Source organism: Paenibacillus doosanensis, assembly GCF_025060755.1.
Taxonomy (GTDB): domain Bacteria; phylum Bacillota; class Bacilli; order Paenibacillales; family NBRC-103111; genus Paenibacillus_S; species Paenibacillus_S doosanensis.
Genome location: NZ_JANYUY010000022.1, coordinates 1 through 57671 on the forward strand (window position 1 = coordinate 1; position 57671 = coordinate 57671).

The window sequence follows — 57671 nt, forward strand, 5'->3', positions numbered from 1 at the left end:
GAGTCTGGGCCGTGTCTCAGTCCCAGTGTGGCCGATCACCCTCTCAGGTCGGCTACGCATCGTCGCCTTGGTAGGCCGTTACCCTACCAACTAGCTAATGCGCCGCAGGCCCATCCGTAAGCCACAGCCCTGAATAAATTCAGAACCGTGTTTCATGATCCCCTCATGCGAGAAGACCAGCTATCCGGTCTTAGCTATCGTTTCCGATAGTTATCCCGATCTTACAGGCAGGTTGCCTACGTGTTACTCACCCGTCCGCCGCTAACCGTTCCCGAAGGAACAGTCCGCTCGACTTGCATGTATTAGGCACGCCGCCAGCGTTCGTCCTGAGCCAGGATCAAACTCTCCAATAAAGTTTCCCCCAGAAAGTGAAGATAAACCTGCCGAAGCATATTCCCATTACTTTCCGTGGACCCCATGAATCAAATCACGAGGCATTATCAGAGCTTGTCTTAAGCTCAAAATTCAATGCTAGCGAGAATTTTCATTCTCTATTTAACACTCACTCGTTGTTCAGTTTTCAAAGGACAATCTTACTTACTGCTTGTACTTTTCAAATCGTTATCACTAACGACCGGAATTTCAATATACCACATTTCATTGCTGTATTGCAAGTTTTTATTTTTTCCAATCCAGGGATACTCCGCAAGACCAGATGAATGAAACCAACATGTTCAACAACAGGTACACAATATACCATGTTGCGATAAGAATTGCAACTAAAATAACAATTCTCAGTTAACTAATCTGCATTTCCATATAACGGAACTGCTAACGCTTTCCTTCCCCCTTATACAGCTTCGCTAACCCCTATCTCCTCTATTGCCCCTTCTAATGGAACAAACGTTTTCATACAGTTTTCATACAGTATGCCATAGCTTCAAGCAGCTTGCGATATTCGATTGGAATCGGAAGCAAAACGGCTTAACGTTTTTACGAACCCATCGAGCTCAAACACTGCGGCAGTTATATGTGGACTTACCCCTTCCAATCGTGTTGGCTAAAGCCTAACGATTCCCAGCGATACGCGCGTTGCGTTATGGAAAACATAATACCATTCCATCATTATGGAGGTATGCCTTATGGATTCTCATTTTGCCGTCGCCCAATTATCGCCGGAGCTTTTATCGGAAATTCAGCAGCTGGAGAATAAATTAAGGAACAGCGCCAAAGAAAATATCGTACTAATCGCTTATGCGGAGAACGGTGCTGAACAAGACAATCACTCCCCTGCTTCACCCGTATGAAAAAATGGCTTCCCGTCCATTTAGGCAGGAAGCCTAATTCTTACCATCAGGTTGCTGTTTCTGATCCGATGTTTTCTCTTCCGGCACTACCCAGTTGATCCGCTTAATTCGAGCTTCCGACTGAATGCGTTCGTTGCGGCCGGCTTGAATCACGCTTGAAGCGGCTAATGCGTTCACCCTAATCAAGCCTACGTGGATCGCGGAGTCATCGTTGTTAACCGTCATTTCAATATCCTCGTTCGCTTTTATCTCCGGAATTTCCCGCGAATATAACGGAAATTGCTCGAAATTTAATTCCGTCTCTTTGGACTCCACAAACTTCGTCTTTCCTCTCATAATGGACAGCACTTTCGCTGAAGGTTCTATCTCTTTATTATCTCCAATTTGAATAATCGAGGAACGGGAGATGCTGTTAATATTGATAAACTGAACAAGAGACCAACGAACCATAGCGTTACTTGGCGGCAGACGGACCAACGGCCTCTATGGGAGGTGTGTCCGAAATAGACGAACATACGATCTGTTCGGTATCCCCGATTAAAAATACGGAGGAAATCGAAACTTCGACGATTTTGATTTCACCGACGGTTAGCTCTTTATTATTGACTTGAAAATTCATGAACCGTTCACATCCTTCTTCGGCAATTTACTGAAATAATGATCGATGGCTTTCTTTATATCATTCTTTGTTCTAAAAAGAACAGAGTCTTTTATCGAAGACAATTGATCGGTTGTAGCCCCCGGCTCCATTTGCTGCAAATAAAAATGCATTCGCTGCTCCGTTTGTTTCCCCAAATCCTGTAAAATCATTTGACGGTGCCAGGAATCGAGTTCAAGGCCCAACTGTTTTTGCAGAACCTCTATATGATTAGGCACCTCTTCATTGAGGTAACGACCGAGTTCTTTTTGCAGGACGCTGTTAAGCTCGGATGAAGGTTTGACCGGCTCTTCCCCTTTTTGCGCCGCTGCATCGGCATCTACGGCCAGATCCTCAATCTGCTGGGGGGTAATCCCGATATTTAACGTACCGTCCAGCTTTTCGACCTTGAGCTGATCGAATTTATATTCAATCTTATCGATATGAATTTGTTTTTGATCCTTCAATGAAGCGACTTCCGCTTGAAGCGACTTCAAAGCTTTTTCAAGCTCTGCCAGTTGGAGCGACTGTTTATGAATTTGGGAGTGCAGCTGTCCGACGTATTGAGTCCATTGATACCACGTGTTCATCATCACCTTCACCACCTCCTGCAGTTAGAATATGCAGCAAGGCGTACATGGGTGTTAGCCCAGAGATAACTTAGGAGGGGCTGGGGAAAGGTACGAGCGGTGCTGCGACCTTTTCTTCCGCCTCGGATTGGGCTTCCTTGCTCGCCGACGTGTTGTAATTATTGGATAAGGGCTTGATCATGCCCGCGCTGCCTATTTGCAAAATCGAAGAGTTGGACACGCTGTCGACCCGCAGCTGATGAATGACAATATGCTGATTGACAACCAGATTCATTAAACTACCCCCTTGTTCCCCACCGTTTGCTGGCTTGCATCGGCGACGTCGTTATCACTTGTATTCGTATTGCTGATGGCATTATTCGTTACCGGAAAATCGCCGACATTAAACGATCCCGAACCGGCAAAAATTTTGGATGTGCTTTCAGGAGCCAATTGTACGGCATCTCCGATCTGAACGATGGAACCGGCACCGACGTTTGAAATTTTAATATTACCGACAATCGATGGCATAAGCGTTCTCCTTTGTTCTTCTTGCTCCATTGTATGTAGTTATTTGCCCATGGGTACTTAAATGAAAAACCATCTTCCCAAAAGTATCAACATGATCGCCGCCTACATATGATAACAAAGGCATTTCTCTCGGAGGAGGATGGACCGGTGAACCGCAAAGATAACGATAATCAAAATCGCTCCCGCTGGGAAGCGCTCGAATCGCTTCTAGGAACAAAGCTGCCTGCTCTGCCGTCCAGCGAGCATATGGATCTGTGGAAAGACACGTCCTGGGTCGGGGATTACGTTCAAAACATGCTGGAGAAGAGCATGCCCAAGAAAGGGATGATCAACGCTTTCCAGCCCCAGGAAGAAGTATTCCAAACCCATAATTACGTTATTGTCAAAACCAATATGGAAAATAACTCCAACCCGATTGTCAAAATTAGAGCGGATCAAGTGAAGATCGACGGCCTGCGTAACAATAAATCGCAAATTATCCGGCTTCCCTGCCATGTGATCCCGCATCTTAGCAGAGCTTCCTACAAGGACGGCATTCTCCAAATCAAGATGCGCAAGAAAAAAATCAGCACGGCCTACCACGAAGTATCCGTCAGATATTTGTAGAACCGCTCCGGCAAGCCGATCATTCAAGGGGGCCATGCAAATGTACCAAATCATCATTGATTTATCCGACCGCAAGCTTTACCTACTGCAAGACAGCACCGTCGTGCGGGAATTCCCGATAGGGATCGGCAAGGAGCTCACCCAAACGCCGGAAGGAACGTATTCGATCGTCAATAAGGCGCCAAATCCCGGCGGCCCGTTCGGCGTATTCTGGATGGGTCTCTCCCGCCCCCATTACGGCATTCACGGAACGAACGATCCGTCGTCGATAGGAAAGCAGTCTTCCCACGGCTGCATCCGCATGTACAACGAGGATGTGCTGGCCTTGGCCGCTCTCGTTCCTATCGGCACCCGTGTCACCATTCGCCAATAGCGGCGTGTTTACCTAGAACAAATCCCCCAAAAGTGACGTGATGCTCTGAAGCTTATTCCGTCCGCATCCAGCCTAAGCTGGATCGGCGTCTAACCCTTCCTCTGGGATCGTTCTATGGGTAGACATTCCTTTCGGGGGAGCCCACGGATTTCCACAGGAAATTGCTACGCATCATTTCCTAAACAATAAAAAAACCACCCTGCTTGCGAACAAGCAAAGTGGTTCATGTCTGCCATGGTTTAGTTTTCTGTTTCCACCGTAATTTTCTCGGAAACCGTATCGCGGATCACCGTCATAATCAGCTGCAGCAAATAGTTAATGTCTTCTTGTGACTGGCGAAATTCGTTGACGATCGGAATATTATCGAGTTGATCCTGCAGCTCATCGATTTCCTTCTCAATTTTTTCTACCATCTTTTTGTTTTCAAACGATTCGAACGCGACGATTTCTTTTTGCTTCTTTTTAATCGCGCTGATAAGCACTTGAATTTGATCATTGGAAGCAATTTGCTTCTCCGCTTGTTGAAAAAACTGCACTTCGTTGGAAGTAGAGATCAATTCGGCAAGCTCCTTGGCTTTCTCTAAAATATCCTCCCGAACGATCATTTCGGTATTCGTGTAACATTCCATCTGACTGCACGGCGAATTCCCGTGGTGATGGTCATGATCGTGGTTATGATGTTGTCCCGACATGGTCGGTCACGCCCCTCAACATATAAAATTATTGTGCAACAGCTGCCGGCACCCATTCTCCTTTAATATACCAGGTTTGGGCGTCCGTAATTTTCACCGGCACAATCTTTCCGATCAAATCCTTAGGACCGGACAGATGAACGAGCTTGTTCGTGCGGGTACGGCCTGCCAGCACTTCCGCATTGTTCTTGCTCTCGCCTTCGACCAGCACGTCAAGCACTTGGCCCTTCATGCTCTCGTTGCTTTCCCTGCTGAATTCGGCAAGCACTTCGTTAAGCCGGTACAGCCGCTCTTTCTTCACCTGCATCGGCACATCGTCAGCCATACCCGCGGCAGGCGTTCCTTCGCGAGGCGAATAAATGAACGTATAGGCGCTATCGTATTTGACCGTTTTGACCAAAGAGAGCGTCTCCTCGAACTGTTCGTCCGTCTCTCCCGGGAAGCCGACGATAATATCCGTAGTTAAGCCGACTTCCGGAATAGCCTTTTTAATTTTGGCCACCAAGTCCAAATAATGCTCGCGGGTATACTTGCGGCTCATCCGCTTCAATATTTCGTTGCTGCCCGATTGAACGGGAAGATGGATTTGCTCCACAAGATTCCCTTTCTTCGCCAGCACCTCGATCAGATGATCGTCAAAATCACGCGGATGCGACGTCGTGAACCGTACGCGCGGAATGTCGATCTTGGAAATATCGTTCATCAAGTCTCCGAAGCGGTATTCGATATCATCGAAGTCTTTGCCGTAAGCATTGACGTTTTGTCCGAGCAGCATAATTTCTTGAAAACCTTGCCGCGCCAGGTCGCGAACCTCGGCCAGCACATCCTCCGGACGGCGGCTCCGTTCTTTTCCGCGGGTATAAGGGACGATGCAGTACGTACAGAACTTGTCGCAGCCGTACATAATATTCACCCACGCTTTAATGCCTTCGCGTTTTTTGGGCAAGTTCTCGACGATATCGCCTTCCTTGGACCATACTTCGATGACCATTTCTTTGCCGAAGAAAGCTTCCTTGAGCAAAAATGGCAGGCGATGAATATTATGCGTTCCGAAGATCAGATCGACGAACCCATGCTTTTGCAAAATCCGGTTTACGACCGCTTCTTCCTGCGACATACAGCCGCATACCCCCAGCACCAACGACGGCTTCTCCGCCTTCAAATGCTTGAGATGCCCCAGCTCCCCGAACACCTTGTCCTCGGCGTTCTCGCGGATCGCACAGGTATTAAGCAGAATGACGTCCGCTTGCTTGCGGTCATCCGTCGCCTTGTAACCCATTTGCTCCAGCAAGCCCATGATCGTCTCGGTGTCGTGCTCGTTCATTTGACAGCCATACGTTTGAATCAAATAATATTTGTCTTTCCCGAACGACTGCATATCCTCCGGAATTTCAAAGTTATAATGAACTTTGATATCTTCTTTCCCTCTTTTTTTCGCATCTGTAAGAGAAGGAGGTTGAAAATATATAGAAAAATCTTTTTCAGATTTATTCTTTGTTGTCATTAAGCGTTCCTCCTGAAATATACTGCAAATATCATACCTTTTATTATACCATTATCGCAGTATGAATTTCAAAGAAATTCGCTTGATTCTAAGATAATATAACCGCTACGTCTCCGGTCTTGACCCCGGCCGCGTTCGCTTCATCCGTATCGATGTGCATATCGAGCGCAAATTGGTCGGATACACGGGCCAGCACCTTCTCGAAAATCAACGCGCGTTCTCCCTCCACCTTAACCGTCAGCAGCTGCTTGTCGGCAATGCCCCAACGGGCTGCGTCATCCGTATGGAAGTGAATATGGCGCGCGGCTACGATTACTCCCTCTTCGATGTCTACTTGCCCTGCAGGGCCGATAACGGTAATTCCGGGAGTTCCTTCCGTATGTCCGGATTCACGCACCGGAGGATTCATACCGAGCGCAAAGGCGTCGGAACGGGACACTTCCAATTGCGTCTTGCCTCTGGCCGGACCGAGAATTCTTACTTTATCGAAACGCCCCTTAGGCCCTACCACGGCGACCGTTTCTGCAGCCGCATACTGCCCGGGCTGGGACAAATCTTTAAGCACATTCAACTGATAACCTTCCCCGAACAAGCGTTCGATATGTTCTAGCGATAGATGGATATGTCTTGCCGATACTCCGATAGGCACTTGTTTCATACGTATTACCCCCTGCGGTTATTAGTCTTATGCACCATTTTCCAGTATTTGCAGACTCCTCTTGATTATAACGTAAGCAAATAAAAAAAGCATACGGCGGAGCCGCATGCTTTTGCAAGTTTCATAAAATTATTTAAATTCCGCCATCAATTTCTCAAATTCTTCTTTGGTAATCTTGATGTTTTGTTTAGCCAACGCTTCTTCCTTGAAGCCTGCAACATGGCTCTCGTAGTTCGTTTTGCTATTATTTTGATAGATCAGGCCGGTCAGCAAACCGTTCGTTTCCATGATTTTGGTCATAGCCATAACGCGGTTGCTTGGATCGTAATCCGGAGTATCCTCCAGATCGACGATGTTTTCTTTAAACCAGTCGTATGTGTTCACTTTATTAAAAGTTACGCAAGGGCTGAATACGTTGATGAAGGAGAAGCCTTTGTGCTTCATACCCGCTTCGATCAAGGCGGTCAGCTGTTTCAGGTTGCTGGAGAACGATTGCGCAACGAACGTAGCGCCTGCGGCAATAGCTACTTCCAGAGGAGACAGTGCCGTCTCGATAGAGCCGGACGGCGTACTTTTCGTTTTGAAGCCTTCCGCACTGCGCGGCGACGTTTGACCTTTCGTCAACCCGTAGATTTGGTTATCCATAACGATGTACGTAATGTCGATGTTACGGCGAATCGCATGAACCGTATGACCCATACCGATAGCGAAGCCGTCGCCGTCGCCGCCAGCCGCGATAACGGTCAGCTCGCGGTTAGCCATTTTCAGGCCTTGCGCGATCGGCAGGGAACGGCCGTGAACGCCATGGAAGCCGTATGCATTAATATAACCGGAAATACGCCCGGAACAGCCGATACCGGAAACCACGCCCAATTGCTCCGGCTCCAAACCTACATTAGCAGCGGCTCTTTGAATAGCAGCCTGGATGGAGAAGTCTCCACACCCCGGACACCAGTTAGGTTTAATATTGTTGCGAAAATCTTTTAACGTTGCCATACTGGACTCAACTCCTGACAAAATGTAGTGATTTCTGCCGGCAAGAACGGATTACCGTTATATTTCAGCAAGTTTTTGATTTTATCTGCATAACCAACGTTCAATTTGATCAAGGATGCCAATTGAGCCGTTGCGTTGTTTTCGATGACAACTACCGTTTTTGCTTTTTCCAGATACGGCTGCAATTCTTCAACCGGGAACGGATTCAGCAAACGCACGGTAATATGGTTTGTTTTGATGCCTTGTTTGTCCAGACGGCTTCTCGCTTCGTCGATCGTACCGCCTGTCGAGCCCATGCCGATAATCAGCAGGTCCGGTTCAGCATGAGGAGCGTCGACCAGAATCGGGTTCGTCACTTTCACATTCTTCAATTTGCCGAGACGTTTATCCATCATTTGCTTACGGTTAATCGCGCTTTCCGACGGACGGCCTTCTTGATCGTGCTCTACGCCGGTAACATGGTGAATACCATATTTTTGACCCGGAACCGAGCGCGGGGATACTCCGTCTTCCGACAATTCATAACGTTTGAACATTTTATTGGCTTCCAGTTCAGGCAAGTCGCCTTGCACCAAACGCCCGCGGTCGATCACGATTTTGTTGTAATCGAGCAATTCGCTGGATTGTTTACCGAGAGAAAGCTGCAAGTCGGTCAGCAAAATGACAGGAACCTGGTATTTCTCCGCCAGGTTGAACGCTTCGACCGTATCATAGAAGCACTCTTCAATCGTGGACGGGGACAATACGATTTTCGGAATCTCGCCGTGCGTTCCGTAAATCATCGCGAGCACGTCGGATTGTTCTTGCTTCGTCGGAAGACCCGTACTTGGACCGCCGCGCTGCGTATCGACGATAACGACAGGCGTTTCCGTCATGCCGGCAAGGCCGATAGCTTCCATCATCAGGGAAAGACCAGGACCTGCGGATGCCGTCATCGTGCGCACGCCGCCGTAGTTGCCGCCGATCGCCATCGTTACCGCAGCAATCTCGTCTTCGGTTTGGATAACGGTACCGCCGAATTTAGGCAGCGCTTTGGTCAAGTATTCCATGATCTCGGAAGCAGGCGTAATCGGATATGCAGGCATGAAACGACAGCCCGCTGCAACGGCGCCCAACCCGATAGCATCGTTACCGATGATAAACAGCTTTTGCTTACCGTCTGCCGGCTCAAGCTGGAATTCAGGCAATGGACCGCCGTTCATTTCCAAAATAAACTCGGCCGCTTTGCGAACCGCTTCGATATTTTTTTCTACGACAGCCGGACCTTTGCGTCCGAACTCTTCTTCAACCGCTTTATTAAATACTTCCAAAGGCAAACCGAGCAAAGCCCAAGACGCGCCGGAAGCAGCCATGTTCTTAAATAGGGAAGTTCCCAACTCTTCAGCGATTGCTGTAATAGGCACAGGGAACAAACGAGCTTTAATGCCTTCAGGTACAACAGGATTAAATTTGGCGTCTGCTACAACTACGCCGTTCTCACGAAGCTCGTGCGCGTTCAAATCGATTGTTTCTTGGTCAAATGCAACAAGGATATCCAAGTCATCGGAAATCGCACGAATCGGTTTCGTACTGATTCTGATCTTGTTGTTGGTGTGTCCCCCCTTAATACGAGAGGAGAAATGACGGTATCCGTACAAATAATATCCAAGACGATTCAATGCCGTCGAGAAGATTTTGTCGGTACTCTCAACACCTTCCCCTTGTTGTCCTCCGATCTTCCAAGATAATTGGCTAATCACCGTTGTCCACTCCTTTTATTTGTCACTGACACTGCAATAGATCAACTTGATGCTTAAAAGAAATTTCACAAATGGATAAAAAATTTCTTTCAGTTGTCAACCAAATTTTATGACTTTGCATGCTAAAAAGCAAGTAGTTTCATCCAAAACGAAAGATAGTATTTTTAGATGATATCCATATCGTAAATAGATCAATCTTATCGGCATATATCTCCATTGAAGATGTAAAATTCACCCATGCGGAAGATTGACATGCAAAAAATCGTACCAGTTTCGAAAAAAGAACCCTTCGATCCATTCATCCTTGTAATATTTACTAAGATGCTGCGCCAAATGAGCGAATTCGCCTGTGTTCTCAAGCCCCGGAATCCATTGGCTGATGCCGTCAAAATCGGACCCGAGCACCAGTTGTTGTTCCCCTCCCAAGGCGCAAATATGCTCGATATGGCGGACCAAATCATCGATGGCGGCGCCCTTTTCCCTGACAAACCAAGGCACGAACGTGATTCCGATCACTCCCTTTTGCCGGAGCAGCGTCCGGATCTGATCGTCATCCAGATTGCGCGAGTGGGGACAAACCGCCTTGGCGTTGGAATGCGTGGCTACAAAAGGTTTTTGCGACAGGTCGGCCATATCCCAGAACGATTTCACCGACAGATGGGATACATCTAGTATTATACCCAAATCGTTGCATTCTTTAATAAACCGTTTGCCCTCCCGCGTAAAGCCTCCTTGGCGCGGCTCCAGAACGCCGTCTGCAGCCCAGTTGGCGTAATTCCAAGTAACCCCAATCAAGCGCACTCCGAGATGAAACAAGATTTGCGTGTACAAGGAATGGTTCCGAATCGCATCCGCTCCTTCCAAGGTAAGAATAGCGCCACAAGCGCTTCCATTCATTACGTTGTTAAGGTCGGTTCGGTTTCGGATCAGGGCGATTCTACCGTTTGCAATAATTTTCTGATAAAAAATATTTATATACTCCAAATAATGGTCAAAATTTGGTTGTTTCATACTCTCAGCCAAATAAATCGCGAAAAACTGGATCTTCACTCCCGATCGTTTCATTTTGGCAAAGCTTACATCCAGTTCTGCGTTCAGCGGATCATAGAAATCGATGCTTGAATTTTCAAACATTTTTAGCAGCACATCGCAATGACCGTCGATTATTTTCATTCGGACAACCCTCCCGGAATAGAAAAAACCTCTACCCGCGGCCCGTTAAAGGATCAAGATCGCGTTTAGAGGTTGATGGTATGGTGGATGGAACTTTCATGCGGCGAGCCGATCTCCGAAAAAAAAGAGTCTGCTCGCTTGCTGCTTTCATTCCTTTGTGGTAAAAAAACCTGTCTACAAAGTAAACAGGCGTTAAGGCTGCATAATCAAATAAAAGTTTCAGCAATTTATCTCGGTTCTACGATAAGCTTGATGGCCGTCCGGTCTTCCCCGTCTATAACAATATCGGTGAATGCTGGTACGCAAATCAAATCAACCCCGCTGGGAGCCACAAATCCTCGTGCAATCGCTACAGCCTTAATCGCTTGGTTGAGAGCCCCAGCCCCGATTGCCTGCAGCTCAGCTGCACCGCGTTCACGCAATACTCCTGCTAACGCGCCGGCTACGGAGTTAGGATTGGACTTTGCTGAAACTTTTAATACTTCCATGAAAAGTACCTCCTCGGGAATGATGGATTGCTTCCAGTACTAATCATATTCTAGGAAATTGCCGTTAATTCCTTCTTCCCGAAGATAGTAAATACTAAAAATTGCGAATTGCGCGTCAATTTATGCGCGACTGCCTATTTTTATTCGAATATGAATTGATCTTCGTCCATTCGGATCAGCCGGATTTTCGTACCGAGCCCCGTCGCCGGGTCCAAATCGATACAAACGGCATGAAAATGCCATTTGCCCTCATCTACGACGAATCTTACGGGCAGCTGGGTTTTAAATTTTTGCAGAACGGCCTGCCGGTCCATCCCCAAAATTCCGTCGCGCGGGCCGACCATCCCGACATCGGTTACATAGGCCGTTCCTGACGGCAAAATTCGCTCGTCATGGGTTTGAACATGCGTATGCGTACCGACTACTGCCGACACCCTTCCGTCCAAATGCCAACCCATTGCGAGCTTCTCAGAGGTAGCCTCCGCATGGAAGTCGACCAGTATATATTTATGCTTCTTTTTGAGCGATTCCAGGATGGCGTCCGCTTTCTCGAACGGGCAATCCAGCGGCGGCAAAAAAGTGCGCCCCTGAAGATTGACGATCACGAGCTCCTGGTCTTTAACTTTGATCGTCGTATGTCCGCGGCCGGGAGTTCCTTTGGGGAAGTTGGCCGGTCTCACGATCCGTTCCTCATCATCTATAAAATCAAAAATATCTTTCTGATCCCATGTATGGTTGCCCATCGTAATCCCGTGCACGCCAAGCTCGAAAAATTCCTTCGCAATTGCGGAAGTGATTCCTCTCCCTCCGGCCGCGTTTTCGCCGTTGGCGATAACCACCGTCGGATTATACTTGGCTTTGAGGCCCGGCAAACAGGCTTTGACGGCTTTGCGTCCGACCGAGCCTACGATATCGCCGATAAATAAAATTCTCATGGTACGACTCCCTTCGCTGTTGGAACATCCCTTTTGAGGGAAAAGAAAAGTGGCTTATTCAGCCACTTTTCATCTTAGTGTATGCAGTTGCTTATTTTGCATATTCGACCGCGCGGGTCTCGCGAATCACAGTGACTTTGATGTGACCCGGATAATCGAGCTCGCTCTCGATTTTCTTGGTAATGTCGCGAGCGAGACGGAACGCTTCCGTATCGTCGACTTTCTCCGGCTGCACCATCACGCGTACTTCGCGGCCTGCTTGGATCGCGTACGACTTCTCGACGCCTTCGAAGGACTCGGAAATTTCTTCCAGTTTCTCCAGGCGCTTGATGTAAGTCTCCAGCGTTTCGCGCCGCGCTCCCGGACGGGCCGCGGACAGCGCATCCGCTGCGCCTACCAGCATAGCGATGACCGATGTGGCTTCGCAGTCGCCGTGGTGGGATGCAATACTGTTAATGACAACCGGATGCTCTTTGTATTTCTTGGCAATTTCAACACCGATTTCAACGTGTGAACCCTCGACTTCGTGGTCCAAAGCTTTACCGATGTCATGCAGGAGACCGGCACGTTTCGCCAATGTCACGTCTTCCCCGAGCTCTCCAGCCATTAATCCGGTTAAATAGGCCACTTCCATCGAATGCTTCAATACGTTTTGTCCATAACTGGTTCTGAACTTCAAGCGGCCTAAAATTTTGATCAAATCCGGATGCAATCCGTGAACGCCGGTTTCGAATGTAGCTTGTTCCCCGTATTCACGAATCCGCTCATCCACTTCCTTGCGCGACTTCTCGACCATTTCCTCTATGCGGGCAGGGTGTATACGTCCGTCGGCAACCAATTTTTCAAGCGAAGTGCGGGCAATCTCCCTGCGAATAGGATCAAACCCGGAAAGAATTACCGCTTCAGGCGTATCGTCGATGATCAGATCGATGCCCGTCAGCGTTTCCAATGCACGGATGTTTCTTCCTTCGCGGCCGATAATGCGGCCTTTCATTTCTTCGTTAGGCAGCGATACGACAGAAACCGTCGTTTCCGCAACGTGATCGGCGGCGCAACGCTGGATCGCCAGCGTAATAATCTCGCGCGCCTTCTTGTCGCCCTCTTCTTTGGCCTGTTGTTCGATTTCCTTGATGAGCTGAGCCGTTTCATGGCGAACTTCCTGCTCTACGTTCGTGAGGATAATTTGCTTCGCGTCCTCCATCGTAAGGGCGGAAATCCGTTCGAGCTCGGCAACTTGATTTTTGTAAATCTCGTCGATTTGCGCTTGCGTTTCTTCGATTCTTTTCTCTTTGTTGGCGACCTGCTCTTCTTTTTTCTCTAGGGCTTCTAATTTTTTATCCAGCGATTCCTCTTTTTGCAACAATCGTCTCTCTTGTCGTTGTGTTTCATTTCGACGATCACGAATGTCTTTTTCAGCTTCGGTTCTGAGCTTGTGAATTTCATCCTTGGCTTCCAGAACCGTTTCTTTCTTCAATGCCTCCGCTTCTTTCTTAGCATTTTCTTTAATCTGCTCAGCGGCTTGCTCGGCACTCGAAATTTTCGCTTCTGCAAGGGACTTGCGGATAAAATAACCAATCCAAAAGCATAGCGCACCAACAACGAGAATGAGTAAGATCCAGATGGCCGGATGCATGATCCAGTTCACCTCCTCGTTGTTTCTCCAAGGGGTAAGCTTGGGACAGTATGGTTTTTAATCCGCATAACAAGCTTAAGATAAAGTAAAAATTGGCGATTTTACTTTGTGAATTTCCCGCTCAAGCATTGCAGGAAGATTCTGTGTATAAAAATATACATGATTATTTTATCTTTTGTCGAAGAAGCTTGTCAAGGTGTCCCCCGCAGAAATGATTGCTCCGGAACACGCCGAATCCCGGCAAGCCGCCGTGCGGCGCAGGTTTGACGGAATCGCATTTCCATTGTTTTATTCAAATTCATAGTCGGCTTCCTCCAGATCAAGCTCTCCGTAAGCTTGACCCAGCTCTCTTATGACGCGAGTGGCAATCCTCGATGAATATCCCCGGCGCATGAGGAAGCCGGCGGCCTTCCTTCTGCCCTTCAAAGGGTCCTCTGCGAAGTCCGAACGGTATTTTTTGAACGCCAGCTCGAAAGCGTACCGGTATTCCGTCTCCTCGTCTACTTGCTCCAGCGCCTGGGCGATATGCTCGGGTTGAAGCCCCTTATGCTGAAGTTCCTGCCTAACCCAGTTGCGGCCTTTTTTCTGCGAGCGAATGCGCTGCATGGCCAGCTGCTCGGCAAACTGACTGTCATCGACATACTGTTCCCGCCTTAGCCTCTCCAGCGTCTCGGCAGCCACCTGCGGATCGTATCCCTTTTCTTTGAGCCGCGCCTTCAGCTCGTATTCGGAGCGCAGACGGAAGGAGAGGAGCCGGATGGCGTCCACATAAGCCTGCTGCCGCTCCTGGGCCTGCGCAATCGCTCTGAAATGCTCTACGCCGATCTCCGCACCTTTGACCAGCCTGTGCTTGATCAGCACATCCTCGTGCACGGAGAAAGCGTATTGATCATCGATATACAGGTTATAGCGGTCTTTGACCCGCTTCTGTCGCTCGATCTTCGTTATCGTGCCGCATTGAACTGCGTCCTGCTGTTCGGTTTCCTTATCGTTATCCGTTTCCAATAGTCTCAAACACCTCAAATTGAAAGAAAAGGCACCTTATACCAAAGTACAGGCGCCTTCTGTTCCTATATTATTCAAATGTTATTCAAACGCTAGCAAATCCGCTTCTTCTTCCTCATCCTTCTCGGCGAGATCGGAGCCGTTAGCGACGATCAAGTTGCTGTTATCGCGGATTTTCTTTTCGATCACATCGGCGATATGAGGATTTTCCTTCAAAAATTGCTTCGCATTTTCGCGCCCTTGACCCAAACGGTCGTTGTTGTACGAATACCAGGCTCCGCTCTTCTGGACAATGTCCATCTCGGTGCCGATATCGATGATGCTTCCTTCACGGGAAATGCCTTCGCCGTACATCAGATCGATGTCGGCCTGCTTGAACGGAGGCGCCATCTTGTTCTTAACGACCTTCACCCGCGTGCGGTTACCTACCATGTCGTTACCTTGCTTGATCGTTTCCACACGGCGTACGTCCAAACGGACGGATGAATAAAATTTCAAAGCGCGGCCGCCCGGCGTTGTCTCCGGGTTACCAAACATGACGCCGACTTTCTCGCGAAGCTGGTTGATGAAGATCGCGATCGTCTTGGATTTGTTGATAGCGCCGGAAAGCTTGCGCAGCGCCTGCGACATCAGACGAGCCTGCAAACCGACATGGGAATCGCCCATCTCGCCCTCGATCTCGGCCTTAGGCACCAGAGCCGCTACGGAGTCGATGACGACGATATCAACGGCGCCGCTGCGCACCAATGCTTCGGCAATCTCAAGCGCCTGCTCCCCGGTGTCCGGCTGGGACAGCAGCAGCTCGTCGATATTGACGCCCAGCTTGCTGGCGTACGATGGATCGAGCGCATGCTCCGCATCGATGAAAGCGGCTTGTCCGCCCGCTTTTTGCACTTCTGCGATAGCATGCAGGGCAACCGTCGTTTTACCGGAAGATTCCGGACCGTATACTTCTATAATTCTACCGCGAGGGAAACCGCCGATGCCCAGCGCAATATCAAGAGCGAGGGAACCGCTCGGAATCGTTTCAACCTGCATGTGGGTGGATTCACCCAGTTTCATAATAGAGCCTTTGCCAAATTGCTTCTCAATTTGACGAAGGGCATTTTCCAGTGCTGCGCGCCGATCTGTCAAAACGGTCACTTCCTTTTCTCGTATTGGATACTTCTATGATAACTTGTTTTGTCTCTATTGCCAAGCATTTTTTACGAACATACATTCGATTGTCAGTCAAAATAAAAACCGCAACAAGTTGCCATTGTCACGGTTCTTCCGTAAAACTATTATATTACAATGCCGGGGCACTAATCAAGCGCTAATTTGATAGAAGCTTCCAGAGCCGGTACAGGGCGCTTCGCGCCGCCCGCAGCTTAATGATGTCGCGGGTGCCGGAGAGCGCCAGCTGCGCAACTTCGGTTGCGCAGCCCTTGCGGGCGATGCCGACGTACACGAGTCCGACGGGTTTGCCCTCCGATGTTCCCGGGCCCGCTACGCCCGTGATGGAGACGGCAAAGTCGCTGTCCGAACGCTGCAGCAGCCCCTCGGCAAGCAGGCGCGCGGCCTTCTCGCTGACGGCTCCCGGAGCGTCCGTCCCTTCGAGCACGTCCATAGGAACGCCCAGCAGCCGGTGCTTCCACTCGTTCGTATAGCAGACGATGCCTCCCTGATAGACGGCAGAGCTTCCGGGCACGGCGGTGATCATGTCGCTGAGCAAGCCTCCGGTGCAGCTCTCGGCCGCCGACAGCTTCAGCCCTTTCTCCTGCATGATCCGAACGATCGCCTGCTCCAGACTGATGTCCTCGGATGCATAAATGTAGGCCCCCAGCCTGCTGCGGATTTCCGCTTCCAGCGGGTCCAGCTTGGCGTCCGCCTGCTCTTTGGAGGCCGCGCGGGTGGTGATGCGGACCGCAACCTCCCCTTCCTTAGCATAAGGAGCGATAGTCGGGTCCGACTGCTCCTTGATCAGATCAAGCAGCTCGTGTTCAAGCGACGATTCCCCGATTCCGGCGAACTTCAGCATGCGGGAGTGCAGCGGGTGCACGCCGTCCAGCTTGGTCGAAATCCAGGCGGCCGCATAGCGCTCGAACATCGGCTTCATTTCCTTCGGCGGACCGGGCAGCAGCACATAGTGGGTCCCGTCCTGAGTCAGCGCCGTGCCGACGGCCATCCCCGCGTCATTCGGCAAAGGATCGCTGCCTTCCGGCATCAGCGCCTGCCTCCGGTTGCTTTCGACCATATGAATGCCGCGATCGCGGAAAAAAGTCTCTATTTTGTCCATCGACGGCTGATGCAAAATCAGCTGGCGGTTCAAATAAGCGGACAGCGCGTCCTTGGTCAGGTCGTCCTGGGTCGGCCCCAGCCCTCCGGTGCATATAACCAGATCGGCCCGTCCGGAAGCCAGTCCGAGCGCTTCAATCAAGCGCGCCTCATTGTCTCCCACCACCGTCTGAAAGTGAACGGTAACCCCCAGATCGGCGCAGCCTTGCGCCAAAAACTGCGCGTTCGTATTCACGATCTGGCCGAGCAGCAGCTCCGTTCCTACGGCGATAATCTCTGCCTTCATCTTCGACATCTCCTTCTCAAAGTCCGGGTTTTAGCGGGCAACAAAAAAACAATAGGATAAACCTACTGTTTTTCAATCGCTGAAATTCAGGACATGCTTATTTTTTACGAAATAATCGAAACCGGAATAGACCGTGATGATTGCCGCGATCCAGCTGGCGAACATATCGAAGCGGAAATTGATGAAGGCAAACGGAAAATTATTGATCAGCAAAGCGATAATCGCCGTAATCTGCGTCGCCGTCTTCCATTTCCCCCATTTGCTCGCCGCGATGACATGGCCTTCCACGAGCGCGATTTGGCGCAAGCCGGTTACCGCGAATTCGCGGCTGATGATGACGATCGCAATCCAGGCGCCCAGCTTGCCCATTTCCACCAGAGAAATGAGCACGGCGGACACAAGCAGCTTATCCGCGAGCGGGTCCAGCAGCTTCCCAAGATTGGTGACCAGCTTGCGCTTGCGCGCAATGTAGCCGTCCAGACTGTCCGTGCTGGCGGCTACGATAAAGATCAATGCGGCAATGATCTGGTTGTAGGTAATAACGAATTGCTCGATTCGGATATGAGGAAACTTCACGTTCACCAGCAGAAAAAACATGATGATGGGAACTAAAAAGATCCTTGCCAAAGTGATCCGATTGGCCAGGTTCATGCCACAACCTCCCCGGATAAATCAAACTCGAACGAATGGGTAATACGAACCTTGGCTAATTCACCGATTTGGAGCTGAGCGCCTTTTACGAACACCTCTCCGTCGATTTCCGGAGCGTCGTATTGCGTCCGGCCGACATATACGTCGCTTCTGCCGTCATACTTCTCGATCAGCACGTCGACGACTTGACCGATCCGGCTGCCGTTGCGCAGATTCGAAATTTCGCGCTGAATTTCCATCAGCGTGTTGGCGCGGTACTCCTTGACTTCATCAGGCACCTGGTCAGGCAAGCGGGACGCCGGCGTATCTTCCTCCTTGGAATAAGAGAACACGCCCAGACGGTCGAATTCCACCTCGCGGATAAACTGCTTCAAATTCTCGAAATCCTGCTCCGTCTCTCCCGGGAAACCGACGATCAGCGAAGTTCGCAAGGATACGTTCGGGATTCTGGCGCGAATCTTGTTAATAAGCTCCCGCGAATCCCGCTGTCTGCCCGGTCTTCTCATCCGTTTCAGAATGCTGTCTTCGCTATGCTGCAAAGGCATGTCGACATACTTGCACACTTTCGGGTTGTTCGCGATCGTATCGATCAGCTCATCGGTGAAAAATCCGGGATAAGCGTAATGCAAGCGCACCCAGTCGATGCCCGGCACTTCGCTGACCCGGTTCAACAGCGCGGGCAGCATGAAGCCGTCGTACAAGTCCGTGCCGTAGTTGGTCGAATCTTGTGCGATCAGACTGATTTCTTTGACGCCCTGCGCGGCAAGCTGCTCTACCTCTGCAATAACGGACTCGATACTCCGGCTGCGGAATTTGCCCCGCATGATCGGAATACTGCAGAAGGTACAGGCATTATCGCAGCCCTCGGCGATTTTGACGTAAGCGGTGTAGCGGGGAGTCGCTACGCGTCTGGGCAGCGAAGCCTCGTAATTAAAGATAGGATTGCCGACGTGGATCGGCTTTTTGCCGGCCAGCGCTTCATCGACGATCTCGTTGATTTTATAAAAATCACCCGTACCGACGATCCCGTCAATCTCGGGCATCTCCTTCATCAGCTCTTCCTTGTACCGCTGCGTAAGGCATCCGGATACGATCAATGCCTTCAAATTCGCCGTCTGCTTCAGATCGGCCATATCGAGAATGGTATTTACCGATTCCTCTTTGGCGGCGTCGATAAATCCGCATGTATTGACAATGATAACGGTGGCCTCTTCTTTATCGTCGACCAATTCATAGCCGCGCCCGTGAACCAAACCTGACATAATCTCCGAATCGACCAGGTTTTTCTCGCAACCAAGCGTAACTACCTTCACTTTCTCTGTCATGTAAAATCCTCCAATGTTCAAGCCCTACTATTTTGTCTCAAGTATAATACATGGGTATAAAGAGTGTCAAAAAAGGGCCCTCGCAGCCGCATAAAGCTAGGAGCAAGGGCAAACGCTCCCGAAAAAGCTTACCTGAAGTTCAGAAACTGCAGTTCCAAAGGCAAGTCCGCCTTGCGGAGAAGCTGGATAATTTGCTGCAAATCATCCTTGTTTTTACCGGTTACGCGGATTTGTTCTCCTTGAATCTGACTCTTCACCTTCAGCTTAGAGTCGCGGATAAGGATGTTGATCTTCTTGGCATTGTCTTGATCGATGCCTTGCTTCAGCTTGATCCGCTGGCGAACCGTTCCTGAAGAGGCTCCCTCTACCTTGCCGTACTCCAGATTTTTCAAGGCGATGCCTCTCTTGGCCATCTTGGAGTGAAGTATATCGAGCACGTTCTGCAGCTTGAATTCATCGTCGGAGACAATGACCAGCTCCTCCTTCTCCAGAGCGATGCTGCTCTTGCTGTTCTTAAAATCAAAGCGGGTCGAAATCTCTTTCTCCGCCTGGTTAATCGCATTGTTCAATTCCTGCATATCCATTTTGGAGACAATATCAAACGAACTTTCGGAACTCATTCTTCACTCATCCTTTATCCTGATTTTTCCTCTACCCAGAGAATAACACAAAAAGACACCTTAGCCAACGCTTTCGGGTGCCTTTCCTTGCTTGCATCAACTTTCGGGCTGCGCGCTTCCTCATCAGACTGCCCGAAAAGCGCAGCCCATAAACCTTATGCTTTGGCCAAATCGATCTGAATCCGCTTCGCGTTCGGCGTATCGCCGACCGTAATCGACGTGCCGTTCACCGTAAGCTCGACCGCGTTGGATCGTCCGAAGATCATAAACGCCGAATTGTCGAGTTCCCAATTAGGAGCCTCACCGCTCGTGTAAGTTCCTTGTTCGAGAGTCTTCCGCGTTTCTCCCAGCGAATCGATCTGTACCCAGCAGGCGTCGCCGGTAACCTTCATTTCGATTTTCAGCTTGTCGGTATTGCTGACCGAATAGAAGTCGGTTCCGTTCTGGCTTTTCACGAGCTTAACATCGACCTGCGGCGCCGGTGGCGGGGTCGGTGTAGGAGTAGGCGTCGGCGTCGATGCATTCAGCGAAATTCCGTATGTATCGCCTGTCACCGAAGCGGGCTCCCCCTTATCCGTCACCCGGTTAGGCTCGTTCGAAGCGCCCGCTTCCTGCTGCTTGCCGTTATAATTCGCATTGATATAGTAATAGATGATCCCCAGAATGAGAATTACAAAGGAAACCATCATGATCGTCGAAGCGTATTTCCCGATCTTTTCCGTGTTTCGCCCCGTTCTTTTGGCCCGGATCGGCTCGATATGCTCAGGCTCGGGAGTCGGAATCACGTTTTGATACATACGAAGCACTTCGTTCGGGTCCATTCCCACCGCTTCCGCGTAGCTCTTGATAAAAGCCCGCACATAGAAATTGCCCGGCAAGACCTTATAGTCCCCGTCCTCGATCGCTTCCAGATAACGTTTGCGAATCTTCGTCGTTTCTTCCAATTGTTCCAGCGATATTTTTTTATCCAACCTTGCCTTTCGCAGCAGTTGGCCAAGATCCGTCATGTTGTCACCCTCTTTCCGTTGCGGCTGATATGTTCGTATTAATATTCATCGAACCCGCTGATAAAGCTTTCGTACGAAATTTCTTCATCCGGGTTGTTGCGCAGCTCCACGATATAGTTAAAATCATCGTAGGTGTACTGGGATTCGCGGATAAAAATATCCGGATGCTCGATGACCTTAGTGGAAGGCATGCTCATAATTTCCTGCAGAAGCACATGATGCTTCTCATTCGAGCGAATCGTCGAAACGATCCCGTCGATAATAAATACGTTATTCGCATTCATCTCATCTTCCGACAGCTGACTGCGCACGGTTTGTCTAAGCAGCGTCGACGAAACGAACGTCCAGCGTTTATTGGAACATACGCTGCCTGCGATGATCGACTCGGTCTTGCCTACGCGGGGCATTCCTCTTAGTCCGACAACCTGATTGCCTTCCTGCTTGAAAATTTCCCCCAGAAAGTCGACCAACAAGCCAAGCTCATCGCGGGTAAAGCGGAAGGTTTTACGGTCATCCGAGTCCCGTTCGATATAGCGTCCGTGGCGGACGGCCAAAATATCTACCAATTTGGGTTCCCTAAGGGCCGTTATAGTTATATTATCCACTTTTTTCAACATTTTACCCATTAATTCGATTTTTTCATTATCATTGGTTTGCAGCAGCATGCCGCGAGTGCGGTCCTCTACCCCGTTAATCGTCACGATGTTTATATCGAGCATCCCCATCAAGGAAGCGACATCTCCCAACAGACCGGGACGGTTTTTATGAATTCGGTATTCCATGTACCATTGCTTCGTTTCCATTATTTACACCTCGTCGTTGATGTTCAGTGCGCATCTTTTCATATTTTGTAACATCTTACGAAAATATTCTACAAAATTCGCTAAATTCCTTCTCGTTTTCAGAAAAAGTTTACTGCGGCTTGTTAATCGTAATTTCTTGATCCGTATAGTTTTGAATTCCCGGCGTCCACCGTTTATTTTTCATCTGGTCCAAAATACCGTTAAGCACGGTATCCCATTTCAGCGCGACCGAGGTCGCGGCCATATTCATCACGGGTACCTGCAAATTTTTCATCCGCTGCAGCACGTTCGCCTCCAGCGGCGAGTATACCGCTATCCAGTCAGGAGCATGCTGCTTCACCTGATTTTGAAATTGCGGGTACCATCCCTCAGCATCGGAGAGCGAAATATATTCCGCTTCCTCCGAAGGAGCCCATTCGGATGGGATCGGATTGGCCGATGCGGTAACCCATTCAATCGCTTTGCCCATAGCCTGCTGCTGTTTGACCCATTCGCCCCATTGGGAACGCATGAACTCCGCGCCGCTTCTCTTCCATTCCAGATTGGTAGCCGATACCGGCGTTTCAGTACGATCGATCGCGTTATCCAGCAAAATCCACTTTTTGTCCGGAGTCGTTCCGATATAAGGCAAAACCTGCTGATTGAGGCCATTGCCCGCTACGATGATGTAATCATAAGCTACGGAATGAATTTTATTAACCTGCTCTTCGGACAAGGACGTGACATCCGGGAGCCATTCATTCGCAATAAACTCTTTGTCCTTCCAAGACGACAACGTTTTGGAAATCAACGACTTGGTCGTATCCGGCAAATTCGGCTCCGTAATGAGAAGCACGGATTGTTTGTTTTGCAAAAGCGCCGGGTCGATTGCGGGTATATTTTTACCGCAGCCGCTAACAATGAATAGTACGCACATTATGATTGCTGAACATCTTGCCCATCTCCATGTACTCAAACTTCTTCTTGCCGCCTTTCTTTGGAACATTTCCTTTAAGTATACCATGATTGGCATGGAAAAGCCTCCTTGGCAGGAGGCTCGTAACATCGCTTATTTATTTACAAGTTTCACCATCAGGCGAGCCATCGTTTTGCGTTCCGACTCGTCGGCGACATCCCACAGATCTTTCAAAATACGTTCTTCATTGTTCTCCGGATCGACCTTGTCAGACAGAAATTCGCCGATTTGGAATGCAAGCTTGCTGATCGTATCTTCGCTCATTCCCGACTTCTGAGCTTGTTCTACCCGATCGCCCAAAAATTCTTTCCAACGATCGAACACCTTCAATGCTGTTGCCATTGTTGTCAGCCTCCCTTTAGATGAAGTATCACTACGAATACTAATGTTCGCAAAAAGGAGGCGAAATATGCAGTTCGCTAAGTCAGCCAGCCGCCGTTGGGACTTATGATTTGCCCGGTAATATAGCCGGATTCTGGCAGCGCCAAGAAATAGACCAGCGAAGCGATCTCATCCGGCTGGGCGAATCGTCCTGCGGGAATTTCGTTTTCCAGCGCGGCTTTCTCTTCGGAATCAAATCCGGCCATCATCATCGTGTCCACCGCTCCCGGAGCGACGGCATTGACGGTAACGCCCGATGGCGCCAGTTCTTTGGCCAACGCTTTGGTGAATGCGTTCATACCGCCTTTGGCCGTAGAGTATACGACTTCGCAGGAAGCGCCGGATATGCCCCAGATCGAGGAGACGTTGATAATTCGGCCGTATTTGCGGTTGATCATCGGCTGCATAAACTGCTGCGTAGTCAAAAAAGTGCCCTTTAAATTGACGCCCATCACATCGTCCCACATTTCTTCGGTCACATCGGACAATAGCCCGTAATGGGAGATACCGGCGTTGTTGACCAAAATATCCGGTATCATATTGTGATGATCCAGCTTTTCGTACAATCTTGCAATTTGTTCTCTGCTGCGCAAATCGGCTGCAGCCGTCAGCACCTTGGCGCCGTGCTTCATACAGCTGCGTGCCGTTTCGTTAGCCCCCTCGTGGGATTGCAAATAATGAATGATCACATTCATTCCCACCGTGGAGAACCGCTGCGCAATCGCCGCGCCGATGCCTCTGCTTGCCCCGGTGATCAGCACCGTCTGCTCGGTAAACGGCTTATGGCTCACGCCTGGATTCAAACCTTCTCGCTTCTTACGATGGAAGCCGCCAACTGATTCCAATCAAAATGCTGACGAAGCCGTTCATTCACGTCTTCTATAGTCATCTGCTCATACACCGGCAAAATATCGAACAGCTCGATTCCTTTAAAGCGGTACTTCGTAAATTCATTGGCAATCGCTTCAGGCGAGTTGAGCTGTCTCATAAAGCCGCCGATTTTCTTTTTGCGGCTTCTCTCGAAGTCCGCGGCTTGCACACCGTCCCGCTTCACTTGATCGATCTCTTCTTTAATGCGCGCGATCAGCTTCTCGGGGTCTTTCGTATCGCCGCCGATGACGGAGAAAGCATAGTTTTCGGCGATGTTATATTCGCTTCCGAAATTGTCCGAAATCAATTGTTCGTCATACAGCTTCTGATATATGCTCGAGCTGGGGCTAAGCAATATATCGAGCAGCACCTTCATCGAAAGCTCCCGCTTGAGCAGCTCCTTGCCCGCCGCTTTCTGTTCCGGCTCCTTGCAGCCGAACAAGCATTTGGGAAGCGATACCGGCAGGATCGTAACCTTCTCCTTCTGCTTGACGCCGGTAGGCTCCTGGTCGAAATAACGGGCGATTTTACCCTGCGGCTCATAAGCTTTGCCTGCCTGGTTTTCTCTCACCAGCTCGATAATTTCCTCCGGCTTCACTCCACCGACGACGAAGAGGCTCATATTGCTCGGATGGTAAAACGTATGGTAGCAGTCGTACAGGAGCTCCTTCGTGATGTGAGAGATCGATTCGACCGTTCCCGCTATATCGATATGCACGGGATGCGTATGGTACATCGTTTCAATCAGACCGAAGTAGGACCGCCAGTCCGCGTTATCCTGGTACATTTTGATTTCCTGCCCGATTATTCCTTTTTCCTTCTCCACATTTTCATCCGTGAAATAAGGATTTTGCACGAAATTGAGCAGCGTCTTCAAATTATCGTGAATATGCTCGGTCGCCGAGAATAAATAGGTTGTGCGGTCAAAGCTGGTGAAGGCGTTGGCCGAGGCGCCTTGCGAAGCGAATACGGCGAAGATGTCGCCCGTAGGCTCCTCGAACATTTTATGCTCCAGGAAATGAGCGATGCCGTCGGGAACCCGCTTCTCTTCCCCGCCCTCCACTTGAAAATGATTGTCGATGGAACCGTACTTGGTGGAGAAGGTCGCATACGTTTTCTGGAAGCCTTCTTTCGGCAAAATAAAAACGGACAGACCGTTCGGCAGCTGCTCGACATATAAGGTTTCTTTTACATGAGGATACGGAATAGCCTTCATCTGCTCATTCTCCTCCCTTCCGGTCGCGTAAGAAGTAGATCGTGTCGAGCTTCACCTGATTGGCGACTTCTTGAATGCGCGCTTTATCGACGGCAAGCACATCATCGATTAACGACGGCACGGTGCGCTCCACTCCGGACAAAATATTGTTGAAATCGAAGGCGATCAGCTCAAAGGCGGAATCCTGCAGCTCGCGCAAATGTCCGGTGATCATCGCTTTCGTTTGCTGCAGCTCGACATCGCTGATGTCGCCGTTATTCATCGCCTCCAGCTGCTTTTTAATAATGGCGACGGCTTTCTCGTAATTGTCCAGCTCGATGCCCGATTGGATCGTCAATATTCCCTTATGCCCGTCGAGACGCGACGATGCGTAATAAGCCAAGCTCGCTTTTTCCCGCACGTTGGTAAACAGCTTCGAATGCGGGTAACCTCCCAGAATGCCGTTATACATCAGGACGGTCGGATATGTAGAATCCGCATAAGTCGTATAGACGCGCAGCCCCATATTCAGCTTGCCTTGATTGACATCCAGGCGCTCGATGACTTCGCGGACCTCGGAGACGCTGCGATGCTCCGGTTTTTTGGCGTAGCTGCCGGCATCCGCTCTGCTCACGTCGAAGCTGCGTTCGACTATCGGCATCACTTCCGCCAGCGAAGTTTGGCCGACGACATAAATATCGATGACGGCCGATTGCAGCCATTCCTGATAACGCGAATATAAAAACTCGGGAGTAATCTCCTGCAGCCGATCGATTTTGCCGAGCGGATGAAGCCGGTACGGCTCATCGCTGCACATTTCTTCAATGCATCGCTCAGCCGCGTATCGGATTTTATCGTTAATGATGGATTCAATTCGTTTTTGCAGGGTAATCTTCTCGGAATCCACATACTTGCTCACAAATTTGCCGTTATCGAGCGCAGGCTTCGTGATAGCCTCTCCGACGAACTCGATCCCCTTCTGCAGCAAAGACTCGGTGCTGTTAACGAACTGATCGTGAATAAGATCCATACGGAACTGGACCATTTGGTAGTCGCCCCGCTTGTAAATATCGAATCCGAAGCCGGCCCCGTACAAATCATCTAGACGCTCGCGGAACTGCTTGGTCTCCGGATATTTCTGCGTACCGCGGCGAAGCACGAAAGGGGTAAAAGCCGTCGGCGTTACCTTCTCCTCCTCCAAGGGGGTACCAATGTACACCGATACGGCATACGTCTTAAACTGCTGCGTGGGCAGCACATGCACACGAATATTACGGATCGTGCCACGCTCAAATTGAATGTTTTTCAACGGGACATAACTCCTTTCGTCGTGTTTATTCCATTATATTCCTTCAGAAACAGAAGAAGCAACCGCTAAGGGTCACTTCTCGTCTTTCTCACTTGCAAAAAATATGTTTGCCAATTTGCTTCACCTGCGGGCGGGTCCAAATCCATTTGGACGTAGCCGTCTCCGGGTTAAAATAGTACAAGCAGCCCCCGGTAGGATCGGTCCCGTTTAAAGCGTCCTGAACGGCCCGTTTGGCCGTATCGTTCGGCGTCAGCCAAATTTGCCCGTCCGCCACCGCGGTAAATGCGCCCGGTTGGAAAATGACCCCCGATACGGTATTCGGAAAGCTCGGGGAATGCACGCGGTTTAAAATAACCGCCGCTACCGCCACTTGACCGATGTAAGGCTCCCCGCGGGATTCTCCGTAAACGGCGTTGGCCATCATGTCCAAATCCTGCTGCGACAATCCGAGGTGGTTCGACGAAGTCATATTTGCCGGCGGACTGCCTGCTTGTTCTCCTCCACCCGTTTGCCCCGCTCCCGCGTTTCCTGTGGTCGGCGGCAGCTCGTTGGCCGCAGGCTTATAATCCTTGGTCGCCTCCCACAGCTTCAGCTTGGTCTTGGAGCCGGCGATCCCGTCTACATTCAAGCCGAATTCGGATTGAAACCATTTCAAGGAACGCAGGGTATTATAACCGAAATCTCCGTCGACGCTCCCGTAATAAAAGCCAAGGTATTTCAATCTCCCCTGGAGCTCATAGACATCTTTGCCCGCTGCGCCGTAGGCGATATCATTCTTGCTGAACGTTTGCTGGGCATCGAACCGGTGCTTAACCTGATAGCCGGCAAACAAGACAAAAACCAAACAGAATGTAATGACAATCAGACGTTTATTCATGTAGTTGTACTCACCTTTCCCACATTCATATTGGCAACCTTTTTAAGGTTATTATGAGAAAGGAAGTAAGCTTCTATTCAGACAAAACAGGAAAGTACTGGAGAGCCGTATGGGGAGAAGCCGCGAATTTGGATAGAAAGAAGTCCTAAGGAACAAATCCCCCAAAAGCCATCCATGCCGCCGACGCGGCACCACAGACAATGGAAATGGGGTACCAAGAGTAATTTCCAGGGTAGTGACGTGATGCTCTGAAGCTTATTCCGTCCGCATCCAGCTTCAGCTGGATCGGCGTCTAACCATTCCTCTGGGATCGTTCTATGGGTAGACTTTCCTTTCGGGGGAGAACCCGGATATCCATAGGATATTGCTGCGCATCATTTCCTAAACAATAATAAAGCACGCCGATTCATCCGATCGGCATGCTTTGTTATACCTAGCCGCATTACGAAGACATTCGGCCTTGATACTGCTCCAGCGACACGAGCACTTCGCGCGGCTTGCTTCCCTCGTAAGGCCCTACGATGCCCTTGGCTTCCATCGAATCGATAAGACGCGCGGCTCTCGTATAGCCTACGCGCATGCGGCGCTGAAGCAGAGACACCGATGCCTGCTTCGCCTCGAGAATAATTTGTACCGCCTGATCGTACAATTCGTCCTCAACCTGCTCCGGAGCATCGCTCTGCTCCTCGATCTGCGGAACCATATCCTCGACATAGTTGGCCTGCCCCTGCGTTCTGACGAAGTTAACGACCGCCTCGACTTCGCTGTCGGACAGGAAAGCTCCCTGAACGCGAACCGGCTTCGATGCGCCCATCGGCAAGTACAGCATATCGCCGCGGCCAAGCAGCTTCTCCGCGCCGACCATATCGAGAATGGTCCGCGAATCGACTTGCGAAGATACGCCGAAAGCGATACGCGAAGGAATGTTCGCCTTGATGACGCCGGTAATGACGTCGACCGAAGGTCTTTGCGTAGCGATGATCAAGTGGATTCCGGCAGCCCGCGCCATCTGCGCCAGACGGCAAATCGCGTCCTCGACGTCGCCTGCGGCCACCATCATCAAGTCGGCGAGCTCGTCCACGATGACGACGATATACGGCAGCGGAGCCCCCGATTGCGTCTCCAGCAGCATCGTATTGTAGCCTTCCATGTTACGCGTCCCGCTCTTCGAGAACAGCTCGTAACGCTTCTCCATCTCGACGACGACTTTCTTCAGAGCCAACGACGCGCGGCGCGGATCGGTGACGACCGGGGCCAGCAAATGCGGGATGCCGTTATATACGTTAAGCTCGACCATCTTCGGGTCGATCATCAGAAATTTTACTTCATCCGGCTTCGCCTTATACAGAATGCTCGTAATAATGCCGTTGATACACACGGATTTACCGGAACCGGTCGCACCTGCGACCAGCATATGCGGCATCCGGGCCAAATTGCCGACGATAGGCTGGCCGGATATATCGCGGCCCAATGTGATCGACAGCTTGGAGCTGGCTTCCTGAAACGCGCCGCTCTCCATGACCTCGCGCATCGTTACGATCGATACCTCGGTGTTCGGAACCTCGATCCCGATTGCAGATTTACCCGGAATCGGCGCTTCCATACGAATATCCTTCGCGGCAAGCGCCAACGCGATATCGTCGGTCAAGCTGACGATCCGGCTGACCTTCACGCCGACGTCCGGCTGAATTTCGTAACGTGTGACCGACGGGCCGCGGACAACCTCAAGCACTTTGGCTCGCACCCCGAAGCTTTCGAGCGTAGCCTCCAATTTACGCGCCACCGCCTTGTAATCGAGCGTTTCTCCTCCTTTGCCTACGTTTGGCTTCGCCAGCAGCTGGAAGGAAGGCAGCTCGTAAGGAGCAGCCAGCGGCTTGTTGTTAATGTCGAAATCCTCGGGCGCCCCGCCTTCACCTTCTTGCTCTTTGCCGGTTTGGGCTTGCGCTTGAGCCGCCGAAGCGGGAGCAGAAACCGCTTGAGGCTTGTGGGCAGGCTGGACGGTTTCCTGCTGCACATGCTCTTGGAAATCGCGGATCACCGGAATGAGCGGCTCCTGATCCTGATCGTACGGCGCTTCGTCCTCGTCCCATTCGGCTACGGCCTTGCCTGCCGTCGCGGGACCGGCCGGGAAAGCATCGTCCCCGCCGCCGTCTGCTTCCTTCTCATCCGTCCCCTGCTGCTTGGGCTGGATCAAATCCATAAACAACGAACGTTTCTTGCCGGCCTTCTTGCCTTTACGCTCCGGCTTTAAGGTTTCTTCGTCGAACTCGTTATCGTCCGGCACAAAAGGAATAACCACGGCTTTCTTCTTCGCCGGAACGGCCGCTGCCTTCCGTTTGCGTTCCGCCAGCTTCCGCTTGATGTACTGGCCAAGCAGCGTATCGGCAAATTTGTGGCCGCCCTTGATCTTCAGCAGCAAATCGCCGATCGATATCCGCGTAACGAGCAGTATCCCTATCATAAACATCGTATATTGAATCAGCTTCGCTCCCAGATTGGCGAACAGAAAGAATAAGATGCTGTAGAGCGACGCGCCGATCATTCCGCCGCCGGCTTCGACCTCTAGCACCACTCGGCCTTTGTCCGACGCTTGCAGCCCGTCCATCATGCTTTTCCATGTTTGCGACCATATCATCCCTGCAGTAAACTTGCCGTTCGGATACAGCTTGTCGAACAGCGAGATATGGTTCATCAGGATCAGAGCCAATAAAATCAGCAGCACTCCCGATTTGCGTGTCGTCCGCCACACAGGCCATTCTCTTTTGACCATAACATACAATCCTATGTAGATGAAAACAAGCGGTATCGTAAAATCCATCGACCCGATGGTAAACCGGAACAAATACATGAAGGCTCGCGCTACAGGCCCTTCTAGCGATAGCGCAATGATGGACAGCGTCAAGATGACGATGCCGTACAATTCATATTTCAAGTTCGTTTTAATGGCCTTGCTTTTCTTTTTTGGCCTCGCCAACGCGGCTCACCTCCAAGTACAGATTATACCATACTTTGGATGGAAGCTTAACTGCTTGGCAAAAATCAGACCAGAGAACTAAATGGTCGGATGAAATTCGATAATTCGACCCGGTGCATACTCCGGATGCATGTAATCCTGAGGATTGCAGCTAATAATCCGGACGATTGCGGCCTGATTCGCATTCATCGGCTGCACCTGCATCGTAATCCCGTTCATGACAATCTCCATATGGTTGGCTTCCAGCTTGTCGATTCCTTCCATGACGACATCGAGCGGCATAACGGTGTAATGGATCATTGAACCATCCCTCCGGCTTGCGAGTGGCGTCTGTCTTCAATTCTCCGGTTCAATTCGCCGATGGCGTCGCCCAAGCCGCCTATTTGATTGATTAGGCCGTATTTCACGGCATCGGCCCCAATAACCGTCGTCCCGATATCGCGCGTCAGCTCTCCCGTCTTGAACATCAATTCCTTCAGCTTTTCTTCGGTGACCCTGGAGTGTCCCGTAATAAAGCGAATGACCCGCTCCTGCATTTTATCCAAATATTCGAACGTTTGCGGTACTCCAATAACCAGTCCGTTCAATCGGATCGGATGAATGGTCATCGTCGCCGTCTCGGCAATAATCGAGTAATTGGCGGATACGGCGATCGGTACGCCGATGGAGTGGCCTCCCCCGAGCACAAGCGTTACCGTCGGTTTCGATAAAGTCGCGATCATCTCGGCAATGGCCAGCCCCGCTTCGACATCGCCTCCGACCGTGTTGAGGATGATAAGGACGCCTTCGATTTTCGAATTTTGTTCGGCTGCGACCAGCTGAGGAATCAAATGTTCGTATTTGGTCGTTTTATTTTGCGGCGGCAGCACCAAATGCCCTTCCACCTGTCCGATAATCGTCATGCAGAAAATATTCGATTCGTTCGTCGGGGTCGCTGTCTGCCCTAACTGCTGAATCGCGTCGACGGTCGGATTCTTTCTGGATTCGTCTGTCATAGGCTGTGCCGGCGGTTGCGGCTGAGTCTCTTGCTGCTTCGAATTGGTCATAAAGGAAGTCCCCCTAACTATCGTTTCATCATCCCCCATAGTATGGATTGGCTGTGCGAAAATATGCAGCGTCCGTTCGTGCCGCTATGCCAGGTAGAAACGTTTGGCGGAAAAAGAAAAAGATCGCCCGAGGGACAAGTCCCCGTTCGATCTTCGGTTGGATTAAGCAAACACCTATATGGATAAAAGGTCACAAGCTGCTGACTGGTGGTTTTGGATCAAACTTCCATAATGATTGGAAGGATCATAGGTCTTCTTCTGGTTTGTTCATATAAAAATCGTCCTAGTGCATCTTTTACATGGGTTTTCAACGATGCCCATTCGTTCACATTTTCGTTCATCAAACGATTCAGTGTGCTTGTTACGATCCGGTTTGCTTCATCCAGCAAGCCTTCCGATTCTCTAACGTATACGAAACCTCTGGATATAATATCAGGCCCGGATAATATAGCACCGTCTTGTTTGCTTAGCGTAACGACAACGACCAGGATGCCGTCCTGTGAAAGAAGCTTACGGTCGCGAAGCACGATATTGCCAACGTCGCCCACTCCCAGACCGTCGATCAGAATGTTGCCGGAAGGAACTTTCGACCCTTTGCGGGCAACTCCGTCCTGAACTTCCACCGTTTCGCCGTTGTCCACGATGAAGATATCTTCCTTCGGAATACCTACGGATTCCGCCAACAACCCGTGCTGACGCAGCATCCGGTATTCGCCGTGAATCGGAATGAAATATTTCGGCTTCATGATGTTAAGCATCAGCTTCAGCTCTTCCTGACTGCCGTGCCCGGATACGTGAACTCCCGTAACGGAACCAGGACCGTAAATAACGTGAGCGCCGATGCGCATCAATTCATCTACGGTTCTTCCCACGTAGCGCTCATTGCCCGGAATTGGAGTCGCCGCGATGATCACGGTATCCCCAGGCAAAATATCCACCTTGCGATGGGTCGATCTGGCCATCCGCGTAAGAGCCGACATCGGCTCTCCTTGGCTTCCCGTCGACAAAATGGCTACACGGTCCGCCGCCAGCTTGTTCACTTCCTCCGGCTCGATCAGCATTCCGTCAGGAATATGCAAATAGCCCAATTCACTGGCAATCCCTACGACGTTGACCATACTGCGTCCGATCACCGTCAGCTTTCTCCGGGTAGCTACGCAAGCGTCCACAACCTGTTGAATCCGATGAATGTTCGAAGCGAATGTAGCGATGATAACCCGCTGCTTCGCCCTGCGGAATACTTCCTCGATTTGAATGCCGACGCTTTTCTCCGAACCGGTATAACCCGGACGCTCGGCATTCGTGCTATCGGATAAAAGAGCCAACACTCCTTTTCTGCCGATAGCGGCCATACTATGCAGATCGGCATACTGTCCGTTTACAGGGGTCTGGTCGAACTTGAAGTCCCCCGTATGCACGACATTGCCTTCCGGAGTTTCTACGCAAACGCCTACAGAATCCGGAATACTATGATTCGTTTTAAAGAATGTCGCCGTCAAGGCACCCAGCTTAAGCTCGCTTTCGGAATTGATGAGAATCCGCTTCGTTTCACCGAGCAAATTCGCTTCTTTCAGCTTCGTTTCGATCAATCCCAAAGTCAGCTTGGTACCGTATACAGGAACATTCAAATGCTTGAGCACATAAGGCAATCCGCCGATGTGATCCTCATGTCCGTGCGTAATGATAATTCCTCTGACTTTATCCCGGTTCTCGGACAAATAAGTGATATCCGGGATTACGATGTCGATACCCAGCATGTCCTCTTCAGGGAACTTCAAACCGCAATCGATGACAACGATATCATTGGCATACTGCACCACATACATGTTTTTCCCGATTTCGCCCACGCCGCCCAGAGCGATAATCGAAAGCTTATCTATATTTTTCTTAGACAAAGCAATACCTCCTAATTTATATTGACGACGAATTTTCATAAGAACTCAAACCAAACCAAAACCGCACCAGTCACTTGCCACCATTATACATGAAGAAAAACCGCAATTTCAAGCTGCCCTTTTTACGAGCTATTGTTTCCTAAAAAAAGAAAACCGATGCTAAAAAACGCACCGATTTTCTAAGACACCTCATTCAAACAACGAAGTAATGAATCGTCCTTCTTCTTCGGTTACATTTATTAACGGTAAACGAACTCCCCCCACTTCGACTCCCCTGCCGTTCAAAGCGAATTTGACCGGTGCCGGGTTCGGCACGCGATGCGGGCATTCGAACAAGCCTTTAAATATGGGATGAAGTTTGGCATGGATTTGCGTCGCTTCGCGAACGTTTCCCTGCAAATAACAGTTTATCATATTCTTCATATCTTTTCCAATCACATGACTCGCTACGCTAATAACCCCATGCGCGCCGACGGATAACGCAGGCAGCGTCATGTTATCCTCCCCGCTGTACACAAGGAATCCGGGAGCTGCGTCTCTGACGACCCGGGTCAATTGATCGAGATCGGCGCAATCTTTGGTAGCCGCGATATTAGGAATCTGCGATAAACGGATCGTCGTATCGGCATTCAGATTGACGCCGGTGCGCCCGGGCACGTTATACAAAATGCACGGAATGTTGACCGCTTCGGCGATCGCTTTGTAATGCTGATACATTCCCTCCTGGGAAGGGCGATTATAGTAAGGGACCACCAGGAGCAGGGCATCGACGCCCAGCTTCTCGGCTTCCCGTGATAAATGAATGGAATGCGCGGTATCATTGCTGCCAGTACCTGCGATGATTTTGCAGCGGCCGCCTGCATGCTTGACTGCAAATTTGAACAGCTCCAGCTTCTCCTCCTCGGTAAGCGTCGGCGATTCTCCGGTTGTCCCGCAAACGACCAAACTGTCGCTAGCCTGCTCCTCAATCAAATAATCGATCAGTTTGGCAGTTTGATCCCAATCAATTTGCAAATTGGCATCAAAAGGCGTCACCATTGCAGTAATGAGTCTTCCGAAATCCACGACTAAATTCCTCCCACGTTTTCTGTTATCGATGCAGCTCGAATTTTTTGTGCAGCGCGCGGACCGCATGAGCCATATCGGCTCCTTGGACAAGGACCCAGATGGTCGCGTTGGAGTCCGCGGACTGCAGTATGCTTATATCTTCTTCCGTCAACGCTTCGACAATTTGCGCCATAATGCCCGGAACGCCGTTCATGCCGCCCCCGATGATGGACACCTTGGCGCAATTGGAAGTATGCTGCGGTTTATATCCCAATTCCGTCAATATGCGGACGGCCCTCTCCGCTTCATGGTCGAACACGGTGTAAACCACGCCCGACGGATTCACGTTGATAAAATCCACGCTGATATGGTGGACGGCCATCGCTTTAAATACGCTCAGCTGCAGGTCGTAAACGCCTTCACCTGCCGCTACCTGGATTTGCGTGATGTTCGCAAAGTTGGCGATTCCTGTAACAAAACGGTCCTGAACCGCGTCTTTCTTTTGTACGATCGCATCCGAGTGAGTCACCAGAGTGCCCGGATCTTTACTGAAGGTGGAGCGGACCCGGATCGGGATATTGGCGTGCATCGCCACCTCCACCGCACGGGGGTGAATCACCTTGGCTCCGTGATGAGCCATATTGCATATTTCCGAATAGGAGACGACAGGCAGCCGTCTCGCATCCTCGACGATCCGCGGATCGGCCGTTAAAATGCCCTCGACATCGGTAAAAATGTCGACGATTTCCGCTTTCAGCGCGGCTCCCAGAGCCGTAGCCGTCGTATCGCTGCCGCCGCGGCCAAGCGTAGTAAAATCATGCTGCTTCGTTTGGCCCTGGAAACCGGCGACGATAACGACCTGATCGCGTTTCAGAAGCTCCAAAATGCGCTGAGGCTGTATGGAAACGATTTGCGCGTTGCCGAAATCGTCGTTCGTCGTAATCCCCGCCTGAGCCCCTGTCAAAGCCGTAGCCGGGATTCCGCCGGCATGCAGCAGACTGCATAAAGTGGCGGCCGAAATCAGCTCGCCGCAGCACAGCAGCATGTCTCTTTCTCTTGCCGGCAATCGATTGCCGTTTTGGCTTATGAAATCCAATAACGTATCCGTTGCGTAGGGCTCGCCTTTTCTTCCCATAGCCGATACGACGATAACGAGTTTGTAGTCTTGTGCCAATGCATCCTGAATGTGTTCGACGACGAGTGCTCTAGCTTCGACGCTGGAAAGGGACGTGCCTCCGAATTTCTGAACCAGAATGTTCATGAGGTCCCTCCTGTCAATGTCGGAAGACAAGCTTTGCTTCGCGGGTCGCCCGGACCCGGTTATCGAAGAAGCCGCTTCGTAAGCATCCTTATATGCAGAACAACAGCTAGGCCTCCTTGCGGAAGCCTGCAATGTACAATTATTGCTCGATAGCGATATATTCCGCGATTTGCACCGCATTCCAGGCTGCGCCCTTCAGCAGATTGTCGGATACGATCCACAGGTTTAGCGCGCGGGGATTGCTCAAATCGCGGCGAATGCGGCCGACGAATGTTTCGAGTTTACCCGCTGCGTCCGTTGCAAGCGGATATTGCTGCTCCGACGGATTATCCTGCAAAACGATACCAGGCGCGTCCGCAAGCAGCCGCTTCACTTCTTCCACGTCAAAATCCTGATTCAACTCGACATAGACCGACTCGGAATGACCGTATACGACCGGAATGCGCACGCAAGTTGCGGTCACTTCCAGCGATTCGTCTCCCAGAATCTTTTTCGTCTCGTTAATCATTTTCATCTCTTCGTAGGTAAAGCCGTTATCCGTAAATTTATCGATTTGCGGAATGGCGTTAAAAGCGATCTGATGCTTCACGGGCAAAGCTCCGACCGGCAAAATTTGCGGTTCTGCCGGACGGCCCCCCAGCACTTCCTTCGATTGGCGCAGCATTTCATCAATCGCACGTGCTCCGGCGCCGGATACCGCCTGATAGGTGGAGACGATGATACGGGAAATGCCGTAACGGTCATACAGCGGCTTCAAGGCGGCAACCATCTGGATCGTCGAGCAGTTCGGATTGGCGATAACGCCTTTATGTTCGTTGATTTTGTCGATGTTCACTTCCGGCACGACAAGCGGAGTTTCCGGGTCCATCCGGAAGGCGCTGGTATTATCGATACACACGGCGCCATGCTCCACGGCATGGGGAATCAGCTCCGCGCTTACGCTGCCGCCTGCGCTGAACAAAGCGATATCGATACCTTTGAAGCTATCGGGAGCGGCTTCTTCAACGGTAATGTCGCGACTTTTGAACTTAATCTTCGTTCCTGCGGAACGCGCGGACGATAACAGCTTCAACTCTTGAATAGGGAAATTACGTTCATCCAGCAAGCGTATAATTTGCTCTCCTACTGCACCTGTTGCGCCTACTACTGCAATGTTGAATAATTTCTGATTCGACATCTTGATTGTCTCTCCCTAAACAAAATCATTATTAGTAATTGAATCGTTCGATCACCATCGGCTGAAGCTGCTTGCCCTCAAGTGCGGCTTCGCACGTTTCCATAATAAGATCCATACGCGCAACGAGAGAATTCGGCTTGGCCGCAGGCGCATCTTGCCCGAACGGAACAAAGTAAATGTTTTTGGTAATCAACAATTTGCCGATATTCATTGCATTCAGTCCAAGACCGTCATTCGTAGATATGGCCAATACCAACGGCTTCTGATTTCTCATTTGCGCCTTGGCCGCCATCAAGACCGGGCTTTCAGTCATGGCGTTAGCAAGCTTGCTCGTCGTATTCCCCGTACAAGGAGCGATGACAAGCACATCCAGCAGCTTGGAAGGTCCAAGCGGCTCCGCATCTACAATGGAAGCAATGATATCGTTCCCGGTAATCTCCTTCAACTGCTGCTGCCAATTTTCGGATGTACCGAAACGGGTATCCGTTGTAAGTATCGTATACGAAACAATCGGAACCACACGGGCTCCGGCGTCGACAAACCGCTGAATCTGCGGCATAACCTCAGCAAAAGTGCAATGGGATCCCGTAAGCGCAAAACCTACCGTCGTTCCTTGCCAATTCATTCCTTATTCCTCCTCTGTCCTGCATCCTCAAGGATAATGCGGCTCAGGGTGTCGGCAATGATGCGACCGGCTGTTTTCGGCGCAACAATTCCAGGGAGTCCCGGCGCGAGCAAAGCCTTGATCCCCCGCTTCTCGGCGAAACGGAAATCCGTCCCTCCCGGCTTCGAGGCCAAGTCGATGATCACTGCGCGATGTGGAATATTGGCAATAATCTGTGCTGTGACTATCATAGACGGAATTGTGTTAAAAAGCAAGTCAATATTCGCCACCTGAGCATACAAATCCTGCGTGTAAAAAGGGGTGAAGCCCATTTCCCAAGCTCTTGCATAGTACTCCGGCTTGTTGACGCCTACCTTGACTTTAGCGCCCAGGCCTTGCAGCGTTCTGGCCACGGTAATCCCCGTTCGGCCGAAGCCCAGCACCATGCTGGTTGAGCCGTGAATCGTAAAATCGGTATTTTGAATAGCCATCATAATGGCGCCCTCAGCAGTCGGTATCGAGTTGTAAATCGCCACATCGTCCCGGTCAAGCAATTCCACCAGCCGAATCGAATACTGGGAGCACAGTTTGCGCAAGTAAGCTTTAGCCATACCTGTGAATACCTGGGCATGCTTGGGAAGCGCCTTGATGTGTTCTTCCGTCAAGCGCAGCTCGGATGTGGAAAAAATACTTTCCACAATCCCGTGATCGTCTGTACCAACAACAGGCAAAATGATTGCATCCAACGCCTCAAGGGCTTCGGGGGTCAGTCCGGCTTTGCTGATGCCGCTGAATTGATTTTGCAAATTATCGAATCCGATCAAAGTAATCGAAGCATCCAGCTCGGAGCATTTATGAATAACTTCAAGCTGGCGAGCATCGCCACCGATGATAGCCACTTGAATTCCTGTAAGCATTCATTCTCACCTCTTTCTTTCTGTCGCTTTCGATAACTCATCTTATGCGGCCGCCTAAAAATGGGTTACAGCTCTCTCTTACGTTCCGGCCAGAACCTCATCCAACGGAACAAATCCCCCCAAAGTGACGTGATGCTCTGAAGCTTATTCCGTCCGCATCCAGCCTAAGCTGGATCGGCGTCTAACCATTCCTCTGGTATCGTTCTATGGGTAGACTTTACTTTCGGGAGAGCACCCGGATTTCCACAGGGCATTGCTGCGCATCATTTCCTAAACAATAAAAAAGCACCTTCCCGATAAAACAGGAAGATGCTTTGAAGCACGGTGATTGATGGACGGCCTGCTGTCGGCAAGGTTTCCACCCACTGCGGTCTTATTTCGTGCCGGTATGTCCGAAGCCGCCTGCTCCGCGCTCGGTATCCGATAATTCATCCACTTCCGTAAGCTCTACGGCAGGCACGATTTGGAACACCATTTGCGCGATTCGTTCGTTTCTCCGAATGACGAAAGGCTCTTGGCCGTGGTTAATGAGCAGAACCTTTACTTCGCCGCGGTAATCCGCATCGATCGTTCCCGGAGAATTCAGCGAAGTAATGCCGTGCTTCAGCGCAAGTCCGCTGCGGGGGCGGATTTGGGCCTCAAGCTCCGCAGGCATCGCCAGCGAAAAGCCGGTCGGAATCAGCGCGCGTTCTCCCGGATTCAAGGTGGCGGGCTCCTCTACCGCCGCATACAGGTCAAAGCCGCTTGCCATCTGAGACATTTTTTGCGGGAGCTGAATATCTTCGTTGCCGGGCAATCGTTTGATTTGTACGTTAAACAAGCTGATCCCTCCTGAAGCCGTCGATCACGTCGTCCTTTTGACCGACCATCGCCAGAGCGAACGGTACGGACATCATCTCGCGGGCGAGCCCTTGAATATCGCTAAGCTCCACTTGCTCGATTCGCTCGATAATCTCGTCCATGCTGTAATGTTTGCCGAGCATCAACTCGTTTTTTCCGAGCCGGTTCATGCGGCTGCTGGTGCTTTCCAGACTCAGGATCAGGCTGCCCTTCATTTGCTCTTTGCCTTTTTTCAGCTCGGCGGCCGTCAGCCCTTTGTCCTTGATTTCGCTCAGCAGCTCCATCGTCACCTTCAGCACGTCGGCCGTTTGCTTCGGAGCCGTCCCGGTGTATACCGTAAACATTCCGCTGTCCTGATACGATGTATGATAAGAATAGACGGAATAGGCCATGCCGCGCTTTTCCCTGATTTCCTGGAACAGCCGGGAGCTCATTCCGCCGCCGATCGCATTGTTCAGCAGAACCATGGCATACAAACGGTCGTCGTTCGCAGATAATCCGGGAAGCGATAAACAGATATGGTTTTGTTCCGACTTTTTGGAATGATATTTCAGATCGGAAGAGAATCCCGGAGCTTCTACGATTTGCTCCGCGCCGGTATTTTTAAATTCGCCGAAATGCTTTTCGATCAGCGTCATCAAGCTGTCATCCACGTTGCCGGCGATCGCAATGACGGTACGGTCGATTGAATATTGCTCCTTCATATACTCGCGCAGCGTATTCGAGTCCATAGCCGTCAAATTTTGTTCCGTTCCGATAATCGTATAGCCTAGCGGATGGTCGCTGAACGTCGCCTTCGCTATCAGATCATGGACCATATCGTCCGGCGTATCCTCATACATGGAGATTTCTTCGAAAATGACGTTTTTTTCCTTTTCCAGCTCGGAAGGGTCGAACGAAGAACGGAAAAACATATCGGCCAGAACTTCCACCGCTATGGGCAAATGCTCGTCAAGCACTTTGGCGTAATAGCAGGTGTATTCCTTCGATGTAAACGCATTGACGTTGCCGCCGATGCCGTCGAAAATTTCAGCGATATCTTTAGCCGAATATTTATCGGTTCCCTTGAACAGCATGTGCTCGATAAAATGGGAGATCCCGTTATTATGCAAATGTTCGTTGCGGGAACCGGTTTTAACCCAGATCCCGAAGGATACGGAGCGGCACGTAGGAATCGGTTCTACGATAACCCGCAAGCCATTGTTTAACACGTATTTATTCAATGAATGGAGCCTCCTCGGAAAATCTCGGTATGTACCTCTATGATATTACCATTATTGCTGGGTAGACTCAACTTCGGGAACCCGCTTCGGAGAAATAAGCTCGCTCACCGTCCCCAAATGAAGCCCCTTGCTTTTGATAACCTGTATCATTTGCTGCAGCGCTCGGCTGGAGGATGAGGTCGGATGCATTAAGATCAGCGAGCCCGGCTCGACTCTCGAAGAGATTTTGCGGACGATCGTTTGCGGGTCCGGCCGCTGCCAATCTACGGTATCCAATGTCCATAATATGGTTTTCAGCTTCAGTTCATGCGCGATCTGCACGGTCTGTTGATCAAAGTCGCCGGACGGCGGAGCGAACAGCGTGTTCTGAACCCCCAGCTCCTTCTCCAGCAGCTGCTGAGTCTTTGTAATTTCAGCCGTTGCCTGCGACCGCGAAAGCTCGCTCATATTTTTATGCGAATACGCGTGGTTGGACAGCTCATGGCCTTTGTCTTTAATTTTTTTCGCTTCGGCAATATTGTTTTTCAGCCAAGTCCCGTCAAAAAAAAAGGTGGCGCGGACCTTCTCCTTGGCGAGCACGTCCAGCATGCTATCCAAATATTCGTTCCCCCAAGCGACGTTAATCATTAACGAAACCATCGGCTTGTTCGGATTGCCCTTATAAATCGGCTGCGCTCCGAGCTGATCCAAGCCGATGGCGGGCGGCACTTCTTTCATCACAATTCTCGGCTTCTCCATATCGGGAAGCTGCTCGGACAAGGCAAGCGATTGCTCGACATCAACCTCCAGCCCGTTATAGCCCGGGATCGCTTTCCATACCCTATCCACCTGGGCATTGATGGGAGGGATTCTTCGCTTCTCCGCTTCCAGGGCAATCGCTTGCCTAAGCCTGTCTCTCCGGTCCTCAGTAAGCCGCTTCATTCCGTCCAGCACCGCCGAAGCCGACAGCTCCAAACCGCTTAATCCCGGCGCCGCGGCCTGATCGCCCCGATGCTTCGCATATTGAACGAACGTCTGCACACTATCCGATAGCTCTACCCCTATGAATACCGACGCAAAAAGACCGGACAACACTAACACCTGAACACGTCTCATTGGCCTGCTCCTGTCGTTAGATCGTTTGTCCCATTTCTATGCGGATCGGGACGACTTTATGACAGGCTCCTTTCTTCCCGGCAAACAAGCCTGCGAAGGTGGAGGCACGATTTGGAACCTTTTTTGGACAAAACAAAAAGAGACAGACGACTCTGGCTCTTATCGTTAATGCTATATGGGGTTAAAGCGGGTGTTACGATTGCGCAGACACTTGAGCTGCTAGCACCGCTTTGCGCGACAGGTTCACGCGGCCCTGCTGATCGATCTCGGTCACCTTTACCGTAATGGTATCGCCGACGGCTACTACGTCTTCCGTCTTGGCAACCCGTTCGGTGGATAGCTGCGAAATATGCACCAAGCCCTCTTTGCCCGGCAAAATTTCCACGAATGCGCCGAATTTCTCGACCCGCTTCACCGTACCGAGGTACGTCTCGCCTACGACGACTTCCTTGACGATGCCTTCGATAATTTGACGCGCTTTATCGTTCATCTGCTCGTTCGACGATGCGATAAATACGCGGCCGTCCTGCTCGATGTCGATTTTCACGCCGGTTTCCTCGATGATTTTATTGATGATTTTCCCGCCGGCGCCGATAACGTCACGAATTTTATCCGGATTGATCTGCATCGTGAGAATTTTCGGAGCGTAAGGCGACAATGTCGGTTTCGGCTGCTGAATGCGCTCCAGCATTTTGCCTAAGATGTGCATGCGGCCTTTTTTAGCTTGCTCCAACGCTTGCGTAAGAATCGCGCGGTCGATGCCGTCGATCTTGATATCCATTTGCAGAGCGGTTACGCCTGCGGCTGTGCCGGCCACCTTGAAGTCCATATCGCCAAGATGATCTTCCATGCCTTGAATATCGGTCAAGATGGAGAAATGCTCGCCGTCTTTGATGAGGCCCATAGCTACGCCCGCAACCGGCGCTTTGATCGGCACCCCGGCGTCCATCATGGCAAGCGTGCTTGCGCAAATGCTCGCCTGCGAAGTGGAACCGTTCGATTCGAGCACCTCGGATACAAGGCGGATCGTATAAGGGAAATCCGATTCTGCCGGGATAACCGGCTCCAGCGCTCTTTCGCCCAATGCGCCGTGACCGATTTCGCGGCGGCCCGGAGGACGAAGCGGTCTTGCTTCCCCTACGCTGAACGGAGGGAAGTTGTAATGATGCATAAACCGTTTGGTTTCTTCCAGATCAAGTCCGTCGAGAATCTGTACGTCGCCCAGCGCGCCCAGCGTGCACACGCTCAGCGCCTGCGTTTGTCCGCGTGTGAATAAGCCGGAACCGTGAGTTCTCGGAAGCAGGTTGATGTCGCATTCGATCGGACGGATTTCATCCAGCGCTCTGCCGTCCGGTCTCACCTTGTCATGAGTAATCAGGCGGCGGACTTCTTCCTTGACGATATCATAAAGCGTCTCTTTTACGTCGGACAGCTTCTCGGGAGTCTCTGCGTATTGCGCTTCGAAGTGTTCTACCGTCTCCGCGTTGACCGCATCGATAGCGTCCTGACGGGCGTGCTTCTCGGCGATTTTCACCGCTTCGACGAGGCGTTCCTGCGCGAAGGCGCGAACTTCCTTGCTCACTTCCGCATCCACGCTATGTAATTTGACTTCCATCTTCGGCTTACCGGCTTCTTGAACCAGCTGCTCTTGAGCGGCGACGATTTTGCGGATTTCGTCATGTCCGAACATGATCGCTTCCAGCATGACTTCTTCCGGCACCTCGTCGGCGCCCGCTTCAACCATCATGATCGCGTCCTTCGTACCTGCGACGACAAGATGAATATCGCTCTTGTCCGCTTGCTCCAACGTCGGGTTGATCACGAATTGCCCGTCGACGCGGCCGACAATAACGCCGCCGATAGGACCGTTAAACGGAACGTCGGAGATGCTCAGCGCCGCCGAAACCCCGATCATCGCGGTAATTTCAGGAGAGCATTCCTGATCGACGCTCATGACGATGGCGACAACCTGCACATCATTGCGGAACCCTTCCGGAAATAGCGGACGGATCGGACGGTCGGTCAAGCGGCTGGCCAAAATCGCCTTTTCGCTCGGACGTCCTTCCCGTTTAATAAATCCGCCGGGAATTTTCCCTACGGAATACAACCGTTCTTCATAGTTGACGGTTAGCGGGAAGAAATCCAGATCCTTAGGTTCAGCAGAAGCCGTTACTGTACAAAGCACAACCGTATCTCCGTAACGTGCGGTTACGGCCGCGTTTGCTTGCTTGGCAAGACGTCCGGTTTCCAGAGTGAACGGACGTCCGCCCAAATCCAACTGTACTCTTTTTTCCATAAAATCCTCCTAAGAGTTTTCGTAAGAAAACTTCACGATGCATGAATTGAACTACTATCACTTCTGCATACTGCCTAGTATTTCCTTCTTTTTCGAAATAAATCTCTGCAAATTGTGCGAAACATACGAAAAAGCAACCGCGCGGCCTGTTGTCCGGGCCCAAACCGGACCCAAACAGCAGACAACGATGGTTGCTCCTTGAAGACATTCCTATTATCGACGAAGACCAAGCTTCTCGATCAAGGCGCTGTAGCGTTTAACGTCTTTGTTTTTCAAATAAGTTAACAGCTTACGGCGTTGACCTACCATTTTCAAAAGACCGCGACGAGAATGATGATCCTTCTTGTGCGTCTTCAAATGGCTAGTCAGGTTCAAGATGTTTTCAGTAAGAATCGCGATTTGCACTTCAGGAGATCCTGTATCGGACTCATGAGTTTTGTGCGTTTGGATCAATTCCTGCTTACGCTCTTGTGTCAATGCCATTGTTCATTCACCTCCATAGTTGTATATCCCCGTTGGCCCAGAGAACGTCGGAGTCATCGAATCTCCATGCCAAGGTTCCTCGCCGATTCTTTCAATCGACAACGAATATCAGTATAGCACATAAGTAGGTTAAAAGTAAAATAGAGTTTGCTAATTATTTTCCAATGCCGTTAAAATCGATTTCGCCCGATCGGCATCGCGACGAATTTGAGCGATCAGCTCGTCCACTGCGCTGAATTTCCGTTCAGGCCGGAGAAACGCAATGAATTCGACCGAAATCGCGCTTCCGTATATCGTACGTGAAAAATCGAACAAATGCGCTTCAAGCGTAGGGCGTTCCAAGTCGGCGACAAACGTCGGCTTCTTGCCGACATTCATTACCGCATTGAACTTCTCCCCGTCGATCGTCACCTGAACCGCATACACGCCCAAAGCGGGAATGACGAACGATTCCGCCAAATTGATATTCGCCGTCGGAAAACCGATCGTACGGCCGCGGCCGTCTCCGTTCACAACGGTTCCTTCGACAGTGTAACGACGTCCGAGCAGCGCATTCGCTTCCTCTATCTCGCCTTTTTGCAGATGCTCCCGCACCAGCGTGCTGCTCACTTTGACTCCTCCTTGCTGGTAAGGCCGGACAACCTCCACCGCAAACCTGCCCTGCGCAAGCTCGCACAGCGTATCCGGCGTACCCGCCCCGCGGTAGCCGAAGTTGAAATCAAAACCGACGATCACGGTATTGACTTTCATGGGAATGAGCACATTTTCAACAAACTGCTCCGGAGTCAGCTGCATAAAATCCGGGTTGAACGAGACCAGATACATCGTATCGACGCCCATCCGCTCGAGCATCCGCCGCTTTTGATCCACGGGCGTCAACAGCTGCGTATATTTTTGCTGCCCGAGCACTTCCTTCGGATGGGGATGGAAGGTCATAATCGCCGCCGGAGTGCGCAGATGCTTCGCCGTAGTCAGCGCGCGCTTGATGACTTCCTGGTGCCCGAGGTGAAGGCCGTCAAATTCGCCGATAGCCATCACCTGCGGCTCCGTTACCGTATGGCTGTCAGTTTCCGTTATCGGATATGTCAACTTTATCGATTGCATGAAACATCATCACCTACATTCTTTCCAGACGAAGCTTACTCAAGAGAACACTTTGACCGGTTGAAGCTCCTGCTTATCGCCGTCCCATTCGAATATGCCGATAAACCGGGCATCCGGGCCGTAAGCCGCATACATGCGATCTTGGGCTTCGGTCATAAACGTTAGCTTCGCCGGGTCCAAGGTCAGCTTTTGTCCGAGCAGCGCCTTGCGAGTCTGACTTTCATTCAAATGTACGGAAGGCATATGAGCCAACGCTTTGTCGGCAGGGATCAGCTTGCTTGCCAAAGTTCCCTGACGGTGCAAAAGCTCCACTTGTTCCAGCGTAAGGCACTCTTCGGGCCCGATGCTTCCGGTCGACGTGCGCACGAGCTTCGACATGACCGCCGGATAACCCAGCGTTTTGCCGATATCGACGCACAGCGTACGGATATAGGTGCCCTTGGAGCACTTGACGCGGAAGCTGATTTCGGGATGTTCCAGCTCAAGATTCATCTGCAGTATACGAATATCGTAAATCGTCACTTTGCGAGACTTGCGTTCTACTTCCACGCCCTGCCGCGCCAATTCATAGAGCCGCCTGCCGTCCACCTTAACGGCGGAATACATCGGCGGAACTTGATCGATGGTACCGACGAACGATTGTATCGCCTCCAGCACCTGCGGCTCCGTGAGCGATACGTGCTCAGTCCGTTCGACCACTTGGCCTCCGGCATCCTCGGTATCCGTCGCCAAGCCGATGGTCAGCGTGGCTTCGTATTCTTTGGGCAGCTCCTGAATGTATTCCACAAGCCGGGTAGCCCGTCCGATGCATAAGGGGAGCACTCCCGTTACCTGCGGGTCCAGCGTACCGGTATGGCCGATCCGCTTAATCTTCAAAATCCGCCTGGCTTTGGCTACTACATCGTGGGATGTAAAGCCTTCAGGCTTCCATATAGGCAAGATGCCTTCCAACGCGTCCGTCATGCCAATGCCAAACCTACTTCCTTCACGACTCGTTCTATTGCTTCCTCCAGCGTGCCCTCGACCGCGCAGCCTGCCGCACGGACATGGCCCCCGCCGCCAAACGCTTTGGCCACCCGGGCTACATCCACTTTGCCTGCGGAACGCAAGCTGACTTTGACGATACCGCCCTCGCGCTGCTTGAACAGGATGCCGACTTCAACGCCCTCCACGTTGCGAGGGTAGTTGACCAAACCGTCCAAATCCTCGTTAGCGGCGCCGCTTGCGGCCAGATCGTCCGGAGTAACCGCTAGCCAGGCCACCTGGTTTTGATGCGCAAACGACAACGTAGCGAGACTCGTTTTGATCAGCGAAATTTGCGGATAGGATAGCTTCTCCAGCAGCTCCTCCGCAAGCTCATGTCCCTTGACGCCGCATTGCAGCATTTGGGCGGCAATCTGCATCACCTTCGGAGTCGTGTTCGCATAACGGAACCCTCCCGTATCGGTCAACAGCCCCGAATAGATGCAAACGTTGAGCTCATGCGCAAGCGGAATTTGCATTTGAACGCATAGATCATACAGCACTTCAACGGTAGCCGCCGCATCTGCCGCAACGACATTGCAGCTTCCGAACCGGTCGTTCGTCGCATGATGATCGATGTTCAGCAACCGCGCGTCATCGGCGAACAAGGCCTTAACCGCGCCGACTCTTGAGAAATCCGCGCAATCTACGCTAATGACGGAAGCGAACGAACGCGTCAGCTTCTTCGCATCCGCTTCATAATGAATAACCTCGTGCCGTCCTGCTCCCATATAGACGAACTTGGGCGGAATCCGGTTTTCATTGATTAAGGTAAACCGCTTGCCGAGTGCCGTCAGCATCCAGGCCATAGCATATGTAGACCCGGCGGCGTCCCCATCCGGTTGAATATGGGACACCACCAGAAAATCGTCACCGCCTTGTATAAAGGCCGCCGCGGCTTGCAAATCGGCCGCATAAGAATCGGTATGCCGGAACTGCATCATGACTGCGCATTCTCCGCATTGATCTGGCCGAGCAGCTTCTCGATATGGCTTCCGTAGTCGATCGACGCGTCGAATTTGAAGATCAAATCCGGAATTTTGCGCAGACGGATTCGTTTGCCGAGTTCCGAGCGGATAAATCCGCTGCCGCGGCCCAGCGCCTTCAGCGTTTCTTCCTTTTGTTCATCCGTGCCGAGCACGCTTAAAAATATTTTGGCTTGGGACAAATCATTCGTTACGTCGACTCCGGTAACCGTGATGAACCCGATTCTCGGGTCCTTCAGCTCGGATTGAATGATTTGGCTCAATTCCTTTTTAATTTGTTCTCCGACTCTTCCTACGCGAATACGCGCCATTCAGATCACCTCTCTACCGTCTCCATCACGAAGGCTTCAATGATATCTCCTTCTTTAATATCGTTGAATTTGTCCAGAGATATACCGCACTCGTACCCTTGGGACACTTCCTTGGCATCGTCCTTGAACCGTTTCAAGGAATCGATATTGCCTTCAAAGACAACGATACCGTTGCGGATCAGGCGCATTTGCGCATTGCGGGCGATTTTGCCGGATGTCACCATGCAGCCTGCGATAACCCCGATTTTGGAAACTTTGAACGTGTTGCGCACTTCCGCTTGGCCGATCACGCTTTCCTTGTAGATCGGATCGAGCATTCCCTTCATCGCTTGTTCGATTTCTTCGATGACTTTGTAAATAATGCTGTGCAGACGAATATCGACTTTTTCCTGATCGGCCGTGTTTTTGGCTTGCGGCTCCGGACGGACGTTGAAGCCGATCACGATAGCATTGGATGCCGAGGCCAAAATAACGTCGGATTCGGTAATCGCGCCTACGCCGTTATGCAAAATCTTGACGCGAACGCCTTCGATATCGATTTTCTCCAGCGAGCCGCGCAGCGCCTCGACAGAGCCTTGAACGTCCCCTTTGATGATCACGTTCAAATCTTTGATTTCGCCGTCCTTGATATGTTTGTACAAATCGTCCAAGGTGACGCGAACGTTCGCTCCCATCTCCGATTCTCTTTGCGTGACCGCGCGTTTTTCGGCGATGGTGCGCGCCTTGCGCTCGTCTTCGAAGCAAATGAACGGATCGCCCGCCAGCGGAACTTCCGTCAGACCGGTAATTTCGACCGGCGTCGACGGCCCCGCTTCTTTCAGTTTCTTGCCGCGGTCGTTGACCATGGCGCGCACGCGGCCGAAGCATACGCCGGCGACGAAGCTGTCTCCGACCTTCAATGTACCGTGTTGAATCAGGACGCGGGCAACCGGACCTTTCCCTTTGTCCAGCTCGGCCTCGATAACCGTACCTCTGGCGCGCTTGTTAGGGTTCGCTTTGAGCTCCTGCACTTCGGCTACGAGCAAAATCATATCGAGCAGATTTTCCAGACCGATCCGCTGTTTCGCGGAAATGTTGCAGAAAATCGTATCGCCGCCCCATTCTTCCGGCACCAGCTCGTATTCGGTGAGCTCCTGCTTGATCTTGTCCGGGTTCGCTTCCGGTTTATCGACTTTGTTCACGGCTACGATGATCGGCACTTTAGCCGCTTTAGCGTGATTGATCGCTTCGACCGTCTGAGGCATGACGCCGTCGTCAGCCGCTACGACAATGATCGTAATATCCGTTACTTGAGCGCCGCGGGCACGCATCGATGTGAACGCTTCGTGGCCCGGCGTATCGAGGAACGTGATTTTTTTGTTATGAATTTCCACTTGATAAGCGCCGATATGCTGGGTAATTCCACCCGCTTCGCCTTCGGTTACGCTCGTTTTACGGATGGCATCGAGAAGCGTCGTTTTCCCGTGGTCAACGTGACCCATAATGGTAACGACCGGAGGACGTTCCAGCAAGTCCGCTTCGTCGTCCTTCTCTTCGAACTGCTCGAATTTGTCTTCCTCTACAGGAATCTTCAGCTCGACTTCAACCTTATAATCGCTTGCCAGCAATTGGATCGCATCCAAATCAAGCTCCTGATTGATGGTCGCCATGACGCCGAGGAACAACAGCTTCTTGATCACTTCGGAAGCGTCCTTGTGCAGCGCTTTGGCCAGCTCGCCGACCGTCATCGTGCCGCGGACAATAATTTTCTTAGGCGTATTGTCGATTTTTTCCTTCTTGACCGGCTCCGGTTGATATCGGCCTCTTTGGTTTCTGTTATTGCCGCGGTTGTTTTGAGGACCTCTGGACGTGCTGACCTTGTTGTCGTCAAACCGCTTTTGGTTCGGCTTCGTTTTTTTCGTAGTCTTGCCTTTGCTGCCCGATGCATCGTCTTGATCGATGTCTGTGGAAGCATTCGGTCTGGCCGGACTTACCCCGATCGAACGGTTGAACGAATTCGAGCCTTGCCCCGCTCCGCGCTGCTCGAACGGTTTACGTTGATCGAATCCGCCTTGACCTCCGCGGTTTTGTCCGCCCTGCGAGCCGCGGTTGTTATTGCCGCTGCCGCTTGGCGCACTTCCGCCGCCGCGATTGCCCTGCTGTCCGTAGCCGCTGCCTTGACGATTTTGCCCGCCTTGGCCTTGTCCTTGACCTTGACCTTGGCCGCGGTTTTGATTGTAGCCTCCACCTTGCTGGCCGCCGCCTTGACCGCGGTTTTGATTGTAACCGCCTTGTTGGCCGCCGCGATTTTGGCCTCCCTGCGAGCCGCGGTTATTGTTGCCGCCTTGCTGGGACCCTTGGCCTTGCGGTCTGCGATCTCCATGCTGGCCGCGGTTGTTATTGCCGCTGCCTTGTCCTTGTCCTTGACCGCTGCGGTCGTTGCCGGAGCGCTGGCCTTGTTGGCCGCCGCCATTATTCCTTGGCTGCGATCCCGCTTGCCCTTGCGGCGCGTCGGATCTCGCCTGCTGACCTTGAGGCGCTCCTTGCGAATCCTTCGTCGCTGTGCTCGTACTTGTGCTGATGGAAGCACTTCCTGCTTCGCTTCCGGTTCTTTTGGCTGCTGCGTTCGCTTTAACGTCTTTAAAAAATTTTTCCACACTCTCCACTGTATCGTTCTCCATTACGCTCATATGATTGTTAACCGGGATACCTAGTCTTTTCAATATGGTGATGATTTCCTTGCTGCTCATATTTAAAGACTTGGCGTATTCGTACACTCTAAGTTTATCCTTATTGTTGTCTTGTTTACTCAATACTGTCCACCTCCGTACGATTTTCCAGACTCTTCTTCAGCATCTTCGCAAATCCCGCATCGGCTATCGCTAGAACTACGCGCGTTTCTTTCCCGATACTTGCGCCCAACTGCTCACGGCTGCCGTACTGTTGTAGGGGAACCCTATAAGTTATACATTTGTCATTGACTTTTTTATGGGTGTTAGGAGAAGCGTCTTCGGCAACAATGACAAGCTTCGCTTCGCCCTTGCGTACGGAATCGATCACCGCTTCCTCCCCGGAGATGATCTTGCCCGCTCTCATCGCCAAACCCAAGTTGTTAAAAAATTTGTGATTCATCATCCACCGCCGCTTCCTTGCCGGCAATAAATTCATCTTCCACTTTGATGAAATCCTGCTCCAAAGCATCGTAAATCTCAGGACTGACCGCCTGCTTTAAAGCGCGATCCAAAGCTCTGCTTTTTTTCGCCAGCTTAAAGCACGACAGCTTTCCGCACAGATAAGCACCGCGTCCCGCTTTTTTGCCTGTCAAGTCGATGATGATGTCGTCACTTGGCGTCTTCACCACGCGGATCAGCTCTTTTTTGGGCATCATTTCCTGGCATGCGACACATTTGCGAAGAGGGATTTTTCTTTGCTTCATCCTGTTCTCACCTTCTACCTGTCCGGCTGCGCTCCCTTAATCGATGCTGACCGAATCCTGGTGCATTTCTTCGGTAAACGTTTTGGGACGGCCGTATTCTTGCTCTGCCTGCGTCTCGCTCTTGATGTCGATCTTCCATCCCGTCAGCTTGGCGGCCAAACGGGCGTTCTGGCCTTTGATGCCGATCGCCAGCGACAATTGGTAATCGGGCACAATAACCCGCGCCATCTTCTCGCTCTCGAACACGTTAACCTCCAGCACCTTGGACGGGCTAAGCGCATTGGCCACATATTCCTCCACATTTTCGACCCAGCGGACGATATCGATTTTCTCGCCCTTCAGCTCGTTAACGATCGTCTGTACCCGCATGCCCTTGGGACCGACACAGGAACCGACCGGATCGACCTCGGGATTGCGCGAATACACGGCGATTTTGGAACGGAAGCCGGCTTCGCGGGCGACGGAACGAATCTCGACGACGCCGTCGAAAATTTCCGGCACTTCCAGTTCAAACAGACGCTTCAGCAGCCCCGGATGAGTCCGCGAAAGAATGATCTGTGGTCCTTTGGTCGTGTTCTCGACCTTCGTAATATAAGCTTTGACCCGGTCGCTCTGCTTGAATTTATCGGTCGGCATCAGCTCAGTCAGCGGCAGGGCCGCCTCGATTTTGCCCAAATCGATATAAATGTTGCGCAAATCCTGACGCTGCACGATGCCGGTGACGATGTCTTCTTCCTTATCTACGAAGGCGTTGTAGATCAGACCCCGTTCCGCTTCGCGGATGCGCTGGGTAACGACCTGCTTCGCCGTCTGAGCGGCGATGCGTCCGAAATCGCGGGGAGTTACCTCGATCTCCACGATATCGTTCAATTGGTAGTTTTGGTTCATCTCCCGAGCCGCGTATAAGGATATTTCGAGCCGCGGGTCAAGCACTTCCTCAACGACCGTTTTGCGGGCATACACTTTAATCAATCCGGTATGGCGGTTAATGTCGACACGAACGTTTTGCGCCGTGTTAAAATTACGTTTGTAGCTGGAAATCAAAGCCGCCTCGATAGCGTCGATCAGCACTTCTTTGGCAATTCCTTTTTCTCTTTCAATTTCCGACAATGCTTCAATAAAATCCGTGTTCATTTGAACGGGGCTCCCCCTCTCATAAAATCGACCGCAACTTAAAAAATAATCGCCAATCTGGCACTTGCCACTTTGTTAAAAGGTATCGAATGCTTTTTTTTCCCGATCTCCACTTCTACGGTTTGCTCGTCAAACGACAGCAAAGTGCCTTCGAATTCCTTCAATCCGTCGACCGGCTCGTAAGTAGTGACAAACACGTGCTGACCTACGGCTTTATAATAATCCTGCACTTTTTTCAAGGGGCGTTCCGCTCCGGGGGAGGAAACCTCCAGGAAATAGGCGGTAGGAATCGGATCCTTTTCGTCCAGCTTCTCGCTTAAAAATTCGCTAATGCGGCCGCAATCGTCGATATCGATGCCGCCTTCTTTGTCGACGTAAACACGCAAAAACCAGTTGCTGCCTTCTTTCACATATTCCACATCTACCAGTTCAAAGTGATTTTCGTCCAAAAAAGGCTGAAGAAGTGATTCAACTACGGGTTTAATTTGCGAAATCAACCTGCAACCTCCTATCGTCAAATGGAAAGCCGTATGCTTTCATACCTGTAACAAAATGTAAAGAGTGGGTTTCCCCACTCTCTAAGATCGGAACTTATAAACGTTTGTTACCAAAGAAGATTATACCATAAGCCTTATAGGTATGCAATATGATGAGTGCTCGCTTCATTGAGAAAACCACTATACCTTCTCAGCTCCGTCTTAAGACGGGTTCCGTTAGAACAGCGATAACTGGTTGGACTCCGGCAATCCCCGGAAGCATCCCATCGAGCCTAGCAGTTCTACGATCGTTTTGGAAGCTTTGCTGCGAGTTTGGAAGTCTTCTATTGAAAGGAACGGACCGTCGTCCTTCGCCGCAGCGATGTTTTTGGCCGCATTCTCCCCGATGCCGGCGATCGCCGAGAACGGAGGAATAAGTGAATCCCCGTCAATCAAAAACTTCGTCGCATCCGATTTGTACAGATCGATGCCTTTAAACGAGAAGCCGCGGGCGGTCATCTCCAGCGCCATCTCAAGAATCGAAATCATAGCCTTCTCCTTAGGCAAAGCCTGGAAGCCCTTCTCTTCGATCTCAATCAATCTGCGCAGGATGGCGTCATAGCCTTGACAGAGCATGTCGAGCTCGAAGTCCTCGGCACGAACCGTAAAGTACGTCGCATAATAAGCGATCGGATGATACAGCTTGAAGTAGGCCGTACGCACCGCGGAAATAACGTAAGCGGCGGCATGCGCCTTAGGAAACATGTACTCGATGCGTTCGCAGGATTCGATGTACCATGCCGGCACCTTATGCTTCTTCATATCTTCCTTCCACTCAGGAGTGAGGCCCTTCCCTTTACGCACGCTCTCCGTAATTTTGAAAGCAAGTCCGGCGTCCATGCCGGCTTTATAGATCAAATAGAGCATAATCTCGTCCCGGCAGCCGATAACGGTTTTGATCGTGCAGGTGCCCTTCTTGATCAATTCCTGCGCATTGCCGAGCCAAACGCCCGTTCCGTGGGACAGACCGGAAATTTGCAGCAAGTCGGCAAAGGACGACGGCTGCGTCTCCTCCAGCATCTGGCGGACGAATTTCGTCCCCATCTCCGGCACGCCGTAGGTGGCTACGGGCGTGCGGATTTGCTCCGGCGTTACGCCCAGCGATTTGGTCGAGTTGAACATGCTCATGACCTTCGGATCGTTCATTGGGATCGTCGTCGGATCGACGCCGGTCAAATCCTGCAGCATCCGCATCATCGTCGGGTCATCGTGTCCGAGAATATCGAGCTTAAGCAGGTTCGCGTCGAAGGCATGGTAATCGAAATGCGTCGTCTGCCATTCAGCGCTCGTATCGTCAGCCGGAAACTGCACCGGCGTAATGTCGTTCACATCGATATAGTCCGGCACGACGACAATACCGCCGGGATGCTGTCCCGTGCTCCGCTTGACGCCCGTACATCCGGCCGCTAGCCGGTTGATCTCGGCTCCGCGCCATTTCTTCCCCTGATCTTCTTCATATTTCTTCACGTAGCCGAACGCCGTCTTCTCGGCAATCGTACCGATCGTACCGGCACGGAACACATTTTTCGGTCCGAACAGCACCTTCGTATAGTTATGAGCGACCGGCTGGTATTCGCCCGAGAAGTTCAAGTCGATATCGGGAACCTTGTCCCCCTTGAAGCCTAGGAACGTTTCAAACGGAATATCCTGTCCGTCGCCCTTCATCTTGACATTGCAATTCGGGCAATCTTTGTCCGGCAGATCGAAGCCGCTCGGAATGCTGCCGTCCAAAATCCACTCGCTATGGTTGCATTGATAACAAACATAATGCGGAGGAAGCGGATTGACCTCGGATATGCCGAGGAACGTCGCCACGATGGACGAGCCTACGGAACCCCGCGAGCCTACCAGGTAACCGTCCTCATTCGACTTTTTAACCAGCCGTTCCGAGATCAAATAGTTCGCCGAGAAGCCGTATTTGATGATCGGTATCAGTTCCTTTTCCAGACGGGCGGTAACCACCTCCGGAATCGGATCGCCGTAAATCCGCTTGGCCGTCTCATAGCATTTGGTTCTGATCTCTTCGTCGGCGCCGTCAATAATCGGCGTAAACAACTTGTCCGGGAACAGCTCCAGCGATTCGAACTGATCGGCCAGCTCGTTCGTATTTTTGACGACCACGTCGTAAGCCGTCTCTTCGCCAAGATATTGAAACTCGGCCAGCATCTCCTTCGTCGTACGGAAATGGACGTCCGGTTTGCGAATATCTTTCAGCGGGCTAAAGCCCGTAATCCCATTGATCGTAATGTCGCGGCAAATTTTGTCGCGTGGATGCAAGTAATGCACGTTGCCGGTTGCGATGACCGGTTTCCCCAGCTTCCGCCCGATGGCGATGATTCTCCGGTTCGCATCCTCAAGCTGTTCCTTGCTGCCGACCAGCCCTTTCTCGACCAGATGCATATTGACCGTCGTAGGCTGAATCTCCAGCACATCGTAAAATTCGGCTACCTGTTCCGCTTCTTCGACGGACTTGTTCAGAACCGTCTCGTAGAACTCCCCTTTTTCGCAACCGGACGCTATAATCAGCCCTTCCCTCATCTTGCTGAGCAAGCTTTTCGGAATGCAGGCCACGCGATGATAATATTCCGTATGCGATAAGGAGACGAGCGTATACAAATTTTTCTTGCCGACCATATCCTTGGCGTAAATGCAGCAGTGAAACGGCCTTGTATTTTTCAAATCTTTGCCTACGTTATCGTTCAGCCGTTCCAAATCGGTGATGCCTCGTTCCGCCGCTTCCTTAATCAGATGGAATAAAATATGTCCCAGCGCAATCGAGTCGTCGATCGCCCTATGGTGATTTTCCAGACCGACTTTAAACTTGTCGGCGAGCGTGTTCAGACGGTGATTTTTCATCGACGGGAACAAGAGACGAGCGAGCTCCAAAGTATCCAGCGACGCGTTCGGCACTACGGGAAGACCCAGCTTCTTGCAGTTCGCCTGAATAAAGCCCATATCGAACCGGGCGTTATGCGCGACAAGCACGCTGTCTCCGACAAATTCGATAAATTTGGGAAGCATCTCTTCCAGCTCTGGAGCATCCTGCACCATATCGTCCGTAATGTTCGTCAGCTGCTGAATATTGTACGGAATCTTCTCATGCGGATTGACGAACGTCGCGAATCGGTCGATTTCCTTGCCTTCCTTCATCTTCACGCCGGCGATTTCGATGATCTTGTTGTTGACGATCGACAAACCGGTCGTCTCGATGTCGAAAATTACGTATTCGCCTTCGCTCAATTCCATCGGCTTCGGGTTAACGACCACCGGTACGCCGTCGTCGACGACGTTCGCTTCCAAACCGTAAATCATCTTAATGCCGTTCTTTTTGGCTGCCTTGTAGGCTTCAGGGTAGCATTGAACCCCGCTGTGGTCGGTGACGGCAATCGCTTTATGTCCCCATTTCGCCGCCATTTTGACATATTGATCGATCGGAGTAATTCCGTCCATCGCGCTCATCGTCGTGTGCAGATGGAATTCCACCCGCTTCTCGGCGGCGTCGTCCTTCCGATCCGGCGGAGCCATCACTTCGTTCACGTCGTTAGGGATCAGAACGAGCTCAGGCACTTGCATGAACCGGTCGTATTCCACCTTGCCGCGCACCTTGACCCAGGTGCCGTTTTGCATCAGGCTGAATATTTTGACGTCTTCCTTCGTCTTGGCAAAAGCTTTGCACATCATCGAATCGGTAAAATCGGTTATATTAAACGTGAACAGAGTGCTGCCGTTTCTCAGTTCTTTGGATTCCAATCCAAATACGGCGCCCTGCAGCGTAACTTTCTTCTCCTCGTCCTGCACCATTTGAATTGGTGTCGGAGCATCCTTGATCTCATAGCCGATCATCAGCTTGAGCTCCGCATCCGGAAGAGCTTCCGCTTCCTGCTCCGCTTCGATCGAAGTCATAATCTCCTGAGTAACGAATTTCCCTTCTTCTTCGATCTTTCTGGCGAATTTCTCGAACTCTGCTTCGCGGTGCTCGTCCATAGCGTAACGAACCTGAAACTCCACTCCGAAAAAATCGTTAAAATACGTATGAATCCATTGGCCGATGTTTTTCTTCTTAGCCAGTTCCAAACCGATCGTATCCAACAAAATCAAAGTCAACTGCTGGCCCTGCACATCGATCTTGGCCTTGCTCATCCAACCGTTGACCGAGGTCGCTTCCCGCTGCACCCATTCGATGAACATGCCCCAATACTCTTTGGCCACCGCTTCGGGCAATACGTCCGCCGTATACCGCAGCATAAACTTCGTTGCCGCAATGTGGGCGAATTTATCCCGAATCATTTTGCAAAACGTGCGGTAAATATCATGCGGGACGATGCTGCTTTTTACTATGTAAAAAGTCCACTCCCTATTGGTTCGGGTTGTTTCTACTCTATCGATATAACCGTCCTGAAAAAAAGAGTTCACCACATCGGCAGGCACGTGCGCCTGCTGCATCAGCATCTCGAAACGTTCTCTTTTCACTGCCGTACTGCTCATGTATGCCCTCCCCCATAAAACATAGAAAGGGCAAAAAGGAGATGTTGCTTTCCGATTTGCCCTTGTAGACTTGCCTTCAATTAGTAAGCTCTGCCGAACACAACGGTATGCTTCGCAGCTTCTCCGCAAGCGAGACAAGTCGATTTATGCTCGCTTGGTTCGAACGGAATGTTGCGGCTCGTCGCCCCTGTCTCTTCCTTAACCTGAGCTTCGCAAGCATCGGAGCCGCACCATCCGGCTAACGCGAAGCCGCGCTTCTGCTCAAGGAATGTTTTGAATTCATCCAAGCTGTCTACCGACGTGAAATTCTCATCGCGGAACTGCTTAGCTCTATCATACATTTGTTGATGAATTTCCGCCAGCATATTTTGAATTTCTTCGACAAAATTCTCCTGCTTGACGATACGCTTCTCACCGGAAATACGCGAAACGAGGACGACTTGTCCGTTCTCCATATCCCGAGGCCCCAATTCCACG

The 57671-nt window shown here is 51.1% G+C and carries 56 protein-coding genes and 1 rRNA gene (1 of these 57 running past the window's edge); 3 read left to right on the top strand and 54 right to left on the bottom strand.

Annotation, left to right across the window (positions count from 1 at the left end; genetic code table 11):
- Nucleotides 1–353: ribosomal RNA gene (locus tag N0M98_RS16725) — 16S ribosomal RNA — on the bottom strand; the annotation flags it as partial.
- A 729-nt stretch (nucleotides 354–1082) separates the two neighbouring features.
- On the opposite strand from N0M98_RS16725, the gene N0M98_RS16730 reads away from it, so the two are divergent.
- Nucleotides 1083–1247, top strand: a complete 165-nt coding sequence (locus N0M98_RS16730) for a hypothetical protein (RefSeq protein ID WP_249862891.1) — start codon at nucleotides 1083–1085, stop codon at nucleotides 1245–1247.
- Nucleotides 1248–1280: 33 nt separating this feature from the next.
- Here N0M98_RS16730 and N0M98_RS16735 read toward each other — a convergent pair whose 3' ends face one another.
- The 5 genes from N0M98_RS16735 to N0M98_RS16755 all read right to left on the bottom strand — a co-directional run bounded on the left by N0M98_RS16735 (nucleotide 1281) and on the right by N0M98_RS16755 (nucleotide 2984).
- Nucleotides 1281–1697: a spore germination protein GerPE gene (locus tag N0M98_RS16735; RefSeq protein WP_249862890.1), complete on the bottom strand. Its 417-nt coding sequence runs from the start codon at nucleotides 1695–1697 to the stop codon at nucleotides 1281–1283.
- Nucleotides 1698–1701: 4 nt separating this feature from the next.
- Entirely contained in the window at nucleotides 1702–1866 is a 165-nt protein-coding gene (locus N0M98_RS16740; RefSeq protein ID WP_249862889.1) for a spore germination protein GerPD, read from the bottom strand.
- Nucleotides 1863–2477: a spore germination protein GerPC gene (gerPC, locus tag N0M98_RS16745; RefSeq protein ID WP_259618596.1), complete on the bottom strand. Its 615-nt coding sequence runs from the start codon at nucleotides 2475–2477 to the stop codon at nucleotides 1863–1865. The genes N0M98_RS16740 and gerPC overlap by 4 nt, the downstream gene beginning before the upstream one ends.
- 67 nt (nucleotides 2478–2544) lie before the next feature.
- The gene (locus N0M98_RS16750) at nucleotides 2545–2748 is read right to left on the bottom strand and encodes a spore germination protein GerPB (protein ID WP_259618597.1); all 204 of its coding nucleotides are present in this window, start codon (nucleotides 2746–2748) and stop codon (nucleotides 2545–2547) included.
- Nucleotides 2748–2984: a spore germination protein gene (locus tag N0M98_RS16755; protein WP_249862887.1), complete on the bottom strand. Its 237-nt coding sequence runs from the start codon at nucleotides 2982–2984 to the stop codon at nucleotides 2748–2750. The genes N0M98_RS16750 and N0M98_RS16755 overlap by 1 nt, the downstream gene beginning before the upstream one ends.
- Before the next feature lie 147 nt (nucleotides 2985–3131).
- Here N0M98_RS16755 and N0M98_RS16760 point away from each other — a divergent pair, with 147 nt between their 5' ends.
- Complete coding sequence (locus N0M98_RS16760) at nucleotides 3132–3590, top strand: Hsp20/alpha crystallin family protein (protein WP_259618598.1); 459 nt, start codon at nucleotides 3132–3134, stop codon at nucleotides 3588–3590.
- A 34-nt stretch (nucleotides 3591–3624) separates the two neighbouring features.
- Nucleotides 3625–3963, top strand: coding sequence for a L,D-transpeptidase (locus N0M98_RS16765; RefSeq protein WP_259618599.1), 339 nt, complete (start codon nucleotides 3625–3627; stop codon nucleotides 3961–3963).
- Between the two features lie 239 nt (nucleotides 3964–4202).
- Here N0M98_RS16765 and N0M98_RS16770 read toward each other — a convergent pair whose 3' ends face one another.
- From N0M98_RS16770 to proS, 48 genes are all read right to left on the bottom strand, one after another.
- Nucleotides 4203–4592 carry a YlbF/YmcA family competence regulator gene (locus tag N0M98_RS16770; RefSeq protein ID WP_249866521.1) on the bottom strand — a complete coding sequence of 130 codons (390 nt, stop codon included), beginning with the start codon at nucleotides 4590–4592 and terminating at the stop codon, nucleotides 4203–4205.
- A 91-nt stretch (nucleotides 4593–4683) separates the two neighbouring features.
- A complete protein-coding gene (miaB, locus tag N0M98_RS16775) occupies nucleotides 4684–6159 on the bottom strand; it encodes a tRNA (N6-isopentenyl adenosine(37)-C2)-methylthiotransferase MiaB (RefSeq protein WP_249862884.1) in 1476 nt (491 codons plus the stop codon).
- 88 nt (nucleotides 6160–6247) lie between these two features.
- Entirely contained in the window at nucleotides 6248–6817 is a 570-nt protein-coding gene (gene pduL / locus N0M98_RS16780) for a phosphate propanoyltransferase (RefSeq protein ID WP_259618600.1), read from the bottom strand.
- Nucleotides 6818–6946: 129 nt separating this feature from the next.
- Nucleotides 6947–7813, bottom strand: a complete 867-nt coding sequence (locus N0M98_RS16785) for a 2-oxoacid:ferredoxin oxidoreductase subunit beta (protein ID WP_249862882.1) — start codon at nucleotides 7811–7813, stop codon at nucleotides 6947–6949.
- Nucleotides 7801–9552 (bottom strand): 2-oxoacid:acceptor oxidoreductase subunit alpha, encoded by a 1752-nt coding sequence (locus tag N0M98_RS16790; RefSeq protein WP_259618601.1) that lies wholly within the window; start codon nucleotides 9550–9552, stop codon nucleotides 7801–7803. Before N0M98_RS16790 ends, N0M98_RS16785 begins: the two co-directional genes overlap by 13 nt.
- A 231-nt stretch (nucleotides 9553–9783) precedes the next feature.
- Nucleotides 9784–10725 carry a dipeptidase gene (locus N0M98_RS16795; protein ID WP_259618602.1) on the bottom strand — a complete coding sequence of 314 codons (942 nt, stop codon included), beginning with the start codon at nucleotides 10723–10725 and terminating at the stop codon, nucleotides 9784–9786.
- Nucleotides 10726–10952: 227 nt separating this feature from the next.
- Nucleotides 10953–11213, bottom strand: coding sequence for a stage V sporulation protein S (locus tag N0M98_RS16800; RefSeq protein WP_005550495.1), 261 nt, complete (start codon nucleotides 11211–11213; stop codon nucleotides 10953–10955).
- Nucleotides 11214–11353: 140 nt separating this feature from the next.
- On the bottom strand, nucleotides 11354–12148 hold the full coding sequence (locus tag N0M98_RS16805; RefSeq protein ID WP_249862879.1) for a TIGR00282 family metallophosphoesterase: 795 nt from the start codon (nucleotides 12146–12148) through the stop codon (nucleotides 11354–11356).
- A gap of 91 nt (nucleotides 12149–12239) precedes the next feature.
- Nucleotides 12240–13781 (bottom strand): ribonuclease Y, encoded by a 1542-nt coding sequence (gene rny / locus N0M98_RS16810; RefSeq protein WP_249862878.1) that lies wholly within the window; start codon nucleotides 13779–13781, stop codon nucleotides 12240–12242.
- 288 nt (nucleotides 13782–14069) lie between these two features.
- Nucleotides 14070–14786: a RecX family transcriptional regulator gene (locus N0M98_RS16815; RefSeq protein WP_259618603.1), complete on the bottom strand. Its 717-nt coding sequence runs from the start codon at nucleotides 14784–14786 to the stop codon at nucleotides 14070–14072.
- Between the two features lie 81 nt (nucleotides 14787–14867).
- Nucleotides 14868–15920 carry a recombinase RecA gene (recA, locus tag N0M98_RS16820; protein WP_283942798.1) on the bottom strand — a complete coding sequence of 351 codons (1053 nt, stop codon included), beginning with the start codon at nucleotides 15918–15920 and terminating at the stop codon, nucleotides 14868–14870.
- Between the two features lie 181 nt (nucleotides 15921–16101).
- Entirely contained in the window at nucleotides 16102–17349 is a 1248-nt protein-coding gene (locus N0M98_RS16825) for a competence/damage-inducible protein A (protein WP_259618604.1), read from the bottom strand.
- A 72-nt stretch (nucleotides 17350–17421) separates the two neighbouring features.
- On the bottom strand, nucleotides 17422–18000 hold the full coding sequence (gene pgsA, locus N0M98_RS16830; RefSeq protein WP_259618605.1) for a CDP-diacylglycerol--glycerol-3-phosphate 3-phosphatidyltransferase: 579 nt from the start codon (nucleotides 17998–18000) through the stop codon (nucleotides 17422–17424).
- A complete protein-coding gene (rimO, locus tag N0M98_RS16835; protein WP_259618606.1) occupies nucleotides 17997–19325 on the bottom strand; it encodes a 30S ribosomal protein S12 methylthiotransferase RimO in 1329 nt (442 codons plus the stop codon). The genes pgsA and rimO overlap by 4 nt, the downstream gene beginning before the upstream one ends.
- Nucleotides 19326–19453: 128 nt before the next feature.
- Nucleotides 19454–19945 carry a YajQ family cyclic di-GMP-binding protein gene (locus tag N0M98_RS16840; protein WP_249862872.1) on the bottom strand — a complete coding sequence of 164 codons (492 nt, stop codon included), beginning with the start codon at nucleotides 19943–19945 and terminating at the stop codon, nucleotides 19454–19456.
- A 155-nt stretch (nucleotides 19946–20100) separates the two neighbouring features.
- Nucleotides 20101–20952 (bottom strand): helix-turn-helix domain-containing protein, encoded by an 852-nt coding sequence (locus N0M98_RS16845; RefSeq protein ID WP_249862871.1) that lies wholly within the window; start codon nucleotides 20950–20952, stop codon nucleotides 20101–20103.
- 38 nt (nucleotides 20953–20990) lie between these two features.
- Nucleotides 20991–21755 carry a DUF3388 domain-containing protein gene (locus tag N0M98_RS16850; RefSeq protein ID WP_249862870.1) on the bottom strand — a complete coding sequence of 255 codons (765 nt, stop codon included), beginning with the start codon at nucleotides 21753–21755 and terminating at the stop codon, nucleotides 20991–20993.
- Between the two features lie 109 nt (nucleotides 21756–21864).
- Nucleotides 21865–22671, bottom strand: a complete 807-nt coding sequence (locus N0M98_RS16855) for a hypothetical protein (RefSeq protein ID WP_259618607.1) — start codon at nucleotides 22669–22671, stop codon at nucleotides 21865–21867.
- A gap of 132 nt (nucleotides 22672–22803) precedes the next feature.
- Entirely contained in the window at nucleotides 22804–23052 is a 249-nt protein-coding gene (locus N0M98_RS16860; protein ID WP_249862868.1) for a DUF3243 domain-containing protein, read from the bottom strand.
- 77 nt (nucleotides 23053–23129) lie between these two features.
- Nucleotides 23130–23894 carry an elongation factor P 5-aminopentanone reductase gene (gene ymfI, locus N0M98_RS16865; RefSeq protein ID WP_249862867.1) on the bottom strand — a complete coding sequence of 255 codons (765 nt, stop codon included), beginning with the start codon at nucleotides 23892–23894 and terminating at the stop codon, nucleotides 23130–23132.
- Entirely contained in the window at nucleotides 23891–25177 is a 1287-nt protein-coding gene (yfmH, locus tag N0M98_RS16870; protein ID WP_259618608.1) for an EF-P 5-aminopentanol modification-associated protein YfmH, read from the bottom strand. Before yfmH ends, ymfI begins: the two co-directional genes overlap by 4 nt.
- A 4-nt stretch (nucleotides 25178–25181) precedes the next feature.
- Nucleotides 25182–26465, bottom strand: coding sequence for an EF-P 5-aminopentanol modification-associated protein YfmF (gene yfmF / locus N0M98_RS16875; RefSeq protein ID WP_259618609.1), 1284 nt, complete (start codon nucleotides 26463–26465; stop codon nucleotides 25182–25184).
- A gap of 88 nt (nucleotides 26466–26553) precedes the next feature.
- The gene (sleB, locus tag N0M98_RS16880) at nucleotides 26554–27342 is read right to left on the bottom strand and encodes a spore cortex-lytic enzyme (RefSeq protein ID WP_249862864.1); all 789 of its coding nucleotides are present in this window, start codon (nucleotides 27340–27342) and stop codon (nucleotides 26554–26556) included.
- Between the two features lie 442 nt (nucleotides 27343–27784).
- The gene (locus N0M98_RS16885; RefSeq protein WP_259618610.1) at nucleotides 27785–30316 is read right to left on the bottom strand and encodes a DNA translocase FtsK; all 2532 of its coding nucleotides are present in this window, start codon (nucleotides 30314–30316) and stop codon (nucleotides 27785–27787) included.
- A gap of 78 nt (nucleotides 30317–30394) precedes the next feature.
- Nucleotides 30395–30616, bottom strand: coding sequence for a YlzJ-like family protein (locus tag N0M98_RS16890; protein WP_249862862.1), 222 nt, complete (start codon nucleotides 30614–30616; stop codon nucleotides 30395–30397).
- A complete protein-coding gene (locus N0M98_RS16895) occupies nucleotides 30613–31362 on the bottom strand; it encodes a ClpP family protease (RefSeq protein ID WP_283942797.1) in 750 nt (249 codons plus the stop codon). Before N0M98_RS16895 ends, N0M98_RS16890 begins: the two co-directional genes overlap by 4 nt.
- A gap of 218 nt (nucleotides 31363–31580) precedes the next feature.
- Nucleotides 31581–33257: a ribonuclease J gene (locus tag N0M98_RS16900; RefSeq protein ID WP_249862861.1), complete on the bottom strand. Its 1677-nt coding sequence runs from the start codon at nucleotides 33255–33257 to the stop codon at nucleotides 31581–31583.
- Nucleotides 33258–33446: 189 nt separating this feature from the next.
- The gene (gene dapA, locus N0M98_RS16905) at nucleotides 33447–34322 is read right to left on the bottom strand and encodes a 4-hydroxy-tetrahydrodipicolinate synthase (protein ID WP_259618611.1); all 876 of its coding nucleotides are present in this window, start codon (nucleotides 34320–34322) and stop codon (nucleotides 33447–33449) included.
- A gap of 25 nt (nucleotides 34323–34347) precedes the next feature.
- Entirely contained in the window at nucleotides 34348–35565 is a 1218-nt protein-coding gene (dapG, locus tag N0M98_RS16910; RefSeq protein ID WP_259618612.1) for an aspartate kinase, read from the bottom strand.
- A 139-nt stretch (nucleotides 35566–35704) separates the two neighbouring features.
- Complete coding sequence (locus tag N0M98_RS16915; RefSeq protein WP_259618613.1) at nucleotides 35705–36742, bottom strand: aspartate-semialdehyde dehydrogenase; 1038 nt, start codon at nucleotides 36740–36742, stop codon at nucleotides 35705–35707.
- Nucleotides 36743–36773: 31 nt separating this feature from the next.
- Nucleotides 36774–37367, bottom strand: a complete 594-nt coding sequence (locus N0M98_RS16920; protein WP_249862857.1) for a dipicolinate synthase subunit B — start codon at nucleotides 37365–37367, stop codon at nucleotides 36774–36776.
- Nucleotides 37364–38263, bottom strand: coding sequence for a dipicolinate synthase subunit DpsA (gene dpsA, locus N0M98_RS16925; protein ID WP_249862856.1), 900 nt, complete (start codon nucleotides 38261–38263; stop codon nucleotides 37364–37366). The genes N0M98_RS16920 and dpsA overlap by 4 nt, the downstream gene beginning before the upstream one ends.
- A 373-nt stretch (nucleotides 38264–38636) precedes the next feature.
- A complete protein-coding gene (dut, locus tag N0M98_RS16930) occupies nucleotides 38637–39083 on the bottom strand; it encodes a dUTP diphosphatase (protein ID WP_259618614.1) in 447 nt (148 codons plus the stop codon).
- Nucleotides 39076–40326, bottom strand: coding sequence for a M16 family metallopeptidase (locus N0M98_RS16935; protein ID WP_259618615.1), 1251 nt, complete (start codon nucleotides 40324–40326; stop codon nucleotides 39076–39078). Before N0M98_RS16935 ends, dut begins: the two co-directional genes overlap by 8 nt.
- Before the next feature lie 51 nt (nucleotides 40327–40377).
- On the bottom strand, nucleotides 40378–41421 hold the full coding sequence (locus tag N0M98_RS16940) for a polysaccharide deacetylase family protein (RefSeq protein ID WP_259618616.1): 1044 nt from the start codon (nucleotides 41419–41421) through the stop codon (nucleotides 40378–40380).
- A 193-nt stretch (nucleotides 41422–41614) separates the two neighbouring features.
- Nucleotides 41615–43717, bottom strand: a complete 2103-nt coding sequence (gene pnp / locus N0M98_RS16945; protein WP_259618617.1) for a polyribonucleotide nucleotidyltransferase — start codon at nucleotides 43715–43717, stop codon at nucleotides 41615–41617.
- A gap of 213 nt (nucleotides 43718–43930) precedes the next feature.
- A complete protein-coding gene (gene rpsO / locus N0M98_RS16950; RefSeq protein ID WP_249862851.1) occupies nucleotides 43931–44200 on the bottom strand; it encodes a 30S ribosomal protein S15 in 270 nt (89 codons plus the stop codon).
- Between the two features lie 150 nt (nucleotides 44201–44350).
- Nucleotides 44351–45304, bottom strand: coding sequence for a bifunctional riboflavin kinase/FAD synthetase (locus N0M98_RS16955; RefSeq protein ID WP_259618618.1), 954 nt, complete (start codon nucleotides 45302–45304; stop codon nucleotides 44351–44353).
- Nucleotides 45305–45343: 39 nt separating this feature from the next.
- On the bottom strand, nucleotides 45344–46267 hold the full coding sequence (gene truB, locus N0M98_RS16960) for a tRNA pseudouridine(55) synthase TruB (protein ID WP_259618619.1): 924 nt from the start codon (nucleotides 46265–46267) through the stop codon (nucleotides 45344–45346).
- The gene (locus tag N0M98_RS16965; protein ID WP_375295497.1) at nucleotides 46264–47268 is read right to left on the bottom strand and encodes a DHH family phosphoesterase; all 1005 of its coding nucleotides are present in this window, start codon (nucleotides 47266–47268) and stop codon (nucleotides 46264–46266) included. The genes truB and N0M98_RS16965 overlap by 4 nt, the downstream gene beginning before the upstream one ends.
- Complete coding sequence (gene rbfA, locus N0M98_RS16970; protein WP_249862847.1) at nucleotides 47268–47624, bottom strand: 30S ribosome-binding factor RbfA; 357 nt, start codon at nucleotides 47622–47624, stop codon at nucleotides 47268–47270. The genes N0M98_RS16965 and rbfA overlap by 1 nt, the downstream gene beginning before the upstream one ends.
- A gap of 5 nt (nucleotides 47625–47629) precedes the next feature.
- Complete coding sequence (gene infB, locus N0M98_RS16975; protein WP_259618620.1) at nucleotides 47630–50416, bottom strand: translation initiation factor IF-2; 2787 nt, start codon at nucleotides 50414–50416, stop codon at nucleotides 47630–47632.
- Nucleotides 50409–50738: a YlxQ family RNA-binding protein gene (locus N0M98_RS16980; protein WP_249862845.1), complete on the bottom strand. Its 330-nt coding sequence runs from the start codon at nucleotides 50736–50738 to the stop codon at nucleotides 50409–50411. The genes infB and N0M98_RS16980 overlap by 8 nt, the downstream gene beginning before the upstream one ends.
- Complete coding sequence (rnpM, locus tag N0M98_RS16985; protein WP_259618621.1) at nucleotides 50716–51039, bottom strand: RNase P modulator RnpM; 324 nt, start codon at nucleotides 51037–51039, stop codon at nucleotides 50716–50718. The genes N0M98_RS16980 and rnpM overlap by 23 nt, the downstream gene beginning before the upstream one ends.
- A gap of 36 nt (nucleotides 51040–51075) precedes the next feature.
- The gene (gene nusA / locus N0M98_RS16990) at nucleotides 51076–52173 is read right to left on the bottom strand and encodes a transcription termination factor NusA (protein WP_249862843.1); all 1098 of its coding nucleotides are present in this window, start codon (nucleotides 52171–52173) and stop codon (nucleotides 51076–51078) included.
- Nucleotides 52174–52211: 38 nt separating this feature from the next.
- Nucleotides 52212–52670 (bottom strand): ribosome maturation factor RimP, encoded by a 459-nt coding sequence (gene rimP / locus N0M98_RS16995; RefSeq protein ID WP_249862842.1) that lies wholly within the window; start codon nucleotides 52668–52670, stop codon nucleotides 52212–52214.
- 216 nt (nucleotides 52671–52886) lie between these two features.
- Nucleotides 52887–57194: a PolC-type DNA polymerase III gene (locus tag N0M98_RS17000; RefSeq protein WP_249862841.1), complete on the bottom strand. Its 4308-nt coding sequence runs from the start codon at nucleotides 57192–57194 to the stop codon at nucleotides 52887–52889.
- A gap of 80 nt (nucleotides 57195–57274) precedes the next feature.
- Nucleotides 57275–57671, bottom strand: the end of a protein-coding gene (gene proS, locus N0M98_RS17005; RefSeq protein WP_249862840.1) for a proline--tRNA ligase. It continues 1055 nt past the right edge of the window; 397 of the gene's 1452 nt are visible here — the last part of the coding sequence; its start codon lies beyond the right edge, outside the window — the gene reads right to left on this strand; its stop codon occupies nucleotides 57275–57277.

Excerpts from the sequence above, each read along its gene's own strand:
- N0M98_RS16730 (WP_249862891.1), top strand. The coding sequence starts at position 1,083 with ATGGATTCTCATTTTGCCGTCGCCCAATTATCGCCGGAGCTTTTATCG.
- N0M98_RS16735 (WP_249862890.1), bottom strand. The coding sequence starts at position 1,697 with ATGGTTCGTTGGTCTCTTGTTCAGTTTATCAATATTAACAGCATCTCC.
- N0M98_RS16740 (WP_249862889.1), bottom strand. The coding sequence starts at position 1,866 with ATGAATTTTCAAGTCAATAATAAAGAGCTAACCGTCGGTGAAATCAAA.
- gerPC (WP_259618596.1), bottom strand. The coding sequence starts at position 2,477 with ATGATGAACACGTGGTATCAATGGACTCAATACGTCGGACAGCTGCAC.
- N0M98_RS16750 (WP_259618597.1), bottom strand. The coding sequence starts at position 2,748 with ATGAATCTGGTTGTCAATCAGCATATTGTCATTCATCAGCTGCGGGTC.
- N0M98_RS16755 (WP_249862887.1), bottom strand. The coding sequence starts at position 2,984 with ATGCCATCGATTGTCGGTAATATTAAAATTTCAAACGTCGGTGCCGGT.
- N0M98_RS16765 (WP_259618599.1), top strand. The coding sequence starts at position 3,625 with ATGCAAATGTACCAAATCATCATTGATTTATCCGACCGCAAGCTTTAC.
- N0M98_RS16770 (WP_249866521.1), bottom strand. The coding sequence starts at position 4,592 with ATGGAATGTTACACGAATACCGAAATGATCGTTCGGGAGGATATTTTA.
- miaB (WP_249862884.1), bottom strand. The coding sequence starts at position 6,159 with ATGACAACAAAGAATAAATCTGAAAAAGATTTTTCTATATATTTTCAA.
- pduL (WP_259618600.1), bottom strand. The coding sequence starts at position 6,817 with ATGAAACAAGTGCCTATCGGAGTATCGGCAAGACATATCCATCTATCG.
- N0M98_RS16785 (WP_249862882.1), bottom strand. The coding sequence starts at position 7,813 with ATGGCAACGTTAAAAGATTTTCGCAACAATATTAAACCTAACTGGTGT.
- N0M98_RS16795 (WP_259618602.1), bottom strand. The coding sequence starts at position 10,725 with ATGAAAATAATCGACGGTCATTGCGATGTGCTGCTAAAAATGTTTGAA.
- N0M98_RS16800 (WP_005550495.1), bottom strand. The coding sequence starts at position 11,213 with ATGGAAGTATTAAAAGTTTCAGCAAAGTCCAATCCTAACTCCGTAGCC.
- N0M98_RS16805 (WP_249862879.1), bottom strand. The coding sequence starts at position 12,148 with ATGAGAATTTTATTTATCGGCGATATCGTAGGCTCGGTCGGACGCAAA.
- rny (WP_249862878.1), bottom strand. The coding sequence starts at position 13,781 with ATGCATCCGGCCATCTGGATCTTACTCATTCTCGTTGTTGGTGCGCTA.
- N0M98_RS16825 (WP_259618604.1), bottom strand. The coding sequence starts at position 17,349 with ATGAAGGCAGAGATTATCGCCGTAGGAACGGAGCTGCTGCTCGGCCAG.
- pgsA (WP_259618605.1), bottom strand. The coding sequence starts at position 18,000 with ATGAACCTGGCCAATCGGATCACTTTGGCAAGGATCTTTTTAGTTCCC.
- rimO (WP_259618606.1), bottom strand. The coding sequence starts at position 19,325 with ATGACAGAGAAAGTGAAGGTAGTTACGCTTGGTTGCGAGAAAAACCTG.
- N0M98_RS16840 (WP_249862872.1), bottom strand. The coding sequence starts at position 19,945 with ATGAGTTCCGAAAGTTCGTTTGATATTGTCTCCAAAATGGATATGCAG.
- N0M98_RS16845 (WP_249862871.1), bottom strand. The coding sequence starts at position 20,952 with ATGACGGATCTTGGCCAACTGCTGCGAAAGGCAAGGTTGGATAAAAAA.
- N0M98_RS16850 (WP_249862870.1), bottom strand. The coding sequence starts at position 21,755 with ATGGAAACGAAGCAATGGTACATGGAATACCGAATTCATAAAAACCGT.
- N0M98_RS16855 (WP_259618607.1), bottom strand. The coding sequence starts at position 22,671 with ATGTGCGTACTATTCATTGTTAGCGGCTGCGGTAAAAATATACCCGCA.
- N0M98_RS16860 (WP_249862868.1), bottom strand. The coding sequence starts at position 23,052 with ATGGCAACAGCATTGAAGGTGTTCGATCGTTGGAAAGAATTTTTGGGC.
- yfmH (WP_259618608.1), bottom strand. The coding sequence starts at position 25,177 with ATGAAGGCTATTCCGTATCCTCATGTAAAAGAAACCTTATATGTCGAG.
- sleB (WP_249862864.1), bottom strand. The coding sequence starts at position 27,342 with ATGAATAAACGTCTGATTGTCATTACATTCTGTTTGGTTTTTGTCTTG.
- N0M98_RS16890 (WP_249862862.1), bottom strand. The coding sequence starts at position 30,616 with ATGATCCATTACACCGTTATGCCGCTCGATGTCGTCATGGAAGGAATC.
- N0M98_RS16895 (WP_283942797.1), bottom strand. The coding sequence starts at position 31,362 with ATGACCAATTCGAAGCAGCAAGAGACTCAGCCGCAACCGCCGGCACAG.
- dapG (WP_259618612.1), bottom strand. The coding sequence starts at position 35,565 with ATGAACATTCTGGTTCAGAAATTCGGAGGCACGTCCCTTTCCAGCGTC.
- N0M98_RS16915 (WP_259618613.1), bottom strand. The coding sequence starts at position 36,742 with ATGTCGAATCAGAAATTATTCAACATTGCAGTAGTAGGCGCAACAGGT.
- N0M98_RS16920 (WP_249862857.1), bottom strand. The coding sequence starts at position 37,367 with ATGAATTGGCAAGGAACGACGGTAGGTTTTGCGCTTACGGGATCCCAT.
- dpsA (WP_249862856.1), bottom strand. The coding sequence starts at position 38,263 with ATGCTTACAGGAATTCAAGTGGCTATCATCGGTGGCGATGCTCGCCAG.
- N0M98_RS16940 (WP_259618616.1), bottom strand. The coding sequence starts at position 41,421 with ATGAGACGTGTTCAGGTGTTAGTGTTGTCCGGTCTTTTTGCGTCGGTA.
- pnp (WP_259618617.1), bottom strand. The coding sequence starts at position 43,717 with ATGGAAAAAAGAGTACAGTTGGATTTGGGCGGACGTCCGTTCACTCTG.
- rpsO (WP_249862851.1), bottom strand. The coding sequence starts at position 44,200 with ATGGCATTGACACAAGAGCGTAAGCAGGAATTGATCCAAACGCACAAA.
- N0M98_RS16955 (WP_259618618.1), bottom strand. The coding sequence starts at position 45,304 with ATGCAATCGATAAAGTTGACATATCCGATAACGGAAACTGACAGCCAT.
- truB (WP_259618619.1), bottom strand. The coding sequence starts at position 46,267 with ATGACGGACGCGTTGGAAGGCATCTTGCCTATATGGAAGCCTGAAGGC.
- N0M98_RS16965 (WP_375295497.1), bottom strand. The coding sequence starts at position 47,268 with ATGCAGTTCCGGCATACCGATTCTTATGCGGCCGATTTGCAAGCCGCG.
- rbfA (WP_249862847.1), bottom strand. The coding sequence starts at position 47,624 with ATGGCGCGTATTCGCGTAGGAAGAGTCGGAGAACAAATTAAAAAGGAA.
- N0M98_RS16980 (WP_249862845.1), bottom strand. The coding sequence starts at position 50,738 with ATGATGAATCACAAATTTTTTAACAACTTGGGTTTGGCGATGAGAGCG.
- rnpM (WP_259618621.1), bottom strand. The coding sequence starts at position 51,039 with ATGAAGCAAAGAAAAATCCCTCTTCGCAAATGTGTCGCATGCCAGGAA.
- nusA (WP_249862843.1), bottom strand. The coding sequence starts at position 52,173 with ATGAACACGGATTTTATTGAAGCATTGTCGGAAATTGAAAGAGAAAAA.
- N0M98_RS17000 (WP_249862841.1), bottom strand. The coding sequence starts at position 57,194 with ATGAGCAGTACGGCAGTGAAAAGAGAACGTTTCGAGATGCTGATGCAG.